This window comes from Streptomyces sp. NPDC020996 (assembly GCF_040641355.1).
Lineage (GTDB): Bacteria > Actinomycetota > Actinomycetes > Streptomycetales > Streptomycetaceae > Streptomyces.
On record NZ_JBFADM010000016.1, the window covers coordinates 56,226 to 112,767 of the forward strand.

A 56,542-nucleotide genomic window follows, 5' to 3' on the forward strand; every position below is an offset into this window, starting at 1 on the left:
GAGGAACGTGTCGGCCATGCGGGACTCGATGTAGACGTACTGGCCGGGACCGACCCTCGGGTGGGAGGCGTCGGCCGCCGCGAGCGAGATCTGGTCGAGCAGCTGGGGCGCGCCCGCGGCGGCCGCGCCGACCTGGGTGGTCAGGGCCGGGCCGGTGGCCACGCCGCCGTCGCGGGTTCCCCCGCCGCCCTGCATGACGATCCCGGCGACGACCGTGCCCGCCAGGGCCGCCGCGAGGGCGGGCAGGGCGATCGCCGGGCGCGGCAGCCGGAGCCGGCGTCGCTTCGCGGGCGCCGCCGGCGCCGTACGGCGCTCCTGCTGCTCCTGCCGCTCCCGCTGCTCCTGCTGCCGCATGTCGTGGATCTGGGCCATCAGACGCTCCCTGTGGAACTGGTGACGGCCCGTCGGCAGATCGCGCGCCGTCCAGGACAGGAGCTGTGCCTCCTTGTCCTCCTCGGCCGGTTCGTGCCGGGACGTGTTCGCGTTCATCGGTTTCCTTCCTGCGCGGGCCGCCTGGTGTGTGGGTGATCGCCTCTTGTCTGTCTGCCGGCGTGGCCGGCTTCCCGTCTCGCGGGAGATTTCTCGCGAGACGGGGGGCCCTCCGCGAGCGCGCGCAGCTTCCTGCGGGCCCGGGAGAGCCGGGAGGCGACCGTGCCGACCGGGATGCCGAGCGCCGTCGCGGCGGCCTCGTAGTCCAGGCCCTCGCCCAGGCAGAGCGCGATGACCTCGCGTTCCGGCCGGCGCAGGGCGGCCAGCGCGGTGAGGGCCGTCGCGAGCCGGCGCCGGTCGTCGATCCGGCCCGCCACCTCGTCGGCGTGGTCGGGCACCGACAGTTCGGCCGCCGCGGCGGCGTTGGCCGCGGCCCGGTAACGGCGGTTGCTGCGGTACTGGTTGCGCGCCGTGTTGGTGGCGATGCCCAGCAGCCAGGGCCGCAGGGAGCCGCCCTCGGCATCGACCCGCTCGCGCAGCCGCCATGCCTCCATGAAGGTCGTGGCCATCACGTCCTCGGCCGCCGACCAGTCGGCGGTCAGCCGGAAGGCATGGTTGTAGACCGCGCGGGCGTAGCTGTCGAACAGCTCGGCGAACGCGCTCGATTCCCCGGCCCGGACCCGGGTACGCAGATGAGTGCTCACCTCAATGAGCTGTCCGACCCCCTCGAACGACTTCCCGTGACCTGCGCCACACCGGCGTGGACTTCGGCCAGGACACCGGTCCGTACAGAGGCGCGGACACCTGCCCGGACCTCGGCCCGGACACCCGGCGCGGCGGCGCCGGGTGTCACGGTATGCCGGCTGTCGGGCGGCAGTGCCGGTCGATCGGGATGTCCCGGCCTGCCCGACGTCCGCGCGCCGGTCCCGCTTCTGTGCCCCGGCCGCGGGCAGCCGCTAGATCGCGGAGTGGCCCGAGGGTGCCGTGGGGCGGGTTTCCGCTGTGGTCTTCAGGGCGTGCAGCCAGGCTTCGAGGGAGGCGCCGAGGGCCGCGGTGGCGGTGGGGGCGTCGGACTCGATCTGGGCGCCGGCCCAGGTCTCCTCGGTGTGCACGTGCACGTGGCCGTCGACCTCGGTGAACGTCCACAGGTGGACGCCCTCGTCGATGCGCAGCCCGTCGCCGGTCGCCGGTCCGGTCCACAGGACGCAGGAACGCGGCTCGAGCGCGCGGACGGTGGAGGTGATGTCGAGGGTGGTGCCGGGCGCGGGCGTGGTCCAGCGGAACCGTGATCCCGTGCGCAGACGGCCGGGGTCCAGGCGTTCGCTGGTGAGGACGGGGGGCTGCCAGGACGGCCAGCGTTCGACGTCGGTCTGGAGCTTCCAGACGGTGCTCAGCGGGGCGTCGATCACGATGTCGGAGCGGTAGCGGACGCGGGCGGCGGGGTCGACGCCCAGCCCGCGGCACTGGGCGGCCGGACCGCTGCCCGCGGCGGCCCGGCCGGGGGCGGCGGGGGCGGCGGTGGCGGTTGCGGTCGCGGTGCTTGCCAGGAGAACGGCGCCGGCGACGGCGAGGGTGAGTGCGGCGGTCTTGCGGCGGGGGCGGGGGGTGGGTGCGGCGGGGCGGGTCATGGGGTTCCTTCCGTGGCGGGTGGTGGTGGTCGGGGCGGCGGTGTGCGTCACGGGTTCAGGACGACCTTTCCGGCGACCGTGCCCGACTCGGCCAGCCGCAGGGCGTCGGCGACCCGGGTGAGGGGGAGGCGGGCGGCGATCTGGGCGCTGACCTCCCCGCGCTGCAGCGCGGCGAAGACCTGGGTGAGGTCGGCGCGCAGCCGGGCCCGGAAGCGGTTCCTGGCCAGGGCGCGACCGGCCCAGACGTTGAAGAAGTAGGCGCGGCGGCGGTTGGGCAGGGCGTTCCACAGCCACACCCGGCCGAGCAGCTTCAGCACGGGCCACTGCTTGGAGCCCTGGTCGTCGCGGGTGGAGGCGGTGCCGTACGACACGAGCGTGCCGCCGGGGGCGAGGAGGCGCCAGGAGTCGACGATGCCCCGTCCGCCGACGTGGTCGAAGACGGCGTCCACCCCGTCGGGGGCGAGGGCGCGGATGCGGGCGGCGACGTCCGCGGCGCGGTAGTCCACCGGCAGGACGCCCTTCTCCCGCAGGGCGTCGTGGTGGCGGGTGGACGCCGTGCCGATCACCGTGGCGCCCGCGGCCCGGGCGAGCTGGACGAGGACCGAGCCGACGCCGCCGTTGGCGCCGTACACCACCACGGTCCCGCCGGCCCGCACGCGCGCCTTGCGGTGCAGCATCTGCCAGGCGGTGACGCCGTTGACCACCAGGGTCTCCGCCTCGGCCGGATCGATGCCGTCGGGCACCCGCACCGTGTCCGCGGCGTCCACGACGACGTGGCTCGCCCAGCCGCCGACCTTCACCAGGGCCGCGACCCGGGTGCCGAGCAGGTCCGGCTCGACGCCCTCGCCGGCCGCCTGCACGGTGCCGACGAGGTCGTACCCGGGCACGAAGGGGAAGGGCGGCTGGTCGTAGTAGCGGCCGCGCCGCATCTGCTGCTCGGCGAAGGAGACTCCGGTCGCCTCCATCCGGATCACCACTTGTCCCCGGCCGGGGGCGGGCACCGCGCCGTGCCGGATTTCCAGCCCCTCCGGCTCCACCGTGCCCGGCAGGACGACCTCGACGAGTCCTTCGGCGTTCATGACGACCTCCACTGCGTTCCGTTTGGTCAGGCGCTCGGCCAGGCACTCGGCCGGACGACCTGTTATGTGCTGTCGTGTTCGTTAGAAGTTATAACTCACCGCGACGCGGAGGGTCAATAGCGTTGGTGATAGCCTCTAACTAAACGGTGGAGAGGTGGTCGGAGCAGTGGCGGAGACAGGGACGAGGACCCCGCGCGAGCGGTACCGCGCGCAGGTGCGCGCCGAGATCAAGCAGCGCGCGTGGGAGCAGATCGCCACGGCGGGCGCCTCCGCGCTCTCCCTGAACGCGATCGCCAAGCAGATGGGCATGAGCGGGCCCGCGCTCTACCGGTACTTCGCCGGGCGCGACGAACTGATCACCGAACTCATCACGGACGCCTATCGCAGCCTCGCCGACGCCTTCCGCGCGGCCGCCGGGGCCGACTCCGGGGCCGACTCCGGGGCCGACTCCGGGTCCGGCTCCGGGTCCGGCTCCGGGGCCGGATCCGACTCCGCCCCCGGGCTGACCGCGCTCGCGCACGCCATGCGGGCGTGGGCCCTGGAGGACCCCCAGCGCTATCTGCTCGTCTACGGCACTCCGGTCCCCGGCTACCACGCGCCCGCCGACGTCACCGCGATCGCGTCCGAGATCATGGACGTCCTGCTCGACGCCTGCGCCGCGCAGTCCGCGCAGCCCGCACCGTCGCCCGCGCCCGTGACAGCGACCGCGCCCGTGACGCCGTTCGAGGCGTATCTCGACGGCCACCGGGACTGGGCGGCCGGCCACTCCGCGCCGCCCGCGGCCCTGCACCGGGCCCTGGCCTTCTGGACCCGGCTGCACGGCGTGCTGTCCCTCGAACTCGCCGGCCACTTCGCCGGCATGGGATTCGACCCCGAGCGGCTCTACGCGGCCGAGGTGGAGGCCCTCACCGGCAGTCGTACATGAGGCTGGCCGCGACCGTGCGCGTGGTCGGGGTCAGGAGGTGCAGTTCGGCCCGTGCCGCGTAGCGGCCCTTGCCCCGGAAGCTCCACAGCAGGTGCAGCCGGGCCTGCCGCTGCCCTCGGGTGACCTTCTCCTGCAGAACGCCCGAGGCGGTGCCGTCGCTGCGGGTCCAGCGGTAGGAGAGGGTGCCCGGACGGCCGTTCGTGGTGACGACGCCGACGACGTCCGCGGTGGCGTCGCACCCGACCGTTGTCGGCCGGGACGCGACGTCCACCGTGCGCACCGCGACGGACGGGCCGAGCCGCTGCCAGGCGAGGAAGGCGAGGACGCACAGCAGCACCAGCGCGGGCAGGGCGTGCCGGCGCAGACGGCGGCGGCGCGGGGGTGCGGGGGGCGGCGGCACCGCGGCCAGCGTCACGCTGGTGCGGTGCGCGACGGCCGCGGTCACCCCCGGGCCGAAGCGCAGCACGCTGCCCTCCGTGCGGTCCGGTACGTCCGTCGACGCGGAGCCGTCCGTGGGCGGCGCGACGACGGTGGCGTCCGCGTCCTTGGGCGGGGCGACGACGGTCTCGTCCACGTCCGTAGGCGGCATCACGACGGTGGCGTCCGCATCCGTGGGCGGCGCGACGACGGTCTCGTCCGCATCCGTGGGCGGCGCGACAACAGTGGCGTCCACGTCCATGGGCGGTGCCACAACGGTCGCGTCCACGTCCGTCGGCGGCGCCACGGCAGTGGCGTCCATATCCGTCGGCGGCACGACGACCGTGACATCGTCCGGCTCGGGGGCGAGCAGGGTGTCGTCCGGCTCGGGCCGCTGGATCCACTGGCTGGACAGCACGGTGGCGCTGTACTCGGGGTCGTCGGGGCCCAGTGCCCGGGTGGGCTCGCCGTCCCCGGCGGGCGTGGGAGCGCGGTCGCTGTCGGCGGTCATCGGAGCTCGCATTGTCTGGTCAGCAGCTGCTGGGACGCGCCGCCGTCGGCGGAGGACGGGGTGGTGGTGACCTGCACCGCCCAGTAGCAGCCGGAGTTCTGGAAGGTGTGGTCGACGGGGATCGTGTAGTGCGTGGCGCCGCTGCGCTGGAACGTCTGGGGCGCGCCGTCGGGGGCGCCGAGCGATCCGGGGACGTTGCCCGCGAACCACACGACGGTGATGGAGACCGGTCCCGTGCCGTCCGTGGTGACGTCGACGGTCGCCGTGGCGGTGGCCGGTCCGGTCTGCCGGAAGCCGGACACCGCGATGTCCTTGACGGCGGGGGAGACGGGTCCGGCCGAGGTGGGGGCCGCGGTGGTCGGCGTGGCCCCGGCGGTCGCCCCGCCGGGCGCCTTCGTCCCCCCGCCCGGATCCGCGGTCGCCGACGCGGTGGGCCCGTCGGTGGCGGTGGCGGTCGCGGTCGCCGCCGTGTCCGAGGGCGACGGTCCCGGCGACTCGGTGGACGTCGGGGACGCCGACGCGGAGGGCGACGCGCTCGCGCCGGCGGATCCCGTCGCCGTCACGCCGGGCTGTGCGCTGGTGGTGGCCAGGGCCTTCGCCGCCTGCTGCGCGTCCGCTGCCGGCTGCGGCTGGAGACCGTAGGCCAGCACGGCGCCGAGCACCAGGGCCGCGCCGGACACCAGCATCCCCGGCCGGCCGGGCAGCCACGACCGCGCCCCGCCCCGGGCCGTCTCACCGCCGAGCACCGTGCGGGCGGTGGCCTTGGTGGTGTGCGGGCGGACGCGGGCCGACGGCAGCAGCAGCGGCAGCAGGGCCACCAGCGCCGCGAGCCGGCCGCGGCCGCGTTCCTCCCAGTCGGGCCCGTAGGCGGCGCCGGCGGCCGACTCCAGCTCCGTGACGAACAGCTCGGCGTGGGTGGGCCGTTCCTCCGGGTCCTTGGCCAGTCCGCGCCGCACCAGGTCCCGTACCGGCTCGGGGACCTCGTCGACGGGTACCGGCGCGTCGACGTGCTGCAGAGCGAGTTCGGCGAGGTTGCCGCCGCTGTACGGCTTGCGGCCGGTCAGGCACTCGAAGAACGTGGCGGTGGCCGCGTACACGTCGGCGGCCGGGGAGGCGGGCGCGCCGGTCCACTGTTCCGGCGCCATGTAGGAGGGGGTGCCGGCCGCGCCGGCGCTGGTGCCGGCGTCCGCCGCGATCCCGAAGTCGACGAGCTTGGAGGTGCCGTCCGGCGCTACCAGCACGTTGTCGGGCTTGTAGTCGCGGTGGACGACGCCGAGGCGGTGCGCGTCGGCCAGGCCGAGCAGCGACCCCTTGAGGATCAGCAGCGCGGCCTCGGGTTCGAGCGGGCCGTTCCGCTTCAGCAGGGTGCGCAGCGAGACGCCGTCCACCAGCTCCATCACGATGGCCGCGCCGTCCGGGCTCTCGACGTACTCGTACAGGCCGGTGACGTGCGGGCTCTCCAGCCCGGCGAGCAGCCGCGCCTCCGCCCGGAAGTCGTGCACGAAGCCCGGCCGGGTGCGCAGCGAGTCACTGAGGTACTTCACCGCGACCGGGATGCCGGTCTCCTCGTGCACGGCCAGCACGACCCGCCCGCTCGCCCCCGCTCCGAGTTCCAGCGACTCGGTGTATCCGGGCACCGCCCATGTACTCATTCCGACCCCCCGAAGCCGTCGCGCCTGTCCCGCGACGGCACGCATGCAGAGACACGTTTTCGGCCACCGCGGTTGCAGTGTGACAGGAAGACGGGCGGCCGGGAAACGCCCGTGCCGGCGGACCCGTCCGGCATGCGGAAGGGCTCCCGCCCCGCACGGTGTCCGTGCGGGAGAGCGGGAGCCCCGACAGGGTTTCCGGACCGGCTAGTTGGAGAAGTACAGGTACTTCCAGGAGCTGTAGGTGGTGGAGTTGACGCTGTCGCCGGAGGAGCCGTTGATGTAGGCCGAGCGCATGCGCGCCTTGATGCCGGACTCGCCGGGGGCGCCCAGGGAGACGGCCGACTTGCCGTTGCTGCCGATCGGGAAGTACTCGGAGTCGGCGGAGTACCACGTGCCGTTGTAGTAGACCTGAAGGTCGAAGCGCTGCTGGCGGCCCGGGTAGTACGTCATGGTCGTGGTGAGCAGCGGGTCGGTGCTCTTGTGGAACCAGTAGTACGTGTGCGTGCCGATCTTGGCCGTCTTGTAGTGCTTGGAGACGGCGACGGAGACCTTCACCTTTGCGTACGCCGTCGACTTCACCGTCTTGGGCGCGTAGCGGGCGTCGCCCTTGAAGACCGCGGTGACGAGCGTGTCGCGGGTCATGTCCACGGTCGCGGTGATGTTGCCGCTGGAGTTGACCGTGCCGGACTTGATCAGCTTCTTGGGCTTGTCGCCGCCGAAGGGGTCGGCCCAGATCTCGACCGTGCGGTTCTTGTACGTGGTGCCGAGGTGCGCGGTGAACTTGACGTCGGTGCCGTACGAGTACAGCTTGCCGTTGTTGTTCAGGGTCAGCGTGGTCGCGTTGCGGGAGACGGAGACCTTGTCGCTGGCGCTGACCGCGGCGTGCTGGGCGTCGCCCGCGTACCTGACCTTGTAGGTGACCGTGCCGCCGGCCGGCGGGGTGTCGGAGAAGGAGTAGGTGCCGTCCGCCTTCACCGTGACGGAGGGCAGCGCCTTGCCGTTCGGGGACTCCAGGTCGGTGCGGGTCACCTCGAGCTTCACGCCGCTGGGCAGCGGTACCGTCGCCGAGATCTTGCCGGTCACCGTGAGCTTGGTGGCGCGCTTGGCGGTCGACGGGGCGTTGACCGTGAGGGTCGGGACGTTCTTCGTCGGGTCGGTGAGCGCCTTGACGGTGTAGCCGCCGCCCGAGGTCCCGACCAGCGCGAAGACGCGGGAGGCGTCCGGAGCCCAGGCCAGGTCGGCGGTGCCGTACGAACCGACGGAGTACGTGCGGATCGGCTTGGTGGCGTTGGGCTTGTAGGTCGCGATCTGCGTGCCGTTGACCTGCGCGACCGTGCCGTCGGGGGCGATGTCGGCCCTCTGGCCGGCCGGGTAGGCGCCGACCTGGGTGAACTTGCCGTCCTGGTAGGCGTCCCGCAAGGTGCCGTTGACCAGCACCTGGGAGGCGCCGGGCACGAGGTCGATGTCGCCGATGCCGCTGTTGAGGGAGTAGTCGCTGTTGTAGAAGGCGACCTTCTGCGCGGTGCCGGAGGAGACGTCCAGGACGGCCATCGAGCCCGTGGAATCGCCGGTCTCGCCGACGGCGAGCAGGCCGGGCGTGGAGGGGTCGGTGTCGAGCAGGCCCGGGTTCCAGATCGACACGCCGTCCGGCGCCTGCCCGAGGGCGACCGGGTCGGCGTCGGGCCCGGGGGTCACCGCCGGGTCGACCGAGCCGAGGTTGCCGTCCCACTGGTCGCCGTAGGTGAACCACACCTTGCCGGCGCTGACGGCGACGTACCGCGGGCCCTTGGTGACGGCGACCGGGTAGCGGGTCTTCACGGTGAGCGTGGCGGCGTCGAGGGCGACGATCTCGTGAGTGCTCTCGGCGGCCGCGTACAGGGTGGCGCCGTCGTCGGACAGCGCGAGGTCGGTCACGCCGCTGATGCCGCCGACCGAGTCCACGAGGGTGCCGGAGTAGTCGGTGGCCTTGACGGTGCCGGTGGAGCGGTCGCCGACGAAGACCCGCTTCAGAGCGCCGTCCGCGACGATGCCGCCGGGCGTGGTGACGTTGGCGGTGGCGGCCGAGGCGGTGCCGGCCGCGACGACGCTCAGCGCCGCCGAGCTGAAGAGAACCGCGAGTGCCGTCGCGGTCGAGATGCTGCGCGTGCGCACAGTGCTGTTACCCCCACGAGAAAACCCGGCGTGTGACCGGGAAGATGAGTGCGCCGCGCAGCACCCGAACATGACCGCTCGACGGCGGTGACGCGCGGGGCGCGGCTGCAATGGCAGCCTATGTCATGCCTGTGACACTTGGGAAAGGTGTTTCTGGTACGGGCAGTTCGGGGGGTGGGGAAGGTTCGCCGGCCACGGCCGGCCACCCGCGCGGACCGCCCCCCGCCCCCGCCCCCGCGTCAGCCGGCCGCGCGTCGCGCCACCCGCGCGGGCCGCCCCCGGCCCCCGCGTCAGCCGCCCGCGTCGCGCGGAAGCACCGTCACGCGGTGGAAGTTGCACGAGGCCGCCGACGCGTCGCCGCGCACGGGCCGGATCTGATGCGCCTTGAGGGCGACGCTCACCAGGCTGAGCAGCAGATCGACATCGGTGCCGCAGTCGAGGTGGACGGTGACCCAGCGCGAGCCGGGCACCAGGTGGATCGCGCTGGACCCGGCGAAGTCGTAGTGGAGCCGCTGGATCGCCGGGGCGGTGAGGTGGAGGTCCACGTCGCGGTCCGAGTGGAAGTGGACGATCTCGTCACGGGCCGAGCGCAGCGCCCGGCCGGTTCCGCAACTGGTCGGGCACGGGCTGAGGTCGGGCCATGTCTCCAACTGCTGCATGGCTCTGAGGACCGGCGTCATGAGCCCATGGTGCGCCGATCACCGTGCGGCCACCAGGGATTGAGCGATCCGTAACCAACGGAGAATCCGCCCGGGTTCACCGGGATCGGAACGAACGGGGCGAATCACCCGCAGGCGGGCCACCGCCCGGCGACATCGAACTCGTGTTCGCCATCCATCTCGTCGGCCTGGATGATCCAGCCGATAAAACCCATACCCCCACAATCTGCCCTTTTTGGCCATTCGGGTGATAATCGGCTCATGAACACAGTGACCTTTGTCCTGGCCGCGGCCTCGGCGGGCGACGTGGTCAAGGTGATCGCCGCCTTCATCGGCGGCATCTTCGTGGCCGGCGCCCTGATCTGGGCGGTGCAGTTCGGCATGCGGGTCCGGGACCGCGAGCTGCCCCATCCCAGCCCGGAGGACCAGCCCCACCCCCCGCCCGGCGGCCCGGTCCGCGAGGCGCGCGAGGTGCGGGAGCCGGACGAGGTCCCGCACGGGGACCACGGCGAACGGCTCATGCCCTACGAACTGCACCCCGCGTCGACCAGGACGGGGAAGGACCAGCACCGCAGGCGCTGGCAGCCCGGTTCCAGCGGCTCCTTCGGCAGCGGCGGCATCGGCCACGTGTGAGCGCGCGACCCGCTCGGCTCAGGCCATCCAGAAGAAGACCGCCGTCATCCTCTTGTCGGCCGGCGTGCTGCCGCAGTAACCGGTCGCACTGTGCACCAGGTTGGCGTTGTAGAGCAGCAGCCGGTTGGCGCGGTGCGGGACGCGGACGTCCTCCTCGAAGGCGTCCGGCGCGACGAACCGCGTCCCGAGCGCCTCGACGAGGTTGTTGTGCGGCGCCTGCACCACGTTGCCGCCGAGCCGGCCGCCCGGCAGGGACTGGCGGTAGAAGCTGGTCCCGCAGTCCGCGGGCACAGCGGGATTGAGGTAGAGCACGGCCGCGTACCGGCACAGCGCGCGCGAGTCGGTGTGCGGGCGCGGCTCGCTCTCGCCCGCGCCGACGACCTGGACGCAGTTGTGGTTGAGGGTGCCGCCGCCGGGCGCCCGCTGCACCCACAGCCGGTCCGCCCCGGTCGCCTTCCTCACCAGCCGCTCCACGCGGGCCAGTTCGCCGGGTTCCAGTCCCGGCATGGCGCGCAGGCCCGGCCAGGTCTCCGCCGTGTACGGATACCCCTGGACCCAGTCGTCCCTGGCGAGACAGCGCTCCCGCACGGCGTCCACGTCGGGCAGGACGTCGTCCAGCACCCAGTAGTCGCGGCCCTTGGTGGGCTTGCGGTACGGGAGCACGGGCAGCGCCGCGGGCGGCCTGGTGGGGGGCTGGGAGGACATGCCTGCGGGCGTCCTGGTGGGCTGCGGGGACATGCCTGCGGGCAATCTGGGGGGCTGGGGGGACATGCGGCCGAATGTAGGCGCGGGGCGGGTCTCGACTCTCCCGCGAACGGGTCAACTCTCCTGCACGACGGTCAACATCCCGTCAACCCGCCGCAGCGGCCCCGGCGCCGCGCGAGACCTGGCTCACACCCCGCACTTTTTACCAAATCAAAAGGTTCCGCGGCTGATCCCGTCCGTACTCCCCTGCGTCCGACCCCCGCCGTCCCTTGGCGGGACCCCCGACCGGGCAGGAGGCACGGTGCGCTTTTCGCGGAACGCGATGGGAACCCTCTTCGTGGGCGGTGCGCTCAGCATCACCCTCGTCGCGCTCGCCTATCCGTCGATGCTCGGGGTCAGCAAGGTCAGCAGTTCGCCGGACCGCGTCATCGCGCAGACCCAGTGGGGACCGCTGACGGAGGGCGACCGGGACTTCGTGGTCAAGGTGCGGGCGGCCGGGCTGTGGGAGTACCCGGTCGGCCAGATGGGTCTGAAGAAGGGGCAGAGCAAGGCGGTCATCACCGCCAGCAAGCACCTGATCGACGGCCACGCGGCGCTGGACGCCAGCTGCCGCAAGATCGGCCCCATGCTCAACATCGCGATACCCAACCAGCCGAGTCCGCAGCAGCAGGGGTTCATCAACACCCTGAACGCCGACAGCGGCGCGCAGTTCGACAAGGACTTCGCCAACATCCTGCGCATCACGCACGGCTCGATCTTCAACACGATCGCGAAGATCCGCTCGACGACCAAGAACACCCTGGTGCGCACGCTCGCCGACCAGGCCAACGACACGGTCCTGGACCACATCACGGTGATGGAGCAGACCGGTCTGGTCGACTTCGACCAGGCCCTCTTCCAGCAGACGACCCCTCCGAAGCTGCCCTCCTCGGACCTGACCCCGCCGCCCCCGGTCGCGGGCCAGCCCGAGGTGGTCCTCACCCCGCCGGTGGACAGCACGACCCAGCCGCCGGCCCTGCCCGGCGAGTCGTCGGGCCAGGCCGCCACCCCGAGCCCGACGGTGCGGTGACGACCGGGCGCGTCCGGTGCGGTGACCACCGGGCCGAGGGCAGCGCGGTGACGACCGGGCCGAGGGCAGCGCGGTGACCACCGGGCCGAGGTCGGTGCGGTGACGACCGGGCGCGTGCGGTGCGGTCAGGCGAGCCAGACGGTGGTGTCCGGGTCCAGCCGGCCGTCCTCGACCGGCGCGCTGCTCAGCAGCACCTCCCCGGGCGGCAGCCGGACGGCGGTCGCGGAGAGGTTGGTGACGCACCGCCAGCCGTCGCAGCGGGTGAAGTGCAGGACTCCGTCGGGGGCGTCCTGCGCCCAGGTCAGCGACTCGCCGTCGAGCAGCTTGCGGCGCAGCCGCAGTGCCCTGCGGTACAGCTCCAGGGTGGAGCCCTCGGCTCCGTCCTGCGCCTCGACGGAGTACGCCGCGAATCCCGGCGGCTGCGGCAGCCAGGCCCGGCCCGGCCCGAAGCCGTACGACGGCCCCGTCGTCGTCCACGGCAAGGGCACCCGGCAGCCGTCGCGGCCCTTGCGGACGTGGCCCGTCTGCTCCCAGATCGGGTCGTGGAGCACCTCGGCGGGCAGGTCCGCGACCTCCGGCAGGCCGAGTTCCTCGCCCTGGTAGAGGTACGCCGATCCGGGCAGCGCCAGCATCAGCAGGGTCGCCGCCCGGGCCCGGCGCAGCCCGGCCGCCCCGTCCACCGCGGGGGCGTGCCCGCCGGACAGCAGCCAGGCGTTCTCGTCGGTGCCCGGCGGCAGCATCAGCCGTGAGGCGTGGCGTACGACGTCGTGGTTGGACAGCACCCAGGTCGCGGAGGCGCCCACCGTGCCGGCCGTCCGCAGCGAGGAGGCGATCACCCGGCGCAGCTCATCGGCGTCCCAAGGGGCCTGCAGATACTCGAAGTTGAACGCCTGGCCCAGTTCGTCGGGGCGGGCGTACAGCGCGCGCCGGGCGTCCGGCACCCAGGCCTCGGCGACGGCCGCGCGGGGCGGGCGGTAGGCGTCCAGGATGGTCCGCCAGTCGCGGTAGATCTCGTGCACCTCGTCGCGGTCCCAGTAGGGGTGACTGCCCGGCTCCGTGCGCAGCAGGGCCTCCTCCGCGACCCGGGGCAGGTCGCCGAGGTCGCGCAGCGGTTCGCTCAGGTCCTTGGCCAGGGCGTGCGCGACGTCGACGCGGAAGCCGTCGACGCCGCGGTCGGACCAGAAGCGCAGGGTGGTGCGGAAGTCCTCGCGCACCTCCTCGTGGGACCAGTTCAGGTCCGGCTGCTCGGGCGCGAACAGGTGCAGGTACCACTGCCCGTCCGGCACCCGCTGCCACGCGCTGCCGCCGAAGACGGACTGCCAGTCGGAAGGCGGGAGTTCGCCGTGCGCGCCGCGGCCGTCGCGGAAGACGTAGCGGTCGCGGGCGGGCGAGTCGGGGCCGGCGGCGAGGGCCTCCTGGAACCAGCGGTGCCGGTGGGAGGTGTGGTTGGGGACCAGGTCGACGAGCACCTTCAGGCCGAGCCGGTGGGCCTCGGCGACCATGGCGCCGAAGTCGTCCAGCGTGCCGAGGCGCGGGTCGACGTCCCGGTGGTCGACGACGTCGTAACCGCCGTCGGCGAGTTCGGAGGGGTAGAAGGGGCTGAGCCACAGGGCGTCGACGCCGAGGGCGGCGAGGTGGGCCAGGCGCTGGGTGATCCCGCCGAGGTCGCCGAGCCCGTCGCCGTCGGCGTCGGCGAAGCTGCGGGGGTAGACCTGGTAGACGACGGCCTGCCGCCACCAGTCGGGGTCCTTGGACGAGAGGTCGGGCACGGGGTGGTTCACGTGCTCCCCTTCGGACGGGCCGGAGAAAAGACGACAGACACAACTCTGTAGACACAACTCTGTCCGGACAGCCCGCCGGGTGAACCCGGAACGCCCCGGTAACCTCCGGCTCCGGGGGTTCGTCGGCTCGTCCGGCCCCTCGTCCGCCGCGTCGTGCGCGGCGCGTCCACCGCGCGTCCGCCCCGGTGTGCGCCGCGCGTCCGCCCCGCGCGCAGGCCCCGTCGTACGCCGCGCGCGTCCGCGTATCGGGGTGCGGCCGCGCGCCCCGCGCGTCCGGTCAGCCGCCGTTCGAGCCGCCGTCCCAGCCGCCGTCCGCCCCGCAGTGGGCGAGCAGTGCCTGTACGTCCGGGTCGACGACCCGGTAGCGCACGACGCGGCCCTCCTTCTCGCCGGCCACCACGCCGGCGGCCCGCAGCAGCCGCAGCGCCTGGGACACGGCGGGGTCGTTCATACCGGTCGCGATCGCCAGGTCGGACACGGCGAGGGGGCCGGTGCGGTGCAGGGCGAGGAGCAGCGCGAGCCGTTTCGGGTCCGCGAGCAGGGAGAAACGGTCGGCCCAGGCGCGGACGCGGCCCGCGTCGCCGATGGCGGCGATCGCGTCGCACACCCGGTGGCCGTCGATGGCGCGGCGGTCCGCGCGGTCGGCCGGGACGAGATGCATGGAACCATCCTCGCAGGCGTCCCTCTGTGATCTTCGATACCTGCGCATGTGTGCAGCTATGCAGGAGAGGGGCCCGGCCCCTACGGTGGGCGGGCCGTGGTGTTCGGGAAGCCGGTGCGATGCCGGAGCGGCCCTCGCCACTGTGATCAGGGAGTTGCCGGTCCACGTCCCCTACGGGACAGCCACTGGCCGCCGCGAGGCGGCCGGGAAGGCGGGCCGGGAACGCACGACCTGAAAGCCAGGAGACCGGCCACGGCAGCTCACGAAGTGATCCACGAGGTGCTGGAGCGTGACCGTATGACCGACCCTGCCCACAACTCTGCCTCCTTCCGCTGGCGGCGCGAGGACACGGTGAAGACGGCCGGCCTGCTGGCCGTCATCGCCGCCCTGCACGTCGCCGCGTTCGGCATCCTGTTCCTGCTCGTCGCCCCCGGCCACTACGAGGTCGGCACCCGCACGTTCGGCATCGGGCTCGGCGTCACCGCCTACACCCTCGGGATGCGGCACGCCTTCGACGCCGACCACATCGCGGCGATCGACAACACCACCCGCAAACTGATGGCCGACGGCAAGCGGCCGGTGTCGGTGGGGTTCTGGTTCGCGCTCGGGCACTCCAGCGTGGTGATCGTGCTGGCGGCGATGACCGCGGGCGGCACGCACCTCGCCGACCGGGTGACCAACCGCGACTCGTCCGTCCACCAGGTCCTCGGCTTCATGGGGACGACGGTCGCCGGCACGTTCCTGTATCTCATCGCCGCGCTCAACCTGGTCGCCCTGGTGGGCATCCTGAAGGTCTTCCGGGTGATGCGGGCGGGCACGTACGACGAGCGGGAACTCGAACGGCACCTGGAGTCACGGGGGTTCGTGAACCGCTTCCTCGGCCGCCTCACCCGGTCGGTCTCCCGCCCCGGCCAGATGTACGCGGTCGGCTTCCTGTTCGGGCTCGGCTTCGAGACGGCCACCGAGGTGGTGCTGCTGGCGATGGCCGGTTCGGGCGCGGCGGCCGGCCTGCCGTGGTACGCGGTGCTGTGCCTGCCGCTGCTGTTCACCGCGGGGATGTGCCTGTTCGACACGCTCGACGGCACGTTCATGAACTTCGCCTACCAGTGGGCCTTCTCCAACCCCGTGCGCAAGGTCTACTACAACGTCACCATCACCGGCCTGTCCATCGCCGTCGCCTTCGTCATCGGCACGATGCAGCTGGCCGGTCTCGACGTCGGCGACGTCGGCTACGTCATCGTCGGCCTGTTCGTGGTCGTCTGGGCGGTGGCCGTGACGTACTGGCGCCTGGCCAGGGTGGAGCAACGCTGGGCGGCCCGGCCGGCGAAGGCGGACTGAGCGCGGCCGGAAGGGCGGGTCAGGAGCGGCTGGTCCCCCGTTCCACCGTCGACAGGTACAGGCGGACGAAGCGGGGGACGTCGACGTCCAGGGCCACGTCCACCAACGGCCGGCCGCGGCCGCCCTCGTGGATCTCGGACTCGCCGGGGCGGGCGCGCCGGTCGACGACGGTCTGGCCGCGGGTCGGGCCGGGGGCGAGGGAGACCTCGACGGGCAGCAGCCGGGTGGTGATGCCGGCCGGGTCGGCGACCGAGCAGACGGCGCCCGCGTCGCCGAGGCCGCCGGCCGGGTCGTCGCCGTCGGGGTCGGGCGCGGAGGGGCGGTGGGCGAGCAGTTCGCCGGCCAGGCGGGCGCCCGGTTCCGTACTCGCCCGCAGGCGCCGTACCTCTGCGGCCGGCACGACGACCCGCTGGAACACGTCGAGGCCGTACATGGTGATCGGCACGCCCGCGGTGAGCAGGATCGCGGCCGCCTCCGGGTCGTGCCAGACGTTGAACTCGGCGACCGGCGTGGCGTTGCCGGTCGCCACCGCACCGCCCATGAAGACGATCCGCTCGATGTTGCGGGTCACCTCGGGGTGGGTGCGCAGCAGCAGGGCGATGTTGGTCAGGGGCGCGGTGGGGATCAGGGTCACCGGGCGCGGCGAGCCGAGAATCTCCCGGCGCAGCAGGGTCACCGCGTCCAGGCCGGACGGGGTGCGGGCCGGCGCGGGCAGGCCGAGGTCGCCCATGCCGTCGTCGCCGTGCACGTGCCGCGCCGACCGGACGGGCTCGATCAGCGGGCGCTCGGCGCCCCGGCCGACGGGGATGTCGGGGGCGCCCGCCTGCTCCAGCACGGTCAGCGTGTTGCGGACGACGCCGTCCACGTCCGTGTTACCGGCGACGCAGGTGACCGCCCGCAGGTCGAGCCCGGGATGGCGGACGGCGAACAGCAGGGCCAGGGCGTCGTCTACACCGGTGTCGCAGTCGATGATCACCGGTATGGGCTGACCGGTCACGGCAGGCTCCTCTCTCCTCGGACAGTGACCTTACGCAGCCGCTGTCAGCCGGTCACCGCGGACCCGTCACCGCAGGCCCGTCACCGCGCACCCGTCACCGCGCACCCGTCACCGCGCACCCGTCACCGCGCACCCGTCACCGCGCACCCGTCACCGCGCACCCGTCACCGCGGGCGGCGATCCGTGCGGCGACGCCGACCGCGTCGCCGGGCGGCGATCCGGTCCGGCCGTTCGCCGGCCGACGGGCTCCCGGGCACCGCCAGCTGCCCCGCAGCCGTATGGCTCCCGGCCGCTCCGCAGCCGTACGACACCCGTCCGCCCCCTTGGCCGCCCATGGCCGCCCACGCACGGCCCGCGCACCGCCCATGGCCTGGTACGGACACGCTCCGGCACCGCCGGGCGGAGACAGGCGGGCGCGCTGCACGGAGTCGCCGCAGGCGAGGCCGCCGGGCGCCGGGCCGGGGGCCACGGGACACAGGCGAAAGGCAACGGGCCCTGGGCCAGGTCGCCAGGCACCTGGTGACCGGCGACGGGCCATGAGCACGGGCCACGGGCCACAGTCGCCAGGCACGGGCCAGGTCGCCAGGCACTTGGCGACTGGCGACCGGCGACGCCCAATGGCCAACGACCAACGACCAACCGGCCACGAGCCACGGCCAATGGGCGACGGCTGCCAGGCAACGGGCACCTGTCGACGACCGACGTTGACCGACGGGAGACAGACGACGACCGACGTTGACCGACGGGAGACGGACGACGACCGACGGGCCACGGGCGACAGACGACAGGCCATGAACCAGGCCGGGCACCTGGTGACCGGCGACGGGCCAGTGGCGATGACCGAGAGGCGACGGCCGACAGCCAACCGGCGACAGGCGGCGGGTTCTCGGCGGCGGCCGACAGACGGCGGCCGAGGGCCGGCGCGCAACGGGCGCCTGGCGACGCCCGACAGGCCTTGGGCGACAGCGGACAGGCACGGACCAGGCACCTGACGACTGGCGACCGCCAACCAGCGACGGGTTCTCGGCGGCGGCACGACGGGCGACCGCCGACCGGCGATCGCCGACCGCCAAGCAGCCACAGCCAACCGGCGACCGGCGACCGGCGACCGGCGACCGGCGACGGGCCACGGGTGACACGGGCCACCGGTGACGGCCGACCGGCGACGGCCGACCCGTGACGGCCATCCGTGACGCGCGGCGGGTTCTCGGCGGCGGCCGTGGGGCGGCGGCCGACAGACGGCGGCCGAGGGGCGGCGGCCAACCAGCCACAGCCAACCCGCCACAGCCGCAGCCAACCCGCGACGGCCGACCCGCGACGCGCGGTCGGGGCTCGGTGGCGGGCGGGTGGGGCGGTGCCGTAACCCGGACGGCCCGGCGCACTGGTGGGGGCCGGGAGGCGGTGGTCCCGTGGAAGACGTACCGATCTTGGAAGCTGCCCGGCTCAGGAGGCCCCGATGACCCGCACCCCGGCCCGCGTCCTCGTCGTCTCCGCGCTCTGCGCGGGCGTCCTGCCGGCCGCGGCGGCCTGCACGGCCGGCCCGTCGGCGTCGCGGCAGCCCACGCCCGCCGCCTCCCGCGCCGCCACGCCCTCCCCGGCCGACGCCCTCTCCTCGCGCCCGCTCACCCGGGACCAGGCGCAGGCCGCCCTGCTCACCCCGGCCGACCTCGGCCCGTCCTGGACCCCCACCCAGGGGGCCGCGACCTGGCGGGACGGGCTGCTGAAGGCCACCGCCAAGGCGCCGGACTGCGGGCGGCTCCTCGACGCCCTGTACACCGACGACCTGTTCGGCGCCGGTGCGCGCGTCGTCGCCGAGACCGGTCTCGACGACGCCGTGGACGGGTCCCAGCTGCGCCAGCAGGTCCGCGCCCTCGCGCCCTCGGCCGTCGACCGGAAGCTGGCCTGGCTGCGGACGCTGCCGCGCGAGTGCGCCGGGTTCACGGCGGCCACCGCCCAGGGCTACGTGCAGGACGTCAAGGTCACCGAGGCCGTCCTGCCGGAGGCCGGGGACGCCCGCCAGGGCCTGCGGGTCACGCTGAGCGGCCAGACCGACTACGGCGAGCGGAGCGTTCTCACGCTGGACGTCGCCGTCGTCCGGGCAGGCGCGGACACCGTCGTCCTCACCGACGGCGGCCTGGGTGCCGTCTCCCCCGACACGACCCGCACGGCCGTCGAGACGGCGGTGCGGCGTCTGACCGACGTACGCAGGCAGGGGCGGGCGGAGATCTAGGCCGGGGCCGGGCCGTGGGCGGCCCCGGACAGGGCGAGAGGGCGACGCCCGCGCCGGACCGGCCTGGCCGGGGACCGCGTTTCCGCCTCACTCGTGGTCGAAGCGCAGGTGGTGTTCCACCACGTCGCGGGCCACGTCGACGACGGTGCGGTCGCGGGCGAAGGCGTGGCCGCGCAGCCGGGCCAGGGCCTCCTCCGCGGAGACGCCGAGCTGTGCCATGACCATGCCGGTGGCCTGGTAGACCTCGTCCTGCTCACGGGCCAGGCCGGCCGGCCAGCGCACCCCGTCCCGGCCGTCGTCGTCCCCCCACGGCATGATCAGCAGGGCTGCCGTCACGACCCTGGCCATGAGCCGCGCGGTGTGCAGGTCGCGGTCGCTGAGCCGGCCGGGGGTGTCGCGGTAGAGGTCGAGCGTGCCCACGCACACCGTCTCGTTGCCCAGCGGCATCGAGTACATCGCCCGGATCCCGGCGGCCGTGGCCTTCTGGGCGAAGACGGGCCAGCGCCGGGCGTCCGTGCCGGTCGCCAGGTCGCAGGCGAGCACGGCCTCGCCGGCCTCCAGGGCGGCGTGCCCCGGCCCCTCGCCCAGCGTCGCCTCGACGTCCTCCAGGTAGGCGGCCTGTGCGTCGCTGGCGCCCAGCCGCACCGGCAGGCCGTCCGTGTGCAGCGTCACGCCGGCGCTCGTCACCGGCAGCAGGCTGACCGCGACGTTGCACAGGCGGGCCGGGATCTCCCCGGGGCCGGTGTCGCGCAGCCACTCGGCGATCGCCTCGACGCCGGGTGCCCGGTCCCGTCCGGCGTCACCGGGGCTGTCTGGAGGCTCGGACCTGGGCCCCACTGCCACCGCCTCCTTCACTCGCAGGAGGGCCTTCGTCGTCCGGGGGTTCCGGTACGGGGCGCTGCCGCCCGTGGCCCGGACGCCGCCCGACTACCCGTGGCCCCAGGCCCGAAACGCCTGTTCCGGCCGCGCCCGCCCCCGCGTCTCGTACGAATGCGATACGGATGCGATACCGATGCGATACCGATGAGACACGGATGAGATACGGATGGCAGGACGGGCGCCGCATCCGCCGGAACCCCGCGGCGGCGAGCGCCGGCCCGGACGGGTCACACAGGAGGCTGTGCGGGGGCGGGCCCGAGGGTGGTGGTGCCGGGCGCCGTACGGTGTCCGAGCCCGGTCCGGTACGCGTCCAGCGCCGCCTCCACCCGGCCGGTGCGGCGCAGCAGGTCGCCGAGCAGCCGGCACAGGTCGGCCAGGTCGCCGGCGGCGCCCGCCCGCTCCAGCAGGCTCAGGGCGCGTACGTAGTGCTCCTCGGCGGCCTCCGTGTCGCGGGCGTCCTCGGCGATGATGCCGAGCAGGCGGTGGGCGGCGGCGGAGTGCAGGGCGCCGCGGTCGGGGCTGAGGTCGCTGAGGACGTGGTGCAGCAGTCCGGCCGCCTCCTCGGACTTCCCGCGCCGGTGCAGCACGTCGGCGAGCTCGACGGCGGCCTGGCTGCCGTAGAGGGCGGCGCGCCCGGCCGCGAACATGGCCAGGGCCTGCCGCAACTCCTGCTCGGCGCGCTCGAGTTCGCCGTTCTGCGCGTACACGTAGCCGCGCATCCAGTGGCAGTTGGCGAGTTCGGTCCGCAGTTGCAGTGTCCGGTACAGCTCGGCGGCCTTGGCGAGGGAGGCGTCGGCCTCGGCGACACGGCCCTCGGCGAGCAGGGTGCGGGCGACGGACCGGTGCATGCGGGCGACGAGCGCGGGGTCGCCGGCCTGCGGGGCGAGCGCGAGCGCGAACTCGGCGGCCTGGGCGGCCCGCGCGTGCGCGCCCATGTCCATGTACGGCCCGATGATGCCGGCGTACAGCAGCAGCAGCGCGTCGGGGTCGTGCAGTCCGCCCCGGTTCAGCTCGTCGAGGGTGGACTCGAGGAGGTAGACGGCGTAACGGAGTTCCCCGGCGAGGTAGTGGGAGACGGCGCGTCCGCGCAGCGCGGGCACCCGGGCGGGCAGCGGCGCGTCGGCGAGCACGTGCTCGCAGCGCTCGAAGTGGTGGCGGGCGGCGGCCAGTTCGCCGGTGTCCAGGGCGCACTCGCCGAGTCCGAGCAGGGCGGCGGCCTGCGCGTCCACGAGGTCGTGCTCCTCGGCCTCGGCGAGCAGTGCGGCGTACTGCTCGGCCGCCCGCGCGGCCTCCCCGGTGGCGAGCGCGCGCTGGGCCTCGGTGAGCCGGAGGCGCAGGTCGGTGGCGAGGCGGGCCGGACGCCCGGTGACCAGTTCCTGGTACGCCACCCCGAGCCGCTCGGCGATGTGCCGCAGCGCCGCCTCGGAGGCCCGCACCCGCCCGGCCTCCAGGGTGGATATGTAGGCCGGCGTGTAGGCGGGCTCGGCGAGCTGCCTCTGCGTCATCCCGCGCTCCGCCCGCAACCGCTGCACCCGGCGCCCGACGGTCTCCGGATCGTCCCGCTCCTGCATCGCCAACTCCCCCTGCAGCCCTTGCCGTTGCCCCTCGCCCGCCCCTAGGTTAAACCGGGGATTAAACGCGTTTAACCCGTGCCGTTGAGAGGTGGCCGTGCTCCGACACATCTCCGAGCGTCATGCCAGAGGGTTCGGCGCAGCCGTCGTCGCGGTGGTCGCCCTGCTGCTGGCCGCCAACGCCGGCCCGGCCAAGGCGGCGGACCTGCGGCCCACCGCCGACCGGGTGGCCGCGACCGTCCTGCACCTTCCCCAGGGCGGCTGACGGGCGGACGCTCCGGCCGGTCCGGTCGGTCCCGCCACCCCCCTCGGTCCCTCGGCCCCGCCAGTCCCCTCGGTCCCTCGGGCCCGCCAGTCCCCTCGGTCCGGTCGGTCCCGACCAGTCCCCTCGGTCCGGTCGGTCCCGTCAGTCCGGCAGGGCCTTGCGGAGGGCCTTGTCCAGTCTTCTCGCCAGCGTCTCGTCGTCCGGTGCGCTGTCGCCGAACAGGGTGCCGAGCTGGGTCCAGCTGATGCCGCCGCTCAGGTCGGTCTGCTGCACGCGGGCCCGACGCAGCCAGTCCCGCCGGTAGTAGAGCAGGCCGACGTCGCTGTTGAACGGCGCCGCGTACACCCGTCCGTCCCAGCGGGCGGTGTCGGCCACGGACGGAATGACGTCGGCGTCGATCATGCCGTCCGGCAGCGGGCGCACCAGGTGCGCGGCGGCGAACTCCGGTACCCAGGTCACGTCCAGGTTGACCACGTCGTAGGTCGCGCTGCCGGACTGGAGGGCGCCGAGCAGCTGGCTGCGCTGTTCGTCGGCGCTGCCGGGCAGTTCGACCAGCCGGGCGCTGTAGCGGGTGTGCTGCAGTTCCTGCTGCCGGTTCCAGGCGTCGATGAGCTGCTCGCGTACGCCGTTCTTGCCGGTGACGTCCCGGCCGCTGGCTATCACGATCTGGCCTGGCACCTCCTCGTCGGAGGGCGGCTGCGGCCCGCCCGAGCAGGCGGCCGACAGGAGCAGCGCCAGCAGCGCCGCGGTCCGCCCCACGGCCCGCACAGCCCGCAGGCCCCTCATGTCCCGCAGGCCCCTCATGTCCCCGCAGGTCCCTCATGGTTGTGCCGCACGGCCGGAAGGTCGCCGGGCACCCCGTGCGGCGGCTTCGTGTGGTTGTACTCGGACACGCCGACCAGCAGCGCGCGGTTCACCTTGCCACGCCCGTCGAAGCGGCTCACCGGGCGGCCTACCTGTCGTCGGGTCCCACACCGTCGACGTCGGCGCCGGGCGGTTCACCGTTCTCGACGTCCCGGCGGTTGGAACGCCAGGCCTGGACGGCGAGCCTCACCTGTTGCACCAGCTCCCCAAACACGACGGACGTGCCCGCATCGACCAAGTGCACGACGATCTCCGAGCCGATGCCCATCGGGGCACCCGGTTCGGCGTCGGTGCGTCTGCGGACGTCGATCCGCAGCTCGCCGGTGCGCGCCAACCGGTCGAGTGGTGTCTCCCGCTCCAGCCACTTCTTCAGCGCGCCGATGTCGCTCTCGCTCGCGGTCCGGTCCAGCCGTACGCGAATCTCGTGGTCGGCCACTCCATCCCCCTCAGCCATGACACACCGTCATGGCACCGGGGTCACCGACCGGGGAGGGTCGGTTCGACACTGCGTCACAATTGGCTCAACCCTGTGTCTGCAACTGACCGAGCTGGCGCCGGACATGTTCCAACGCGCCCTCTCTGCGCCCCGGCACGCGGGAGCGCAGGTCCGCCAGCAGGGAGCCGAGTTCCCGCGCACCGGCCGGGTCGCCGATCAGCCCCCACTGGTGGTGCGCCCGGTCCACGGCCGCCTCGACGGCCGGCGCGTCCGGCGCCTGTCCGGCCGACAGCCGCGCGGCGGCCACCGCCAGCCAGGTGCGGCAGCTGCGCACCGGGTCCCCGGCGAACATCGCCAGGTCGGCCCGCACTTCGGCCCAGTGCAGCGCCTCCTCGGAGCCCGGCCCGTGGGCGCGCAGGGCGGCCTGTTCGTGCCGGGCGGCGAGGGCGTCGGCGTCCGCGTGCCGCCCGGACCGGACGGCGTCGGAGATGACGGCGTGCGGGTCGTCGCCGGCGTCCGCCGCGGCGGCGTCCGGCTCCTCGGGCGCCTGCGAACCGGGCGGTCCGGTCAGGCGGGCGGCCCCGCCGGAAGCGGCGGAAGGCTCGGGGGGCTCGGAAAGCTCCGGGGGCTCGGAGGGCTCCGCGGGCTCGGAAGGCTCCGCAGGCTCGGAGGGCTCCGCAGGCTCGGAGGGCCGGGGCACGAAGGCCGGGCCCCCGGCGCCGGAGACCACCGCGGCCGACGCCGGCGCCGACGCGGGCGCGGGCGCGGCCGCGGCCGCCGACGCGGGCGCGGGCCCGGCCGCCAGCGCCGACCCCGCCGCGGGCGCCAGCAGCAGGTCCCCGTAGCCGTCGCTGCCCAGCCGCGCCACCGCCTGCTGGTGGAGGTCCGCCAGTTCCGGCCGGTGCCCGCTGCGCAGGATCGTCGCCACCGCCTTCATGTACGCCGGCACGGCCACCGCGCGCCGGCCCGGCGGCGGCGCGATGCGACCGTAAACGGCGTGGCCGGGCCCCGAGTCGAGCGGGTGGGCCCGCAGCCACTCCCAGGTCTCCGGGTCGGCGTGCAGGTCGAGGAGGAGCGAGGTCGTCCCGGCCGGCCGCAGCCGCAGTTCCTCCCGGATCCAGTGCCAGGGCAGGGCGGTGTAGCGGACGGTGGCGGGCGTCGTACGGGCCAGGGCGAGATGCGGCAGGCGCTGGCGGCGGTCGAGCTGGAGCTGGCCGGTGACGAACACGGTCAGCGGGCCGGTCGCGGCCGCGGCGGCCCGCAGCCGGGTCAGCACGGCCTGCGGCTCCAGGGGGTCGGCGAGTTCGACGACGTTCGCGGTCTCGGTGCCGGACAGCACGGCGGGCGGGACGGCCGCGAGGACGGGGAGCACCGAAGCGGCGTCCACCAGGCACCCCTTGCCCGCCGGCGATGCGGCGAGCAGCAGCACGGTTCCGGGCATCGTTCCCTCCCCATCCCCCGTCGATCACGTACGGCAGCACCGTAACGGCTGCGGGTGCAAAGGGGGGCCTCAGGACGGCAGACGCACCCGTCCGGGTTGCCCGGACGTGACGCGTCGCACGGCGAAGATCGTCGCGTCGTCGGCGAGCCGCCCGCCGCAGTGCCGCAGCGTGTCGTCCCGGACGAGGGCGACCAGGCGCCGCGGGTCGGCGGTCCCCGGGTCGGTGGCGACGGCGCCGGCCACGTCCACGAGGAGGGGGTAGAACACCCCGTCGTCGTTGCGGGCCTCGGTGACGCCGTCGGTGGTCAGCAGCAGGGTCTCGCCGGGGGCGACGGGCACCCGGTGCACCGGGGGCGGCCCCTCGTCGGTCAGATCGGCGAGGCCGAGCGGGAGGCCGTCGCCGGGCGGCAGGACGCGCACGCCCGCGGGGCCGACGACCAGCGGCGGTTCGTGGCCGAAGACGACGACGTCGACCGCGCCGGGGCAGTCCTCCGGGAAGCCGAGCAGCACGGCGGTGGCGAAGCGTTCGCCGTCGTCCCGGCCGAGGGCCGCGGTGTGCTCACGGTGGCGCGTCATCCGGATCTCCAGACGCTCGGCGATCGTGATCAGGGAGGCCTCGTGGTAGCCGGCCTCGCGGAACGCGCCGAGCAGCGCGGCCGCCGCCTCGACCGCGGCGAGGCCCTTGCCCTGGACGTCGCCGAGCAGGACGCGGGTGCCGTGCGGGCCGGGCTGGACGTCGTAGAAGTCGCCGCCGACCCGCGCCTCGACGTCGGAGGCGAGGTAGACGGCCGCGTGGTCGAGGCCGCCCCAGCCCGGCGGCAGGGGGCGCAGCACGGTGCGGCGGGTGGTGTCGGCGATGTCCCGCATGTGCAGCATGCGGCGCTCGCCGCGCAGCCGCACCGCGCAGGCCAGGACCGCGAGGACGCCGCCGACGGCGACGAGGATGAAGTCGGGCAGGCCGCTCTGGTACTGGTGCGGCCAGGACCGGTCCCCGATGACGTACGCGCCGAGGGCGAGCGCGGCGAAGGCGGCCGTGCCCCACAGTCCGCAGATGGCGGCGGCGATGCCCGGCACCAGCACGATCCACGAGATGATCCGGAACTTGCCGGTGCTGTTGAAGTCGATGGCCATGATGCCGATGAGCAGCAGCAGCGGAGGGAGCCAGGCGACGCTGCGTCCGCGCACCCGCAGCAGCTGGTGCCGGTACAGCACGTCCTCGCGCCCGGCCCGCGGCACCCGGTGGAGCGGAGCCCGGCCGCCGCCCGCCCACCTCGGCACCCGCCCGCTCATGAGCCCCAGCGAAGCACGCGTCCGCCCCCCGCGCATCCGGACGGGAACCGGTCGCGTCCGCCGACTTGCCAGGACCCCCGCGCCGGTGTGCTCTGGAAGCCGGGGCGAGGAGGAAGGAGTGCTCCCATGACGCACGCGGCACCCAGGCGCGGCGGACTGGTCAGGCCCACCCGCACACCCGACGTCTTCGACGAACGCGTCCACACGGCGGCACGGTACGGGGTACCCGTCGCCCTCGGGCTCATCTACGGCTACTGGGCGGCGGCGAACCGGCGCGACGGCGGCCCCATCACCGGCTGGAACTTCCTGTTCGGCTTCGTGACCGGGGTGGTGTTCATGGTGCTGTGCATCGCCGTGGCGGTCCTCGCGCCGCGGCTGAAGCGGGAACTGCACTCGCTGACGAAGTCCGCGTTCGCGGGCGCGGCGATCGCCTTCCTCTTCAACCAGAGCGGCGCGTCCGTGCTGGAGTGCGTGGCACTGGGCCTCGCCGTCACGGCGGGCGTCTTCGCCGTCTTCTTCTACCGCTACTACACACGCGAGGACGCAGCGGGCAACCGCATCCGCTGACCAACGCCACCACCGGGCCGGGCCCCGGCCGGACGGCGACGAGACGCGACCGGCTGGCGACGCGACACGCGGGACGACAACACGGCGACACGGGCGGCACGCCGGCAGCTGCCGTCGCCGGGCCGCGCCGTCGTCTGGCCGCCCCGCTGCCGGGCCGCCGGCCTCGCCGTATCGCCGCTGCGTCGCGGGGTGCCCGGCGACGGCGGGATGCGGCAGACCGTAAACGGCGTGCCGGGAGCGGCACGACCGGCCGACCCGGGTCGGCAGCGGCCGGCAGCGCGGCCCGGCGGCGGGACGACCAGGCGCGTGTCCGCCGGCGGCCCGGCCGGAGGACACGGCCCGGCAGCGACGCCGACGGCCCGACCTGGCGGCGGCCAGGCGGCGGGGCAGCCGCACGGCGGCATTGCCCGGAGCCCGGCCGCGGACGCCCCGCGGCCGATGCTCATACGACGGCCCGGTACCCCTGCCAGCCCGTCGCGATCTTCGTGCGGCCGCCGAACGACCCCTTGCCGTCACCGCTGTTGCGGTACACGTTGCCGTTGGTGTCGCGCGAGACGAGGTCCGTCCTGCGGTCGCCGTTGAGGTCGACCGCGACGAGGGCGTTGTAGGAAGCACCCCAGTTGGAGAAGACCTTCACGCGGGCCTCGAACGTGCTCTTGCCGGTGCCGGTGTACCGGTACAGGTTGTTCGACTTGTCCTGGGCGAGCAGGTCGCCGTCGCCGTCGCCGTCGAGGTCACCGACCCCGACGACCTTCTTGTACGTCCGCCAGTCGCCATAGAGCTTCACGGGCGCCGACAGCTTGCCCGTGCTGGTGCCCTTGTACAGGTAGACCGCGCCGGTGGAGGCGTTCCGGGCGATCAGGTCCGGGCGGCCGTCACCGCTCACGTCACCCGGCGCGGTCAGCACGTCGTACTGGTTCCAGCCGGAGGTGCCGAGCGAGGTGTACGGCGTCGAGGGCGTCACCGCCTTGCCGCAGGCCGGGCGGTACGCGCGCAGGGCGCCGCTGTTCAGCCGGACCAACACGTCGTTGCAGCGGTCGCCGTCGAGGTCGCCGAACGGCACGAACTTCGCGGTGGTGGGCCAGCCGGCGCCGGAGACCTTGGCGCCCAGCGTGCCCGTACCGGTGCCGCGCTGGACGGTGAGGGTGCCGGAGGAGTCGAGGGTCAGGACGTCACCGATCCCGTCCTGGCCCGCGTGGTCGCGCGGAGCCGCCGCTCCGGCCGTGACCGCGACGCTGCCGGAGAGGCTGAGGGCGGCGCCCTGGCCGTCGGCGGGCTGGGCGGTGAGCGTCCAGGTGTAGCTGCCGTTGGTGACCGGGCGGCCCGCGGAGTCCTTGCCGTCCCAGGCGGCCTTGAGCAGGCCGCGGGCCTCGGAGCCGGACAGGGTGCGCACGGTGGCGCCGGACGCCTTGTGGCGGACGGTCACCGTCCAGGATGCGGCGGGCTTCGACAGCCACCAGGTGCCGGACCAGTTCGCGGCCCCGGACGTGACCGTGGAGTCGATGGCCGACAGCGCGGATGCCGGAACGCCGGTCGGTACGAGGTGGACGCGCTGCTCACGGTCGACGTAGGCGACGCCGCCGCCGAAGCGGTCCACCGTCCAGTTCAGACCGGCCCAGAGGTTGTCCCGGCCGATGTCGGTCCAGTCGGCCAGCTTACGGCTCGGCAGTTCCGTGTGATCGCCGCTGGACGGCAGTCCGCCGTGCAGGTCGACGAGGTTCAGCCCACTGCTCGCCCCGATGCCGCCGACGCGCTCGACGAGGTAACCGTCGCCGAGGAGAACCCTGTCCGACGGGGCGGTGGCGGTGCGCTTGGCCGCACGGTCGTAGACGCCCGAGCCCTGCGCGGTGCCCCAGGCGTCCTCACAGGTCCAGTACACCCAGCGGCCCACGGCCTGGAGGTCGGACGGGGTGCAGCCGTTGCGGGTGGTGAAGGACTCGACGGCGGTGCCGGACGGGAGCCGGGTGGCCGTGACCTTCCCTCCGGTGGCCGCGCCGCTCCACAGCGTGTTGCCCCAGACCGCCGCGGCGACCCGGTCCCGTTTCTGCAGGACCTTGCCGGCCGAGCCGTCGGCGAACTCGCCGATGTACTGCCGGCCGGAGGATGCGCCGTCGACGACCGCGTACCGTCCGGAGAGGTCCTTGAGCTGCGGGTCGGAGTCGCCCGTGTCGAGGGTCGGGCCCCAGTCCTTGGCGCCGTTGGTGCGCAGCATGGTCAGGCCCGACTCGGTGGAATAGCGGCGACCGTGCCGGCCGGCGCCGTCGGCGAACATCCGGATGCAGTGGCCGGTGCCGTCGGTGCAGTCGCCGTCCTGTCCGCTGACCAGCCCGTCCACCGTGGTCCGGGCCACGCTCGGAGTGCCGCCCGTGGTGAACCAGGTGCTGCGGTAGGCGCCGCGGATGGTGTCCGGCTCGTAGAGCGTGCTGTTGTCGGCCGTGGTGAGGATGCCGCTGCCGAGTGACAGCCCGTGGACCTGCGCGGGCATCGGCTGTACGGCGGTCACCCGGTCACGGACGACGGAACCGTCGGCGCCCCGGGCCACGCGGTACACGCCCCAGTCGAGGTCGCCCTGTCCGACGTACTGTTCCGCCCCGGCCACGAGGACGGAGCCGTCCGGTGCCTGGACGATCCGCTGGGCGGCCGGGTCCATGACCTTGGCCATGTGGGTGCCCGTGCCGTCGGTCGTGAGCGCCCACAGCGGCTGGCCCCGGTACTTGTTGTCGCCGGGCGACATCGGCTCGACGCCGAGCAGCGCGTCGCCGACGATCCCGTACGTGGCCTGGTAGCTCAGGGAGCCCGTGTCGAAGGTGCGGGGCGCCTTGGCCAGGTCGTCACGGTCGTACAGGTCGGCCTTGGCACGCCCGCCGCGGAGCCGCAGCACCGAGTCGGCGCCCAGCCGGAAGCCGGTCACCTCCCAGGTGTCGTCGGGGGAGACCCGATCGGGCAGCGGGCTGTACACACCGGTGGCGAGGTCGACGATGCCCCAGTGGGCCGAGCCCTCATCGCCGGTTTCGTAGCGGAGGATGACGGACCGGGCGTCGCCGTCCTCGACGACGATGCCGGACACACCGTCCGGCAGCCCGGTCACGGGCGTCCGCACGACCCCGCCCCCGTCCTGGACCCGCCACATCTGGTAGGCGTTCGGGTTTCCGTTGAAGCCGCTGGTGCTGGTGAGGACGGTGGAGCCGAAGGTGCCCCGGTAGGTGTGGTACTCGGGCACCGGCACCACGGCGGTGCCGCCGGAGTCGCCCGCACCCTGGAGGAGGGTGACCTGGGAGTCCTCCTCCGAGTAGAGGGCGACGGTGTCGGACCCGTCCCCGTAGTGGCCGGGCTGGAAGGAGGCGGACTCCTGGAAGTAACCGTCGTCGATGTCGTACTGGACCGGGACCTCCAACCGCTGCTCCAGCTCGGTCGTGGTTCCGGTGGCGTACTCGGTCCACAGGAGCCGGTCGTCGCCCTCCTGAGCCCAGAGGAAACCGCTGGTTCCCGCGTTGAGGATCTGTGTGGCCCTGGGGACGGCACGCGGGGCGGCGGGCAGCACGACCTCGGCGGCCGACTGCGACGCGGCTGCCGCCGACTGCGGTACTGCGGCCAGCGGGAGACCGAGAGTCAGCGCCGTCGCCAGGACGGCCGCGGTACGTGCCGCCGGCGAACCGATGCGTACTGAACGAGGACCAAGAACGGGTCTGCGGCCGTGTCGGCCGAGTCGGACCACCATTCCTCCTGGAAGGCAAGAAGAAGGCATGGCGGGACGTGCGGCGACGCCCTGGCATTCCCGGCCCCCCGGCCAATCCCCCCACGCGCGTGAGGGGAGCCTAACAGCATGTCCATGACCGGCTGCCGCGCACGACGCGGACCTGCACGAGGCGGCGGCGCGGGCTCGAGGGCGCGGCCCACCTGCCGAACCTGGAGCGGCCCGAGGAGTTCGACCGGGCGCTGTGGACGTTCCTGGCGCGGGTGGACGGCCCCTCGTAGGCTCGTGGCGTGCGATCGACGGGGCGGCGCGTCGGCGGCTGGTGCGCGGGGCTGCTGCTCGCCGGCGTCAGCGTCGTCGTCGGCTGCCGGGCCGCCGACAGCGACGGCGTCACGCCGGTGCCGCAGTTGCTGGCCTTCCTGCCCTGGCTGCTCGCGCCCACCGGGTGCGCGCTGCTGCTCGCGCTGCTCGCCCGGTGGCGGGCCGGGCTGGTGTGGGGGGTCGTCGTCCTCGGGTTGCTGGCCTGGTACGTCGAGCCGTACGGCAGGCGCGGCGAGCCGGGCGGGCCCGCGGTCGCCGAGCTGCGGGTGCTGACCTCGAACGTCGAGTCCGGGCACGGCACCGGCTCGCTGATCGCCGTGATCCGCCGCGAGCGGCCCGACGTCGTGTTCGTCGAGGAGTGCGAGCACGGGTGCCGGGCGGCCCTGGAGCGGACGTTCGGCGGCACCCTGCCCTTCCGACGGGCCGTCGCCGCCGACGGCTCCGCGGGCTCGCTGCTGCTCAGCCGGTTCCCGCTGCGGGACGCGGCGGGCGTGCGGGGCGCCATGGGCATGCCCGGGGCGGTCGCCGACGTCCGCGGCCACCGGGTACGGCTCCAGCTCGCGCACCCCGCGCCGCCGCTGCCCGGCCAGGTCGGCGTCTGGCGCCGCGAACTGGGCAGGCTGCGCGACTTCGCCGCCGCAGACCGGCGCACCCCGACTGTCCTGGCCGGGGACTTCAACGCCTCCCAGGACCACGCGGCCTTCCGCCGCGTCCTCGACACCGGCCTGCGCGACGCCGCCCGCCTCGCCGGCCACGACCGCACCCCGAGCTGGCCGGCCCGCACCGCGCCGGCCATCGGCGTCCAGATCGACCACGTGCTGGTGTCCCCGGACTTCTCCGTGAACACCGCCCGCTTCCTCGACCTGACGGGCACCGACCACCGCGCCCTGCTCGTGGACATCGCGCTGCACGGGCGCGGCTGACCCTCGGAAGACGGGGCCCGGTAGAGGGCGGGCGCACCCCCTACCGGGCCCCTCGGTCGGCGGGTCTCAGACGCCGATGTCGCGGCCGTCCTTGCGCCACACCGCCACGACCGCCGGGCGGACGATCCGGCCGGGACCGTCGGGCCAGGTGCTGGCGGGCTTCTCCACGGACGCCCCGTCCACCTCTCCCGGGTGCTGCACGGCGACCAGCACGCGCCGGTCCTGCACGACGGGACCGCAGGTCTCCGCGCCCGTCGGCACGGTCAGGAACTGCTTCAGCTCACCGCGCCGCTCGCCGCGGGTGGCGACGCCGAACAGCCCGTCGTGCGAGCCGAGCTGGTTGCCGTCGGTGGAGATCCACAGGTTGCCGTGCGGGTCGAAGGCCACGTTGTCCGGGCAGGAGATGGGGCTGACGTCGTCCTTCGGGAACCCGGCGAAGTAGGTCGCCGGGTCGTCCGGGTCGCCCGCGACCAGGAACAGCGACCAGCCGAACTCGGTGCTCTCGGGACGGTTCCGGCGCTCGGTCAGCTCCAGGATGTGCCCGTGCTTGTTGGCGTTGCGCGGGTTGGCCTCGTCGGCCTTGGCCTCGCTGCCGACACCGCGCTTGGTGTTGTTGGTGAGGACGACGTAGACCTTGCCGGTCTGCGGGGACGGCTGGATGTCCTCCGGCCGGTCCATCTTCGTCGCGCCCACCTTGTCGCCGGCCAGCCGCGTGAAGACGAAGACCTCCTCGGCGGTCATGCCCTCGACGTGCGAGACGGCGCCCTCGGCGGTGGCGGTGGCCAGCGGGATCCACTGACCGCTGCCGTCGAACTCGCCGTCCGAGGGCAGCGCGCCGCTGCCGTCGATCTCGGCGGCGGGCGAGTCGCCGGTGAGCCGGGCGACGTAGAGGGTGCCCTCGTCGAGCAGCGACAGGTTGTGCTCCCGCACCGCGCGCGAGGAGCCGTGCTTCATCCGCTTGCTGCCGACGAACTTGTAGAAGTAGTCGAACCGCTCGTCGTCGCCGGAGTAGACGACCGGACGGCCGTCCGCCGTCAGCCGCACGGTCGCCGCCTCGTGCTTGAACCGGCCGAGCGCGGTGTGCTTGCGGGGCGTGGACGCCGGGTCGTACGGGTCGAACTCCACCACGTACCCGAACCGGTGCACCTCGTTCGGCTCCTGCGCGACGTCGAACCGCTTGTCGAACCGCTCCCACTTTCGCTCGGTCGCGCCGGTGCCGATGCCGTAGCGCTTGTCGGTGGCGCGGCTGCCGTTGGCGAAGTACTGGTTGAAGTTCTCCTCGCCGTGCAGGGTCGTGCCCCACGGGGTGGTGCCTCCGGAGCAGTTGTTGAGGGTGCCGAGCACCTTCTTGCCCGTCGGGTCGGCGGAGGTCTTCAGCAGGTCGCTGCCGGCGGCGGGCCCGGTCAGCCGGAACTCGGTGGTGGCGGTGACGCGCCGGTTCAGGGCGTGCCGGGTCACCGCGGTGAGCTTGCCGGTCTTCCGGTCCTCCTCCACGACCACGGCCGCCAGCCCGTGCGCGGCCCAGGCCACCTCGACCTGCTGCCGGGTCGGGTTGGCCGGGTCGTACCCGCGGAACATCAGGATCTCGTCGGTGTACTCGTGGTTGGCGACCAGGAGCTGCCGGCCGTGCTCGCCGGGCAGCGGCAGCAGGGCCAGGAAGTCGTTGTTGTACCCGAACTGACCGGCCTGCGCGGCGGCGGTCTGGTTGTCGGGGTCGAAGGCCGGGGCACCGCGCAGGATGGGCTCGCCCCAGCGGATCACGACGTTCTGGCCGTACCCGTCCGGGGTGACGACGGCATCGACGGTGTTGGGGGCGACGGGGTCGAACCGCAGCCCGCGCGCCGCCTTCGACGCCGGCCTGGGGTGCGACGTCGCACCCGCCGCGCCGGCGCCCGCCGCCTCGGCGGCCTGGGCCGGGCGGGCGGCCGCGAGGCCGGCCGTACCGGCCGCGGCGGCCACGGTGACGACGGCGGCGGCCCGCATCATCGAGCGGCGGCCGATGGCACCGGCGATGACGTCGCCGACGTACTCGTTGGAGCTGGTGTTGGGGACCTCGTGGAAACAGGCGTCACCACACCGGAAACGACAGGTCAGGGCGGATCGCCCACCCGGATGCGAGCCGGACGGCGTCCCGACGATCGGCAGCAGCTTGCGCACTTTGCTCTCCCCTTGCATGCCCTTGGTATGAGCGTGACGTTAGGGGTGCGTATGTGCGGGAGGACTGCCGCGACATGAACGAAGAGTGAAGTCCCCGGCACCTCAGGCGCACTTGGCACGGGGCCCGGCACAGGCCCCCGCCCCTACCCAAGATCGCCCTCCGGGGCGGCTAACCTTACGTGTCCGTCCTGGCCAGGGATTGACGGGCAACAACTTACGCGAAGGGGTGCGCACATGGGCATTCTCACTCTCCTGCGGAACGCTTTCGGCCGATCACGCAAGGAACGTGCGGCCGAGGCGGAGGGTGCGGACCGTACCTCCTCGCAGCCGTCGGAGGCCGCTTCGACGCAGGTGGATGCGGGACAGGCGGAGCAGGCAGAGCAGCCGACGGTCCCCTCCCCGTCCCCCGAACCCGAGCCCGCGGCCTCCGCCCGCGTCCCGGAGCCCCGCTCGTCGTCGACCCCGGACACCGGGGATGAGCACGACCTGGTGGCGGCAGCCTTCGACAACGTGACGGTCCCCAAGCCGACGGACCCGGAGGAGCCGGCCGTCGAGCCGACGGCGACGGACCCGGTGGAGGAGCCGGCCACCGAGCCGACGGCGGAGGAGCCGGTTACCGCCGAGGAGCCGGTTACCGCCGAGGAGCCGGTTACCGCCGAGGAGCCCAGTACGGCGGAGGAGGCCGAGGCCGCCGACGAGGCCACAGTGACGGAGGCCGAGCCCCGGGCGGAGGACAAGCCCGAGGCGGAGGCGGAGGCCGAGCCGCAGGCGACGGCCGAGGAGCCCACCCCGGAAACCGAAACGGTGGCGGAGGCGGACGCGGAGGCGGAGGCGGAGGCGGCGCAGGCGGAGCCCGAGGCGACTCCCGAACCGCCCGCCGAGGCCACCCCCGAGCCCGAAGCGACGGCGGCAGCCGACGCTGACGAACCCAAGACGGCAGCCGAGGAAGCGGTGGCGGAGCCCGAGCCCGCCGCAGAGCCCGAGGTCACACCGGCCGCCGAAGAGACCGCAAAATCCGAGGCCGAGCCCGTCGCCGAGGCAAAGGCGGAGGCCGGGCCCGAGCCCGAGCCGCAGGCAGAGGCCGAGCCCGTCGCCGAGCCCGAGCCCGAGCCCGAGCCGCAGGCGACCGCCGAGGAGCCCACCCCGGAAACCGAAACGGTGGCGGAGGCGGACGCGGAGGCGGAGGCGGCGCAGGAGGAGCCCGAGGCGACTCCCGAACCGGCCACCGAGGCGACCGCCGAGCCCGCGTCAGAGGCGACCTCCGAGGAACCGGAGCCCGCGGCCGAGGCCGAGCACGAGCCCGCCGCTGAAACGGCCTCCGAGCCCGAGGCCGTCGAGGCGCCGGAGCCTGCCGCGGAGCCGGAGCAGCCCGCAGACCCCGCTCCCGTAGCCGAGCCCGAGGCCGAGTCCGCCCCGGAGTCCACCCCCGAGCCCGAGCCCGAGCCCACCCCCGAAGCCGAAGCCGAGCCCGAGCCCACCCCCGAAGCCGAAGCCGAGCCCGAGCCGGAGCCCGCCCCCACCCCCGAGCCCGAGGCCGTGGCCGCCGCCGCGGAAGCCCCCGCCCCCGCCCCCGAAGGCGCTGCCCCCAAGGCCGATGTCGATGCCGTGACCGATGCCGGCACCGATGCCGAGACCGAGGCCACCGAAGCCGTCGGCCTCGGTTCCGCCTACCGGGCCGCCGCCGAAGCGCTCGCCGCGCGGGGTCTCGCCGGTACCCGCGCCTCCGTGTACCTGGTGCTCGACCGCTCGGCGTCGATGCGCCCGTACTACAAGGACGGCTCCGCGCAGGCCCTCGCCGAGCAGACCCTCGCCCTCGCCGCCCACCTCGACCCGGCAGGCCCCGGCACCAAGGTCCACGTCGTCTTCTTCTCCACGGAGCTGGACGGCACCGCCGACGTCACGCTCGCCGACCACGAGAACAAGATCGACGAACTGCACGCGGGCCTCGGCCGCATGGGCCGTACCAGCTACCACGCGGCCGTCGAGGCGGTCGTCGCCCACCACGAGAAGAACGCCGCCGAGCCGAAGGCCCCGGCCCTGGTCGTCTTCCAGACGGACGGCGCTCCCGACGCGAAGACCCCCGCCACCCAGTCCCTCACGGACGCGGCGAAGAACCACCCCACCGTGTTCTTCTCCTTCGTCGCCTTCGGCGAGCACGACAACAAGGCGTTCGACTACCTCCGCAAGCTGAAGACCGACAACACGTCCTTCTTCCACGCGGGCCCGGCCCCGCGCGAGCTGACGGACGCCGAGCTCTACGAAGGAGTCCTCGCGGCCTGGCGCCCGTAGCCACCGCGCGAACCCCGCGGGCCCTCTCCAGCCCCCACCGGGACCACCCGGACCGCCACGGGCCGCCCCTTCCCACCCTGCAAAACGGGAAGCGGGCGGCCCACCCATGTCGGCTACGATTTCAAGGTTCGTGAAACCCCCGACCTGGGAGCAGCCCCCGATGGCTCGACACCTCATCACCAGCGCCCTTCCGTACATCAACGGGATCAAGCACCTGGGCAACATGGTGGGGTCCATGCTCCCGGCGGACGTTTACTCCCGTTACCTGCGCCAGCGCGGCCACGACGTGCTGTACATCTGCGCGACGGACGAGCACGGCACCCCGGCGGAGCTGGCGGCGAAGGAGCAGGGCCTGCCGGTCGACGAGTTCTGCGCGCAGGCGCACGACGCGCAGAAGGCGGTCTACGACGGCTTCGCGCTGGCCTTCGACTACTTCGGCCGCAGCTCCAGCCCCGAGAACGTCGAGATCACCCAGCACTTCGCCCGCCGCCTGAACGAGAACGGCTTCATCGAGGAGCGGGCGATCCGCCAGGTCTACTCGCCCGCCGACGGCCGTTTCCTCCCCGACCGCTACGTGGAGGGCACCTGCCCGCACTGCGGGTACGACAAGGCCCGCGGCGACCAGTGCGAGAACTGCACGCGCGTCCTGGACCCGACGGACCTGATCAACCCGCGTTCCGCGATCTCCGGCTCCACGGACCTGGAGGTCCGCGAGACCAAGCACCTCTTCCTGCTGCAGTCCAAGCTCCAGCACGAGGTCGAGGAGTGGGTCGCCGCGCACGAGGAGGAGTGGCCGCAGCTCGCCGCCTCCATCGCCCGCAAGTGGCTGAACGAGGGCCTGCACGACCGCGCGATCACCCGCGACCTGGACTGGGGCGTGCCGGTGCCGGCCGACACCTGGCCGGAGCTGGCGGCCGAGGGCAAGGTCTTCTACGTCTGGTTCGACGCCCCGATCGAGTACATCGGCGCGACGAAGGAGTGGGCCGACCAGGACCCGGAGAACCGCGACTACCGGTCCTGGTGGTACGACGTCGACACCGAGGTCCGCTACACCGAGTTCATGGCGAAGGACAACGTCCCCTTCCACACGGTGATGTTCCCGGCCACGGAGCTCGGGGTCCGCGAGCCGTGGAAGAAGGTCGACTACGTCAAGGCGTTCAACTGGCTGACGTACTACGGCGGCAAGTTCTCCACCTCGCAGAAGCGGGGCGTCTTCACCGACCAGGCGCTGGACATCCTGCCCGCCGACTACTGGCGCTACTTCCTGATCGCCAACGCTCCCGAGTCGGACGACTCCTCCTTCACCTGGGAGCACTTCACCGCCACGGTGAACAAGGACCTGGCCGACACGCTCGGCAACTTCGTCAACCGCGTGCTGTCCTTCTCGAAGAAGCGGTTCGGCGAGGAGGTCCCGGCGGGCGGCGAGCCGGGCGAGGCCGAGGCGAAGCTCGGCACGGAGATCGCACGCCTCCTCGCCGAGTACGAGGAGCAGCTGGAGGCACTCCAGTTCCGCAAGGCGGCCGCCGCGCTGCGCGCCCTGTGGTCCGCGGGCAACTCCTACCTCGAGGAGAAGGCCCCCTGGCTGGAGATCAAGACGGACAAGGAGGGCGCCGCCCTCACCCTCCGCACGGCGATGAACCTCATCCACCTCTACTCGGTGGTCTCCGAGCCCCTCATCCCGACGACGTCGAAGGCGATGCGTGAGGTGTTCTCCCTGGCGGACGACACCGCGAGCTGGGTCACCCGTGACGAGGCGAAGGCCCTCACCTCCGTCCCGGCCGGCACCGCCTTCACCGTCCCGCCGGTCCTGTTCGCCAAGCTGACGGACGAGGACCTGGAGACATACAAGGAGCGCTTCGGCGGCGAGGACCAGTAACAGCAGCCAGGCACGACCTCCCCGCACAGCAACAGCGGCCCGGAAATCACCCGTTTCCGGGCCGCTGCGCGTTCCCAGGAACCGGCCGAGGAAGGGTGAACGTTTCCGCCTTCCCCGAACGAGTGAACCATTCCCACCGCGGGTTCGCCCCGCCTCTTGATCCACCTACGGTGACTGCATGGTCACATCCACCCACGAGGCGTCTCACCGGATCTTCCAGGACAGACCGGAACTCCTCACTCCCGTCTTCGACCTCCTCGGGGTCCCGATGTCCGCGAAGGCCTCGGTGTCGGTCCTCAGCGCCGACGTAACGGAGATCCAGCCTCTGGAGAGACGCGTGGACACGGTCCTGCGCGTCGAACCGTCCGACGGGAACGCCTTCCTGCTCGCCATCGAGACACAGCGCAAGCGCGACAATCGCAAGGCGACGAGCTGGTCGTACTACGTGGCGTATCTGCACGAGAAGTTCAGCCTTCCGGTGCTGCTGCTCATCACCTGCACCGACCTGTGTACGGCGCGGTGGGCGACCGGACCGTTCACCTGCGAGGTGGGAGGGTGGACCACCCACTGCACCCATCCCCTGGTCCTGAGCCCGGCCAACGTACCGGTGATCACCGACCGGCGGACAGCCGCGCGGAACCTGGCGATGGCGACGTTCTCCGCCATCACGCATAGCAAGAATCCGGAGTCCAGAGCCATACTGGAGGCCCTGCTCGGCGCCCTGCAGGAGGCAGACCCGCAGACCGCCCTGTACTTCAGCGGCCTACTGGAGATCGGCCTGGGAGACACTCCGGCCCGAGAGACATGGAGAAAGCTGATGAGTTTCACCAACTTCTTCCCCGGCCGGGGCACCCTTCTGGAGGAGACCTACCTGGAAGGCCAGGCCGAGGGCGAAGCCAAGGCCATCCTCCGTTTCCTCGAAGCACGGGGCATCTCCGTCCCCAAGGCGGCCCGGGACCGCATCGCCGACTGCACCGACCTCGACCTCCTCAACCGCTGGCTGGACCGGACGCCCCACGTGCGCAGCATCGACGAACTCTTCGCCGAGGGCGCGGAGACCACTGCGGACCGAACCGAAACGGGACCCGAGGCGCGAACGTGATCGACGATCTGGACGCATCACCGGAGCTGTTCGACCTGCTCCGGATGAACTCCCTGGCCCTGGGCCTGGGCGTACCGCCCGAACTCGTACTCGCCGACTTCCGTGTCGGGTTGGAGGACCTGAGACAAAAAGGCTCCGTCTCCCTCCAGGACATGGCCCGCATCCGGGCCGGTCTGGACAAGCGGACCGACGAGGATCACGAGGACGAGGACTGGGTCCGGGGCTACGCCGCCGGATACACCGCGGCGTGGGGCGGGGCGGTCCTGCGGGTTCTGGAAGTGCGTGACATCAACGTACGCAAGGAGATCTACCGCTACCTCTCCATGTGTCCGGACCCGGATGCTCTCACCCGCTACCTGGACCGCGCCGTCACAGCAAGCACGTCGGAGGAACTGGTGACCCCCGACCTGGCGAGCAACGAGTAGGGCTGTCGCGTGCGCCGAGCGGCCCGGGGGCGAGCTGCCCCCGGGCCGTTCAGCTTGCCGAGGCGTAGGCCACGAACTCCGCCCACGCGTCGCGGCCGAGCGCGATTTGCGCGCCGCCTATGTTCTTGGAGTCGCGGACGTGCACGGTGCCGGGGGTGACGGCAAGCTCGACGCAGGAGTTGCCGTCGTTGCCGCTGCTGTAGCTGCTCTTGAACCACGCCAGCTCGGAGGTTTCCCCAGCAGTGGTCTTGCGGATCATGTCTCTCCCAGCAGTTGCTCGATGAAGGCCAGCGACTCCCGTGGCGAGAGCGCCTGAGCCCGGATGGTGCCATACCGCAGCTCAAGGATCCGCAGGTGTTTGGGATCCGAGGTCGGCCGACCGTTGAACGCGCCATCGGAGCGACCAACGACCGAACCATCAGCGAACTTCAGGAGCTCGATCTTGCCGTCCATACCGGAGTGGGTCTCGCAGTTCAACGGCATCACCTGAAGGACGACATTGTGTAGCCCACCCACCTGCAACAGACGTTCGAGCTGCTGACGCCGCACCATTGTGCCCCCGATCGGACGGCGCAGAGCCGCCTCTTCCAGGACGAAACTGAGCGCGGGCGCGGGCGAACGCTCGTAGATCGACGCACGAGCCACGCGCGCGGCCACCATGCGCTCCACTTCGTCCGGCGAGTACGGAGGTTGCATGGCCTTGAACAGCGCTCTCGCATGGTCAGGAACCTGCAAGAGGCCGTTGATGCCGTTGCTTTCGTAGATGCCGACCTCTACCGCCTGCGATTCCAACTTGGCCAGTTTCCGAACGTTCTTTGGATACCGGACCTTCTTCACGTCCTCCCAGGCGGCCGAGATGAGCCCGCCCGCGTTCAACACCTCGTCGGCCTTGTCCAGGTACTCGCGTCGGGGAATCCGCTTGCCACCCTCGACCTTGTAGACAAGGTCCTCCCCGTACCCGACCGCCACCGCAAAGTCGGCGGCACGCATCCCCACCGCCTCCCGCCGCAGCTTCAACTGCCGCCCCACGGTGGTGATGACGGCCACTCCCCACTCATCGTCCGGGTCCACCTCCCACCCCGGCTCCTCCGCCTCACCCGCGACCCGCCGCGCCTCTCCGTCGACCGACATCCCGCACCCTCCGTCGTACCGCCGTGCCGCAGCGCCTCCGCACGCAAGTTCAGTCACCCTACGTGTCGGCACTGTCACTGCCCACGGTAAGCACGCGCGGCCTCGCTCCGTCGCTGAACAGCGAAAATCCACCCATGGCAGCGGCACCCGCACCGGAACCCGACCGCGTGTGCTCCGGTGCCGCAGGCGGTCTTTCCCAAGGACCACGAGAGGGAAAGAACCCCACCAAGCCCCACCCCTCCCGCCCACGGCGCACGCTCACTCCCCCGAGTGAACATCACCAACTGAGCTGGATTCGTCCCCGGTTGTCTGCCTTACGCTCCACCAAGCGGCACGAAAACAACCCCCAGACATGCAACGGCCCTCGCCGGGACTGGCATCCCAGTGCGAGGGCCTGACCACCAAGGAAGAAAGCCCCTTCCCGATGGATACCCAAAACACTAGCGCGCCCCCGCGCGCCCAGTCCCGTAACGGCGGCGAAAACCACCCGCTCCGGCGGACTCGGCGCACGCACACGAACGCGCACCCCGGCGGCGTCATCCACGACAACACCCGCCACACCACCCGCTTCACGGTCATCGGCAACCACCTCGCCCAGCACCCCGAGCTGTCGGCGCTCGCCATCGGGCTGGCGGTGTACATCCAGTCGGTCCCCGCCGGCACCCCCGTCGACATCAAGACCCTCGCCGACCGCTTCCCCGAGGGCCGGACCCGGATCGCCGACGCCCTGAGCGAGCTGGAGGACCACGGCTACCTGAGCCGTACCCGCGAACGCACCCCGACCGGCCGGATCGTCACCCGCACCGTCTCCTGCAACCAGCCCGGCCGCCACCGCGACCACGACCGCGACGCGCCCGAAGGGACACCGCCCAGGCCCCCGGCCCGCCGCGCGGCCACCGCCCCGCAGCAGGAACCCCCACGCCGCCGCGCCCTCCCCGCCGTCCCGAAGCCCGCGTACAGCTCCCCCGCCCTTCTCCAGACGGCCACCGAGATCCTCGCCGGCCTGCGCCGCAAGGACCCCCGCCTGCTGCTCTCCGCCACCGACGCCGAACACCTCGCGCCCGGCGTCGTCGCCTGGCTGGAACGCGACCTCACCCCCACCGCCGTACGCCACGCCCTGACCGACGACCTTCCCGCGGAGCCCCTGCGCCGCCCGGCCGCCTTCCTGGCCCACCGCCTCACCGCCCAGCTCCCACCGCTGCCGCCACTCCGCATCCCCGAACCGACCGACCCGACCCCGCCCGTCCGGCACCCGCTCCGCAACTGCGACTCCTGCGACCGCGGCTACCGAGGCCCCGACCCACACCACTGCCGCGACTGCCTCGAACGCCGGGAACCGGTGCCCACGACCACCTGACGAGTCGCCCGGCATCCGGCGCCCGCCGGTAATCAGTCCGCCAGCCGCCTTCACCCTTCCAGGTGAACACCCGGCCGCACGACTGTGGAGGAAACTGGTGGCCGTGGACCTCTCCTTTTACAAGTCACCCCTCTCCGAGGAAATCCGCGCCGAGGGCGAAGCACGAGGCGCCGCCGAGGACATCTCGGACGTCCTGGAAGTGCGCGGCATCAATGTCCCCGAAGCCGTCCGGGAACGCATCACCGGCTGTGGCGACCCCGAAATCCTGCGCCATTGGCACCGTCGGGCTGTCACGGCCCCGACGGCCGAAGACGTCTTCGCGGACGAGTAGCCCCAGACGATGGCAGCGAGGCCGACCGGTACGCGGACCGGCCTCCGGGGAGGTAGCGCGATGTACGCCGAGAGCCGGCGGGAACGCAGACGCGCGTTCGTGAGGGACAACCCGGTGGCTGCCGGGAGGGCAGCACGTCTCCTCATCGAGATGGGCACGGAGGAACGCGACGATGCGGAGATCGAAGCCGAGCACAAGGCGGTCTTTCTCGCCGCAGCACGTGAGTACGCCGGTCAGGGAGAACTGCTCGTCAGTCACGGGCCCAAGGAGGTCACCCGCGTGCCCAAGCTGATCGGCCTGGCGGAGTTCGGGCGGCTCTTCGAGACTTTCGAGCACTCGGCTTGGCACCTGGAGACACGGCGGGGCTATGCCTCGGACCGGGAGGACCCCGGGTACGCGGAGTTCCTCTCGACCGGCACGGCCCCGTGCGACCTCGACAGCGAGTGGTGGGTGAACATCCGCCGGCAGACGGCCGACGGCAAGTACGTGGGGCGGGTACGCGTCGTCGACAACCCGCCGACCGAGGGGCAGTTGTTCCTGCTCGACCATGCGAAGTGCAACGCGGCCACGGGCCGAGGACGTGCGGAACCTGTGGCGCGAGGACGCGGAGCGGCTCCGGCTGCCCGCCGAAGACTTCTGGATCTTCGACAGTCGGCTGGTGGCCGTGCTGCGCTTCGATGACGAGGACACCTTCCACGACGTCGAGGTCATCACGGACCCTGCCGAGGTCCTGCGCTACTGCCAGGTCCGCGACGCAGCGGTGCACGGGTCCGTGCCGTACGACGAGTTCGCGGCGCGACTCGGCGCCGACTCCTAGCAAAGCCCGGGACCGCATCGCCGGCTGCACCGACCTCGACCTGCTCAACCGCTGGTTGGACCGGACACCCCACGTGGAGAGCGTCGACGACCTCTTCGCCGAGGGCGCGGAGTCCGCCGCGGACCGGGCCGAAGCGTGACCCGGGGTGGGCCGGCTTCCGTCCGGGACTGGAGAACCTGCACTTGGTGCCGCCGTCACGGGATGGCCCAAGTCAGCCCGCATGGACTGCTCTCCGTGACCGACCTCACCGTCATGCCCCCTCAGCCCGGTCGGCCGTGGGAGCCGGCTTCGAGCGTGGCGCGGAGGGTGGCCAGGGTCGAGGCGATGCGGGTCAGGTCGTCGGGGGGAACCGCCTCGGTCAGTGAGAGGAGTTCGGCTTCGACGATGGGACGGGACGCGGCCAACCGCTTCTCCCCCTCGGGTGTGAGACGGAGGACGGACGAGCGGCGGTCCTGGGGGTGCGCGACCCGCAGGCACCAGCCCGCGGCCACCAGCCGGTCGACCGCCTTGCTGACGGCTCCCACGGTGATCGCCAGTTCGCCGACGATGTCGAGCACGCGGCACCCCGGCACGCGGTCGATGATCTCCAGGAACTCGAACTGCCCCAGCCCCAGACCTTGTTCGGCGCGCAGCCGGGCGCTCACCGCGTTGTAGAGCCGGGTCTCGACGCGGACGAGGTCGATGAAGACCGGGGTGACGTGGCTCACAATGACCTCCAATAGATTCCTGGGAATCATCTTCCTCGGAATCAGGTTGGCCAGGCAGATGGATTCCCAGGAATCAATCCTCGCATCCCGCCCGACCCGTGGAGGCCCGACATGTCCCGACAGCAGCGCGACGCCCTGGACGCCATACTCCGTTCCGTCCCTCGCGGCGGGACGCGGCCCACTCCCGAGGAGCAGCGCAGCGGTTTCGCCGCAGCCATCACCCGCCCCGCGCCGGAGGGCACGGCCACCCGCAGGACCGTCCTGGGCGGGCGGCCGGCCCTGGAGCTGGAGCCGGCCGGAGTCTCCGGCCCCGGCCGACTGCTCTACCTGCACGGCGGCGGCTACGTCATCGGCTCACCGGACACCCATGCGGGGCTGGTCGGGGAACTGGCCCGGCGCGCCGGGCTGCGAGCGGTGTCGGTGGATTACCGGCTGGCACCCGAGCACCCTTTCCCCGCAGCCGTCGACGACGGGCTCGCGGCCTACCGCGAGCTGCTGGCGACGGGTACCGACCCCCAGGACCTCGTCATGGCCGGTGACTCCGCCGGTGGCGGACTGAGCATCGCCACGCTGCTCGCGGCCCGGGAGGCCGGACTGCCGCAGCCCGCCGCCGTGGTCGTCTTCTCCCCCTGGGCCGACCTCACCCTCGCCGGCGGAACCATCCGTTCCAAGGAGGACGCCGACCCCGTCTTCACCGAGGCCGACATACGCGCCTACGCCGATCTCTACGTCGGCGCGGGCGACCGGGCGCATCCCCTGGCCAGCCCGGTGTTCGCCGACCTCACCGGACTGCCACCGCTGCTCGTCCAGGTCGGCGCGAACGAGCTGCTGCTCGACGACGCGGTCCGGCTGGCCGGCCGGGCGGGCGCGGACGACGTCGAGGTCACGCTGGAAGTCGGGCCCGGCCTCCCGCACGTCTTCCAGCTCCACTACGGCCGCCTCGACGAGGCGGACGCCGCACTCGACCGCGCCGCCCGCTTCCTCACCGGCCACCTGCGCGCCGGGCACCCGGACGCCGGCCGTCAGGCTTCGTCGTACTAGTCCGAACTGGTTCCGAACTGGTTCCGAATTACTTCAGGACCCCGGCGCCCGTCGTCGTCGGCAGTTCCGTCGCGAGGTTCTTCGCCGACGTCTCCAGGCCCGCCGTGAGGGTCGGCGTCCAGTTCACCGTCGTCTTGATCTTCTTCGAGTTCGCGGCGTTGTAAGCCGCCACGAGGTCGGTCTCCGTGCCGTTGACGAGGTTGCCGCTGCCGGCGACGGAGCCCGTGCCGTCGCCGCTGAGGAGCTTGGAGATCTTCTGGGAGGACGGGATCTTCCAGAAGTTGCCCTCGGCCACGACCTGCGCCTTGGCGCGGGAGTTGATGCTGTACTGGAGCGCGTAGCCGTTGACGGTCGCGGTGTCGTACAGGTTGTTGTAGATGTGCACCTGGCCGATCCGGGTCAGCGGGGCGCGCTGCACGATGCCCTGCCACACGTTGTGGTGGATGGAGACCCGCAGCTTGCCGACGCTGTCGGTGTCGCTGCTGCCGATGAGCATCGTCTTGTCGTGGTTGGTGAACTGGTTGCGCTCCACGGTCACCAGGTCCGAGCCCTTGGTGATGTCGAGCAGACCGTCGTGGATCTGGTACTCACGGCCGAAGTACTTCGGGTTCGCGCTGTCGAAGTGGGGCGCGTCGGTGAAGGTGTTGTGGTCGGCCCAGACGTGGCTCGCGCCGCGCAGGGTGACCGCGTCGTAGTTGGAGTTCCAGTTGCCGCTGGAGCCGTCGGTCGGGTCCCACTGCGGGAAGCAGTCCTCGGTGGCGGCGAAGGTGAGGTTGCGGACGATGACGTTGTCCACGTTCTGGATCTGCAGCATGCCGCCGGTGATCCCGGCCTTGGTGCCGGGCACGCCGACGATGGTGGTGTTGGCCGGCACCTTGAAGGTGATGTTCTTGGCCTGCTTGGCCTGGGCGGCGGCCCGCGCGTTCTCCTGCGTGCCGGAGGGCAGCTTGGAGGTGCCGTAGGTGGCGGGGTCGTAGGCCTTGAGGTAGGCCGAGAGGGAGTAGCCGGTGCCCGAGGAGTAGTCGGCGCAGGTCAGCTTCTTGCCGGAGTCGTCGGTGTTGGCGTCGATGGTCCCGGTGACCTTGATGATGCGGGGCGTGGTGTCGGAGACGGAGCCCAGCGCCTTCACCAGCTCGGCGCGGGTGCTGACGGTGAAGGTGTGCGCCGCGTCGGCCTTCGCGCCACCGGTCGTCCCCGTGCCGGAGGATGCCCAGCCGTCCTTGGCGGGGAGCGTCTGGTGGTACAGGTCGGTGGTGCCGGCGTTCGCGTTCATCACGACGAAGCCGGCACCGGCACCGGCGACCACGGCGGCGGCGGTGACGACCAGGGCGCGCCGCCTGCGGAGGGACCGGCGGTGCGAGGGACGCTGCGAGGGCTTTGCCACGGGGGGATTCCTTACGTGCTCGTACTTCACGTGCTGGGGTGGTGAAGCTCCGGTGAGGGGGCTTACGTCCCGTCAGTGGTCGCCGGGGGAAGAAAGGTTGCCGTGGGCGGGGAAGTTTTTCGGGACGCCCGCCGAGGGGGGTGGGTGACGTCCCCGGCGGCCGTTCGGGAATGTCGTCCCCTGCCGCCCAGCGCCGCCCGCTAGGCTCCACCTTCCCTGTCGTCCCCGCCCCTCAGGCCGCCGAGTGAACCTGCCGAACCTGACCGAACCTCACCTGCGTCTCCTCGCCGACGTCTTCGCCGTGAACGTGCCGGACATGTCACACTCGACAGGCGTGCCGCACGTGCCCGCCCAGCTGGCCCTGGCGGGCGGCTACTCCCTCCAGGCGCACGGACTGCTCCAGCGCCCGCATGCGAACGTCGACCTGGCGACCGAGAGCACCGAGCCGATGGACCGCATCGCGGGCGCGCTCGCCGAGGCACTGTCCGCCCGGGGCCGCGAAGTGACCGTCCAGGACACCGACCCGCTCTCCGCCCGCCTGTCGGTGCCGGGCCCACGGGCCGGCGGCCCCGCCTCCCCGCTGGCGCTCGCCCTGCACAAGGAGACCTTCTGGAGCCCGCCCGTCCTGACGGCGTACGGACCGGCGCTCTGCCTGGAGGACGCGGTCGGCACCAAGATCCGGGCCCTGTACGACCGGGGGCTGGCCGTCGACCTGATCGACGCGAGGGCGGCCGCCGCCCGTTTCACCCACCCCGGCCTGGAGGAACTGGGCCGCCGCCACGCCCGGGACGACTTCGACCTGCCCACCCTGCGGGCCCGCCTGGAGGGCGGCGACTACTACCCGGACTCGGCGTTCACCGCGTACGGCCTGGCCGAGGAGGAGATCACGGAGCTGCGCGGCTGGGCACTGGCGTGGTCCACGGACATCGCCGAACGGCTGCTGGAGGACGGCGCGTCCCCGGACGAGCCGGAGGACTGAACACCGGGGGACTGAACGCCGGGGGACCGGCCGCCGGGGAACTGAACACCGGGGGACCGGCCGCCGGAGGACTGGAGGCCGGAGGACTGGAGGCCGGGCGACCGATCGGGGTCCGGCGTGAGCCCCAGCGCCGTGCGGGCCGCGCTCAGGTGCCGGAGCCCCTCGCGCGCCGTCCGCGTCACCTCGTCGTACTCCGCCGTCGTGCGGGCGGCGGCGAGCCGGTCCCGGGCCGTGCGGTGGCACTGCGCCGCCCGGGTCAGCGCCTGGCCCGCCGTCTCGTCCGCGCCCGCCCAGGTCCGCGCGTCCGGCGGGACCAGGCTGCCGCCGAGCCGGATCAGCCAGCGGTTGGCCTCCGCTTCGGCGTCCAGGCCGGACAACCCGGAGTGCCGGGAATGCCCGGAGCGCCCGGGCGTGCCGGACGGGTCGGATGCGCTCCCTGGCCTGCTGAACGGGCGGCGCCGTGCGGCGACGGCGAGGCCCGCCGCCCCGACGACCAGCAGCGCCGAGAGTGCGATCGCGTACCCCATGGTGTCCTCCTCGCCTGCGATGTCACTCCCCCATGACACGCCGGGCCGCTGTGCGGCGGCCTCGCGCTCGCTGTGCGAACGCGGTGAGGCGGGCAGGCAACGGCCGGGCGGGCGGGCAGGCGGTTTCAGCAGCCGCCGGAGGCGGTGTCGGAAGGCGCGGCCGGGGCGCCGAGCCCGATCTGGAGGGTGGCGGGGGCGGCGCAGCAGCCGCCGCCGGACTGACCGGCGCCGTCCGGCTCGTCGAACAGACCGGCGCCGCCGCACACCCCCGTCTCCGGGAGGACCAGTTCGACGCGCTCGGCGGCCTCCCGGTCCCCGGCGATCGCGGCGGCGACGGAGCGGACCTGCTCGTAGCCGGTGAGGGCGAGGAACGTCGGGGCGCGGCCGTAGGACTTCATGCCGACCAGGTAGACGTCGTGTTCGGGGTGGGAGAGCTCGTTCACGCCGTGCGGGTAGACCGTGCCGCAGGAGTGCACGTTCGGGTCGATGAGCGGGGCCAGCGCGGCCGGGGCCTGGAGCCGCTCGTCGAGGTGCAGGCGGATCTCGGTCAGGAAGGACAGGTCCGGGCGGAAGCCGGTCAGGACGATCACCTCGTCGACGGGGTCGAGGCGGCGGCCGTCCTCGGACACCAGGACCAGGCCGCCGTCGTCGGCGCGCTCTACGGCCGCGGTGCGGAAGCCGGTGACCGCGCTCGCGTGCCCGTTCTCCACGGCGGCCTTGGCCCGCAGGCCCAGCGCGCCGCGCGCGGGGAGCTGGTCGGCCTCGCCGCCGCCGTAGGTGTCCGTGCCGATGCCCCGGCGCAGGATCCACACCGCGTGCGTGCCCTCCGCCTGCTCGGCCAGGTCGGCGAGCTGGGCCAGGGCGGTGAAGGCGGAGGCGCCCGAGCCGACGACGGCGGTGCGGCGGCCCGCGTACCGGGCGCGGACGGCCGGGTCGGCGAGGTCGGGGATGCGGTGGGAGATCCGGTCGGCGGCCGCCGCCTCGCCGAGCGCGGGCAGGCCGTCGCCGCCCATCGGGCCGGGCGTGGACCAGGTGCCGGAGGCGTCGACGACGGCGCGGGCGGTGATCCGCTCCTCGCCGCCGTCCGCGGTGCGGACGTGCACGGTGAACGGCTGCTCGTCGCGGCCGGAATCGACGACGCGGTCCCGGCCGGCGCGGGCGACGCCGGTGACCGCGGCGCCGTAGCGGACCCGGTCGCCCAGGACGTCGGCGAGCGGCTGAAGGTACTGCCGCGCCCAGTCGCCGCCGGTCGGGTACGCGGCGCCGTCGGGGCGGATCCAGCCGGTGGGGGCGAGCAGCTTCTCGGCGGCGGGGTCGATCACCTCGGCCCAGGGGGAGAACAGTCGTACGTGCGCCCAGTCGCGTACGGCGGTGCCGGCGGACGGTCCGGCTTCCAGGACCAGCGGGTCGATGTCGCGCTCGAGGAGATGGGCGGCGGCGGCCAGTCCGACCGGGCCGGCTCCGACGACCACGACGGGCAGCCGGTCGGCACCGGAGACGCTGTTGATGGGCACGACCACGAGATTTCCCCTTTGCTTCGACATGCGTCGATGGCTTGCGCGGCCAGCATGGCACCTGATTCGACAAGCGTCAACATAGACGTTTATCGAATTCAGGGCCCCGACACGCCGCTTTCCGGCCCCGATGTCCTGGCTCAGGCACCGGCCGCCAGTAGATCGTGGGCAGCGGACGAAATCCCGCCTCTCTCCCCGGAGCACATCGTCTCGCCGGCCCGATGAGTTCGGCGTGGTGCGCCGGTCTACCCGCTGACACCACTCGAAGCGAAGGAGTCATCACATGGCGAAGGTCATCTCCACCCTGTTCATCTCGGCCGACGGCGTGGCCGAGATCGACCCGGACTGGCACTTCCCGTACTTCGACGAGAACATGGGCCGCGCCGTCACCGAGGACTACGCAACCTCCGACGTGCTGCTCATCGGCCGCGAGACCTACGACAGCTTCGCCGGCGCCTGGCCCGGCCGCGAGGCCGCGGGCGGGGAGGACGCGCCGTTCGCGAAGCAGCTCGGGGACATGCGCAAGGTGGTCGTCTCGCGCCGGCCGCAGGAGTTCACCTGGCGCAACTCCGAGCTGATCAAGGGCGACCTCGTCGACGCCGTCGCCGCACTGAAGACCGACACCGGCGTCCGGGGCATCCTCGTCCCCGGGTCGCTCTCGGTCGTGCAGCAGCTCCTCGCCGCAGGGCTGATCGACGAACTGCGCCTGCTGGTGCACCCGGTGGCGGCGCGCAAGGGCCGCAAGCTGTTCGATGAGGGCGGCGCGCCGTACCACCTGCGCGTGACGGCGACCGAGACGTTCCCGACCGGTGTGATCCGCGTGATCTACGCACCGGCCGAGGCGCCCGCCAAGGCCGGTTACGACGAGGCCAAGGGGAAGGTCGGCGGCGACGAATCCCTGTGATGCCGTCCGGACGCGTGATGCGGCGGCCCCCAGCCGGACCGTAGCGGCCTGCGCCAGGACACCAGAACCTTGCCACCCTCCCGCTGGTTCGACATGTGTCAACATAGACGCATGTCGAACACCGAGGTGCTGCCGCTGCTGGAATCCGCCTCCGCCGAGGCCGCGGAACCCTGCTGCCCGCCGCTCACCGAGCGTCCGTTCACCGCGGAGGAGGCGGAGACGGCCGCCCGGATGTTCAAGGCGCTCGGTGACCCGGTGCGGCTGCGGCTGTTCTCCGCGGTGGCCTCGCACGACGGCGGCGAGGCGTGCGTGTGCGACATCTCCGACGTCGGCGTGTCCCAGCCGACGGTGTCGCACCACCTGAAGAAGCTGAAGGAGGCCGGGCTGCTCAGCTCGCAGCGGCGCGGCACCTGGGTGTACTACCGCGTCGAGCCGTCCGTGCTGGCCGCCATGGGCAGGCTGCTGACCGGTGTCAGTTCTCCCGCGACGCGGACGCGGACGCCGATGCCGGCCCCTGCCCCGGCCCCTGGCCCTGCCCGGTCCGCCGGTCCGCGCTGAACCTCCGCCGCCAGGCCAGGGAGACGTACACCAGCGCCACCAGCACCGGGACCTCGATCAGCGGCCCGACCACACCGGACAGGGCCTGCCCCGAGGTGACGCCGAAGGTGGCGATCGCGACCGCGATGGCCAGCTCGAAGTTGTTGCCGGCGGCGGTGAAGGCGAGGGTGGCGGTGCGGTCGTAGGGGAGGCCGAGGGCCTTGCCCAGGGCGAAGGTGCCGAACCACATGATCGCGAAGTAGGCCAGCAGCGGCAGCGCGATGCGGGCCACGTCCAGGGGCTGGGAGGTGATCGTCTTCCCCTGGAGGGCGAAGAGGATCACGATCGTGAACAGCAGCCCGTACAGCGCCCACGGGCCGATCTTCGGCAGGAACCTGCTCTCGTACGCCTCGCGGCCCAGCCTTCGCTCGCCGAGGCGGCGGGTGAGGAAGCCGGCCACCAGGGGGATGCCGAGGAAGATGACGACGTTCAGCGCGATCTTCCCCATGGATATGTCCAGGCGCTCGCCGCCGCCCAGGCCCAGCCAGCCGGGCAGCAGGTCGAGGTAGAACCAGCCGAGCAGCCCGAAGGCGAGGACCTGGAAGACGGAGTTGAGGGCGACGAGGACGGCGGCGGCCTCGCGGTCCCCGCACGCGAGGTCGTTCCAGATGATGACCATGGCGATGCAGCGGGCGAGCCCGACGATGATCAGGCCGGTGCGGTACTCGGGCAGGTCGGGCAGGAAGATCCACGCCAGCGCGAACATGACGGCCGGGCCGACGAGCCAGTTGACGACCAGCGACGGCACCATGAGCCGGCGGTCGCCGGTGACCGCGTCGAGCTTGTCGTAACGGACCTTGGCCAGGACCGGGTACATCATGACCAGCAGGCCGAGGGCGATGGGCAGGGAGATCCCGCCGATCTCGACCTTGGCGAGGGCGTCGTTCAGGCCGGGGATCGCCCGTCCCAGGCCGAGGCCGGCGGCCATGGCGGCCAGGATCCACACGGCGAGGAAGCGGTCGAGCGTCGACAGCCTCGCGACGACCGAGGACTCCCCGGGCGGCGTGGTTCCGGTGCTGTTCACGGGCAGGCCCTCTTGATCTCGGCGGCGTTGCGGGCGGACGCGGCCAGGCCGGCGAACTGCCCGGCCAGCCGGTCGATGACGTCCGGACGCAGCCGGTAGTACGTGTACCGGCCGCACGGCTCCGTCTCCACGACACCCGCCTCGCGCAGCACCTTCAGATGGTTGGAGAGGTTGGTCTGCCGCGCACCGGTCTCCTCCACCAGGTGGGTGGTGCACAGCGTCTCGCGGGCCAGCAGGGTCACGATCCGCAGCCTGAGCGGGTCGGCCAGAACCCGGATCAGATCAGCGTCGGCTGACGTCATCATGTACTGATACTGTCACATCACTTCAGACTGATACCAGTCAGGGATGATCCATGAGGATCCACGAAGATCCCTGGTGAGCCATGGTGAGCCCTGGTGAGCCATGGTGAGCCGCGGTGAGCCGTGGTGACCATGAGGATCCACGACCGCCCGCCCCACCGACGAAGGAAAGAGCCGATGTCCTCCAGCCCGCTCGCCTCCGTGCTGTTCGTCTGCGTGCACAACGCCGGGCGCTCCCAGATGGCCGCCGGATTCCTCCACCACCTCGCGGGCGACCGGATCGAGGTGCGGTCCGCCGGTTCCGTCCCCGGCGACCAGGTCAATCCGGCCGCGGTGGAGGCCATGAAGGAGGCCGGCGTCGACATCTCCACGGCCAGGCCGAAGATCCTGACCACCGAGGCCGTCCAGGCGTCCGACTACGTCATCACCATGGGCTGCGGCGACGCCTGCCCCGTCTTCCCCGGCAAGAAGTACCTCGACTGGGCGCTGGAGGACCCGGCGGGCAAGGGCGTCGAGGCCGTCCGCCCCATCCGCGACCAGATCAAGGCCCGAGTCGAGGCCCTCATCGCCGAGATCGACGCCAAGCGGGAGGGCTGAGCCGGAGCGGGAGGGCTGAGCCGGAGCGGGAACCGGCCGCAGAGTCCGAAGGGGCGGACGGCCGAAGTCCACGACACGGCGGAGGCGGACGGCCGACGTGCGCTACGAGGCGGAGGCGGAAGCGGAGGCGGTCGGCTGCGGCGGGCTGTCCTGGCCGTCGTGCGTCGCGTCCGGTTCGACGCCCAGCGTCAGGCGCGCGTGCACGCCCCGGGCGATGTGCCGGCGGTCGTACCTGAGGTACAGCAGGCCGCCCTCGTGGCCGTTGCCCGGGTAGATGGTGTCCTCGTCGAGGGGGGTGCGGGCGGCGGCGTTGGTGGAGTACGGCTCCTCGTCCGCCGTCAGCAGCACCGACGCCTCGTCGAAGAACAGCTGACCCGTGTGGCAGGTGTGGCCGCCCTCGTAACCGGCGTCACTCCACTCGCCGTCCACGTGCACCTTGACGTGGATGTGCACGCAGCGGCCCTGGTACCAGCCGGGGAAGACGGTCCGGAAGGTGACGCGGCCGTGCCGGTCGGTGCGCCAGGTGCCGCGCAGGTAGCGCTCGTCGTCGGTCGGCTCCTGGTGGCCGCCCCCGCCGCCGGGCGGGCCGGAGGGCGGCTCCCCGGTCGGGGTGCCGGAGGGCGCGTCCGTCGGAGCGGGGCCGCCGCCCCCGCCGCCGCTGCCGTTCGACTCGTACCCGGAGTAGACGCCCAGCGCGTTGCAGTGCCAGATGTCCACGGCCGCGTCCCGCAGCGGGCGGCAGGTCTCCGCGTCGATCACCGTCAGCGCGAGGGCGAGCGGTATGCCCTCCTGGTCCTCGGTGACGTCCTGCCGGATCTTGTCGGCGTCGATGTAGTACGGGCCCTCGACCAGCTCCGAGGTGAGTGTGTAGCAGGCGTCCGCCGCGGTCTCCTCCTGCGCGGAGGCGCCCGCGGCGAACGCGCCGCCCACACCCACCGCGGTCACGGCCGCTCCGCCGGCCGCCAGGACCGTACGGCGCTTCAACTGCCCTCTGTCTTCGGGGTTTCGCGTGTCCGTCATGACCAGCGACCGTAAGGGCGGCCCACCGGCGAGAACATCGGAGGAAGCTGTGAATCGGGGGGCGCACGCGAAAGGGCTCGAAACCGACGCCGGTTCCGAGCCCTTCCTGCCCGCCTGTGCCTGCATCAGCGGCTTCGGCCGCTCCGCCCGCTTCGGCCGCTCCGCCCGCTTCAGCAGCCTCGGCCGTTTCGGCGGGCTTCCGCCGCTTCCGCCGCTTCGCCTACTTCGGCTGCGGCTTGCGCACCTGGAGGTGCAGCTCCCTCAGCCGCGCCTCCTCCAGCTCCGTCGGCGCGCCCATCATCAGGTCCTGGGCGTTGCCGTTGAGCGGGAAGGCGATGGTCTCGCGGATGTTCGGCTCGTCGGCCAGCAGCATGACGATGCGGTCGACGCCGGGCGCGATGCCGCCGTGCGGCGGGGCGCCGAAGCGGAAGGCGCGCAGCATGCCGGCGAACTTCTCCTCGACCGTCTCCCGGTCGTAACCGGCGATCTCGAACGCCTTCAGCATGATCTCCGGCTCGTGGTTCCGGATCGCGCCGGAGGACAGCTCGACGCCGTTGCAGACGATGTCGTACTGCCAGCCCAGGATGTCCAGCGGGTCCTGGGTCTCCAGCGCCTCCAGGCCGCCCTGCGGCATCGAGAAGGGGTTGTGCGAGAAGTCGATCTTCCCCGTGTCCTCGTCCTTCTCGTACATCGGGAAGTCGACGATCCAGCAGAACCGGAAGACGCCCTCCTCGAAGTGCCCGGCGCGCCGCGCGGCCTCGACCCGCACCGCGCCCATGACCTTGGAGACCTCGTCGAACTCGCCCGCGCCGAAGAACACCGCGTGCCCGGCCGCCAGCGACAGGCGCTTGGTCAGCTCGGCGACGTTCTCCTCGGTGAGGAACTTCGCGATCGGGCCGGTCAGCGAGCCGTCCTCGGCCACCCGCACCCAGGCCAGGCCCTTGGCGCCCAGCGAGACGGCGAACTCACCGAGCTGGTCGAAGAACTTCCGGGGCTGCGCCGACACGTCCGGCACCGGCAGCGCGCGCACGTGCTTGCCCGCGAACGCCTTGAACTCCGAGCCCTCGAACACGTCGGTGATGTCGACGAGCTCCAGCTTGGCGCGCAGGTCCGGCTTGTCGGAGCCGTACTTCAGCATCGCCTCGCGGAACGGGATCCGCGGGAACGGGGACGTCACGTGCCGGCCGTCGCCGAACTCCTCGAACAGCTCGGTCATCAGCTTCTCGACCGGCTGGAAGATGTCCTCCTGCTCGACGAAGGACATCTCGATGTCGAGCTGGTAGAACTCGCCCGGCGAGCGGTCGGCGCGGGCGTCCTCGTCGCGGAAGCAGGGCGCGATCTGGAAGTAGCGGTCGAAGCCGGAGATCATCAGCAGCTGCTTGAACTGCTGCGGCGCCTGCGGGAGGGCGTAGAACTTGCCCGGGTTGAGGCGGGAGGGGACGACGAAGTCGCGGGCGCCCTCGGGGGAGGTGGCGGACAGGATCGGCGTCGCCATCTCGTTGAAGCCCATCGCCGTCATCTTGTGCCGCATGGCCGAGATGACCGCCGTGCGCAGCATGATGTTGCGGTGCATGCGCTCGCGGCGCAGGTCCAGGAAGCGGTACTCCAGGCGCCGCTCCTCGTTGACGCCGTCCTCGGTGTTGATCGTGAAGGGGAGCGGGGCGGCCGCGCCCAGCACCTCCACCTCGCCGACCTCGACCTCGACCTCGCCGGTCGGCAGGTCGGAGTTGACGTTCTCGGTGCCGCGGGAGACGACCTTGCCGTCGACGCGGACGACGGTCTCCTTGGAGAGCTTGTCGAGGGCCTCGTACGCGGGCGTCCCGGGGCGCGCCACGAGCTGCGTGATGCCGTAGTGGTCCCGCAGATCGATGAAGAGGATGCCGCCCAGGTCGCGCCGATTGTGCAGCCAGCCACTCAGCCGGACGTCGGTGCCGACGTCAGAGGCGCGGAGCTCGCCGCAGGTGTGGGACCTGTACCGATGCATCGTCGTTCATCCAGCCTTCGCGGATCGGGGGCATGTTTCACGTGAAACTCCTTCCAAGCCTACCGGGGACCCCGAGATCGCCTTCCCACGACCGAAAACGAGACGATCGGTGGCACTTTCCGATCGCTTCTCCATAAAGTGGGTCAATGCGCACTGGCGAGCCCCTGCCCGCCGTGGGGGAGGTCCTCACCGCCCTCGCGACCGGCCTGTGGCACTGGGACACCGCCACCGAGCTGGTCACCGTCGACGCCGAGGCCGCTCGGCTGCTCGGGCTGCCCGCCGAGGCGAGGACGCTCACGCAGGCCCAGGCGCGAGCCCGTCTGCACCCCGTCGACTGGAACGAGATCACCGGCGTGGTCACCCTCGCCGTCTCCGAGCAGACCCTCGCCGAGGTGCGCATCCGGGTCATGGACGAGCACGGCCGGATCATCCGCGTCGTCCGCTCCCGCTCGAAGCCGACCTACGACCGGCGGACGCGCTCCTTCCAGCTGATCGGCACCCTTCAGGAGGTCACCGAGCCCACCCCGGGCACGCCCGCCGGGCGCAGCGCCGTCACCGGCGACTGGCGGCGCTCCCGTGAGGCCTTCCTGCTGGACGCGGGCCGGGCGCTGGCCGAGGCACGGTCGACCCAGGAGGTGCTGCGGGTCGCGGCGGGCCTGTCGATGCCGGGTTTCTCACCGGCCGAGCTCGCGGTGTTCGGCGTGCAGGGCGACCAGCTCACGGTCATCGGCCACCACGGACCGGAACTCAGCGAGGAACCCCCCTTCACGCAGATGCCGCTGGACACCGACTACCCGGCTGCCGAGGTGGTCCGTACCGGCCGTGCCGTCTACCTCTCCACGCCCGAGCAGTACAAGTCCCGCTACCCGGTCTCCTGGCCGCTCGCCGCGCACTACCACCGCCGCTCCTGGGCCTACCTGCCACTGACCGCGGGCGGCCGCACCATGGGCACCTGGCTGGCGGTCTTCAACTACCCGGTCGCCTTCACACCCGACGAACGGGCCGTGCTGGCGACGGTGGCCCGCATGCTCGCCCAGGCGCTCAGCCGCGCCGGGGCCGCCGAGACCGAGCGGGCCCTGACCGACGACCTGCAGCGCTCCATGCTGCCGACCCTCGGCCCGCAGATACCCGGCATGCGCGTCGCCGCCCGCTACGTCCCCACCGGCGGCGGCCTCCAGGTCGGCGGCGACTGGTACGACATGATCCCGCTGCCCGGCGGAAGCTCCCGGACCAGGAGCGGCGACGGCCGCTTCGCCCTCGTCATCGGCGACGTACAGGGCCACGACGTACGGGCGGCCGGGCTGATGGCCCAGCTGCGCATAGCGCTGCGCGCCTACGCCAGCGAGGGCCACCGCCCCGAC

At 72.7% G+C, this 56,542-nt stretch carries 47 protein-coding genes, 5 pseudogenes and 1 riboswitch (2 of these 53 only partly in view); of the genes and pseudogenes, 22 read left to right on the forward strand and 30 right to left on the reverse strand.

The window, feature by feature from the left end; translation table 11 throughout:
* The 4 genes from AB0G63_RS14380 to AB0G63_RS14395 all read right to left on the reverse strand — a co-directional run.
* A protein-coding gene (locus AB0G63_RS14380; RefSeq protein ID WP_360749421.1) for a CU044_5270 family protein crosses the window boundary here: on the reverse strand, window positions 1–489 show its 5' portion. 636 nt of this gene lie to the left of the window's left edge; 489 of the gene's 1,125 nt are visible here — the first part of the coding sequence; it begins with the start codon at window positions 487–489; the stop codon falls past the left edge of the window.
* A complete protein-coding gene (locus tag AB0G63_RS14385) occupies window positions 486–1,133 on the reverse strand; it encodes an RNA polymerase sigma factor (RefSeq protein ID WP_360749424.1) in 648 nt (215 codons plus the stop codon). The genes AB0G63_RS14380 and AB0G63_RS14385 overlap by 4 nt, the downstream gene beginning before the upstream one ends.
* 252 nt (window positions 1,134–1,385) lie before the next feature.
* The gene (locus tag AB0G63_RS14390) at window positions 1,386–2,057 is read right to left on the reverse strand and encodes an SRPBCC family protein (RefSeq protein ID WP_360749427.1); all 672 of its coding nucleotides are present in this window, start codon (window positions 2,055–2,057) and stop codon (window positions 1,386–1,388) included.
* A gap of 47 nt (window positions 2,058–2,104) precedes the next feature.
* A complete protein-coding gene (locus AB0G63_RS14395) occupies window positions 2,105–3,136 on the reverse strand; it encodes a medium chain dehydrogenase/reductase family protein (protein WP_360749430.1) in 1,032 nt (343 codons plus the stop codon).
* Between the two features lie 166 nt (window positions 3,137–3,302).
* Here AB0G63_RS14395 and AB0G63_RS14400 point away from each other — a divergent pair, with 166 nt between their 5' ends.
* Window positions 3,303–4,061, forward strand: a complete 759-nt coding sequence (locus AB0G63_RS14400; RefSeq protein WP_360749433.1) for a TetR/AcrR family transcriptional regulator — start codon at window positions 3,303–3,305, stop codon at window positions 4,059–4,061.
* On the opposite strand, the gene AB0G63_RS14405 is transcribed toward AB0G63_RS14400, so the two are convergent.
* The 4 genes from AB0G63_RS14405 to AB0G63_RS14420 form a co-directional block, all read right to left on the reverse strand.
* Window positions 4,042–4,989 (reverse strand): hypothetical protein, encoded by a 948-nt coding sequence (locus AB0G63_RS14405; protein ID WP_360749435.1) that lies wholly within the window; start codon window positions 4,987–4,989, stop codon window positions 4,042–4,044. The genes AB0G63_RS14400 and AB0G63_RS14405 overlap by 20 nt on opposite strands.
* Window positions 4,986–6,641 carry a serine/threonine-protein kinase gene (locus AB0G63_RS14410; protein ID WP_360749438.1) on the reverse strand — a complete coding sequence of 552 codons (1,656 nt, stop codon included), beginning with the start codon at window positions 6,639–6,641 and terminating at the stop codon, window positions 4,986–4,988. Before AB0G63_RS14410 ends, AB0G63_RS14405 begins: the two co-directional genes overlap by 4 nt.
* Before the next feature lie 204 nt (window positions 6,642–6,845).
* Window positions 6,846–8,792: an Ig-like domain repeat protein gene (locus AB0G63_RS14415; protein ID WP_360749441.1), complete on the reverse strand. Its 1,947-nt coding sequence runs from the start codon at window positions 8,790–8,792 to the stop codon at window positions 6,846–6,848.
* 290 nt (window positions 8,793–9,082) lie between these two features.
* The gene (locus AB0G63_RS14420; protein ID WP_360749444.1) at window positions 9,083–9,472 is read right to left on the reverse strand and encodes a luciferase family protein; all 390 of its coding nucleotides are present in this window, start codon (window positions 9,470–9,472) and stop codon (window positions 9,083–9,085) included.
* Window positions 9,473–9,712: 240 nt separating this feature from the next.
* Here AB0G63_RS14420 and AB0G63_RS14425 point away from each other — a divergent pair, with 240 nt between their 5' ends.
* Window positions 9,713–10,084 (forward strand): DUF6479 family protein, encoded by a 372-nt coding sequence (locus tag AB0G63_RS14425; RefSeq protein WP_360749447.1) that lies wholly within the window; start codon window positions 9,713–9,715, stop codon window positions 10,082–10,084.
* Window positions 10,085–10,102: 18 nt separating this feature from the next.
* Here the strand turns inward: AB0G63_RS14425 and AB0G63_RS14430 are convergent, their stop codons facing one another.
* Window positions 10,103–10,789, reverse strand: coding sequence for a DUF6445 family protein (locus AB0G63_RS14430; RefSeq protein WP_360749450.1), 687 nt, complete (start codon window positions 10,787–10,789; stop codon window positions 10,103–10,105).
* A 337-nt stretch (window positions 10,790–11,126) separates the two neighbouring features.
* Here AB0G63_RS14430 and AB0G63_RS14435 point away from each other — a divergent pair, with 337 nt between their 5' ends.
* Entirely contained in the window at window positions 11,127–11,858 is a 732-nt protein-coding gene (locus AB0G63_RS14435; protein WP_360749620.1) for a DUF4142 domain-containing protein, read from the forward strand.
* 125 nt (window positions 11,859–11,983) lie between these two features.
* On the opposite strand, the gene AB0G63_RS14440 is transcribed toward AB0G63_RS14435, so the two are convergent.
* Window positions 11,984–13,639: a glycoside hydrolase family 13 protein gene (locus AB0G63_RS14440; RefSeq protein WP_360749453.1), complete on the reverse strand. Its 1,656-nt coding sequence runs from the start codon at window positions 13,637–13,639 to the stop codon at window positions 11,984–11,986.
* A gap of 277 nt (window positions 13,640–13,916) precedes the next feature.
* Complete coding sequence (locus tag AB0G63_RS14445) at window positions 13,917–14,300, reverse strand: metalloregulator ArsR/SmtB family transcription factor (protein ID WP_360749456.1); 384 nt, start codon at window positions 14,298–14,300, stop codon at window positions 13,917–13,919.
* An 80-nt stretch (window positions 14,301–14,380) separates the two neighbouring features.
* Window positions 14,381–14,570: riboswitch (cobalamin riboswitch) on the forward strand.
* Window positions 14,571–14,597: 27 nt separating this feature from the next.
* Here AB0G63_RS14445 and AB0G63_RS14450 point away from each other — a divergent pair.
* Window positions 14,598–15,638, forward strand: coding sequence for a HoxN/HupN/NixA family nickel/cobalt transporter (locus AB0G63_RS14450; RefSeq protein WP_360749459.1), 1,041 nt, complete (start codon window positions 14,598–14,600; stop codon window positions 15,636–15,638).
* Between the two features lie 19 nt (window positions 15,639–15,657).
* Here AB0G63_RS14450 and AB0G63_RS14455 read toward each other — a convergent pair whose 3' ends face one another.
* A complete protein-coding gene (locus AB0G63_RS14455; RefSeq protein ID WP_360749462.1) occupies window positions 15,658–16,635 on the reverse strand; it encodes a nucleoside hydrolase in 978 nt (325 codons plus the stop codon).
* A gap of 1,456 nt (window positions 16,636–18,091) precedes the next feature.
* On the opposite strand from AB0G63_RS14455, the gene AB0G63_RS14460 reads away from it, so the two are divergent.
* A complete protein-coding gene (locus AB0G63_RS14460; protein WP_360749465.1) occupies window positions 18,092–18,865 on the forward strand; it encodes a hypothetical protein in 774 nt (257 codons plus the stop codon).
* Window positions 18,866–18,952: 87 nt separating this feature from the next.
* Here the strand turns inward: AB0G63_RS14460 and AB0G63_RS14465 are convergent, their stop codons facing one another.
* Both AB0G63_RS14465 and AB0G63_RS14470 read right to left on the reverse strand, forming a co-directional pair.
* Window positions 18,953–19,702 carry a GAF and ANTAR domain-containing protein gene (locus tag AB0G63_RS14465; protein WP_360749468.1) on the reverse strand — a complete coding sequence of 250 codons (750 nt, stop codon included), beginning with the start codon at window positions 19,700–19,702 and terminating at the stop codon, window positions 18,953–18,955.
* Between the two features lie 269 nt (window positions 19,703–19,971).
* Window positions 19,972–21,315 carry a helix-turn-helix transcriptional regulator gene (locus tag AB0G63_RS14470; RefSeq protein ID WP_360749471.1) on the reverse strand — a complete coding sequence of 448 codons (1,344 nt, stop codon included), beginning with the start codon at window positions 21,313–21,315 and terminating at the stop codon, window positions 19,972–19,974.
* 91 nt (window positions 21,316–21,406) lie between these two features.
* Between AB0G63_RS14470 and AB0G63_RS14475 the strand changes: the two genes are divergently transcribed.
* Window positions 21,407–21,580, forward strand: coding sequence for a hypothetical protein (locus tag AB0G63_RS14475; protein ID WP_360749474.1), 174 nt, complete (start codon window positions 21,407–21,409; stop codon window positions 21,578–21,580).
* Between the two features lie 267 nt (window positions 21,581–21,847).
* Here the strand turns inward: AB0G63_RS14475 and AB0G63_RS14480 are convergent.
* From AB0G63_RS14480 to AB0G63_RS14500, 5 genes and pseudogenes are all read right to left on the reverse strand, one after another.
* Window positions 21,848–22,366, reverse strand: a pseudogene (locus AB0G63_RS14480) (extracellular solute-binding protein); the annotation flags it as partial.
* Window positions 22,367–22,380: 14 nt separating this feature from the next.
* A complete protein-coding gene (locus AB0G63_RS14485) occupies window positions 22,381–22,524 on the reverse strand; it encodes a hypothetical protein (RefSeq protein ID WP_360749477.1) in 144 nt (47 codons plus the stop codon).
* Between the two features lie 8 nt (window positions 22,525–22,532).
* Window positions 22,533–22,898 carry a hypothetical protein gene (locus tag AB0G63_RS14490; RefSeq protein WP_360749480.1) on the reverse strand — a complete coding sequence of 122 codons (366 nt, stop codon included), beginning with the start codon at window positions 22,896–22,898 and terminating at the stop codon, window positions 22,533–22,535.
* Between the two features lie 67 nt (window positions 22,899–22,965).
* Window positions 22,966–24,321: a hypothetical protein gene (locus AB0G63_RS14495; protein ID WP_360749483.1), complete on the reverse strand. Its 1,356-nt coding sequence runs from the start codon at window positions 24,319–24,321 to the stop codon at window positions 22,966–22,968.
* 69 nt (window positions 24,322–24,390) lie between these two features.
* On the reverse strand, window positions 24,391–25,611 hold the full coding sequence (locus tag AB0G63_RS14500; protein WP_360749486.1) for a PP2C family protein-serine/threonine phosphatase: 1,221 nt from the start codon (window positions 25,609–25,611) through the stop codon (window positions 24,391–24,393).
* A gap of 126 nt (window positions 25,612–25,737) precedes the next feature.
* Here AB0G63_RS14500 and AB0G63_RS14505 point away from each other — a divergent pair, with 126 nt between their 5' ends.
* Entirely contained in the window at window positions 25,738–26,178 is a 441-nt protein-coding gene (locus tag AB0G63_RS14505) for a hypothetical protein (RefSeq protein WP_360749489.1), read from the forward strand.
* 442 nt (window positions 26,179–26,620) lie between these two features.
* Here the strand turns inward: AB0G63_RS14505 and AB0G63_RS14510 are convergent, their stop codons facing one another.
* Window positions 26,621–29,896: an FG-GAP-like repeat-containing protein gene (locus AB0G63_RS14510; protein WP_360749492.1), complete on the reverse strand. Its 3,276-nt coding sequence runs from the start codon at window positions 29,894–29,896 to the stop codon at window positions 26,621–26,623.
* Between the two features lie 161 nt (window positions 29,897–30,057).
* Here AB0G63_RS14510 and AB0G63_RS14515 point away from each other — a divergent pair.
* A pseudogene (locus AB0G63_RS14515) lies at window positions 30,058–30,153 on the forward strand (alpha/beta hydrolase); the annotation flags it as partial.
* 9 nt (window positions 30,154–30,162) lie between these two features.
* Window positions 30,163–31,116, forward strand: coding sequence for an endonuclease/exonuclease/phosphatase family protein (locus AB0G63_RS14520; protein ID WP_360749495.1), 954 nt, complete (start codon window positions 30,163–30,165; stop codon window positions 31,114–31,116).
* Between the two features lie 66 nt (window positions 31,117–31,182).
* Here the strand turns inward: AB0G63_RS14520 and AB0G63_RS14525 are convergent, their stop codons facing one another.
* Window positions 31,183–33,273 carry a PhoX family protein gene (locus tag AB0G63_RS14525; RefSeq protein ID WP_360749623.1) on the reverse strand — a complete coding sequence of 697 codons (2,091 nt, stop codon included), beginning with the start codon at window positions 33,271–33,273 and terminating at the stop codon, window positions 31,183–31,185.
* 234 nt (window positions 33,274–33,507) lie between these two features.
* Between AB0G63_RS14525 and AB0G63_RS14530 the strand changes: the two genes are divergently transcribed.
* From AB0G63_RS14530 to AB0G63_RS14545, 4 genes are all read left to right on the forward strand, one after another.
* Window positions 33,508–35,562 carry a VWA domain-containing protein gene (locus AB0G63_RS14530; RefSeq protein WP_360749498.1) on the forward strand — a complete coding sequence of 685 codons (2,055 nt, stop codon included), beginning with the start codon at window positions 33,508–33,510 and terminating at the stop codon, window positions 35,560–35,562.
* A gap of 160 nt (window positions 35,563–35,722) precedes the next feature.
* Window positions 35,723–37,438: a methionine--tRNA ligase gene (gene metG / locus AB0G63_RS14535; RefSeq protein ID WP_360749626.1), complete on the forward strand. Its 1,716-nt coding sequence runs from the start codon at window positions 35,723–35,725 to the stop codon at window positions 37,436–37,438.
* Window positions 37,439–37,616: 178 nt separating this feature from the next.
* Window positions 37,617–38,540, forward strand: coding sequence for a hypothetical protein (locus AB0G63_RS14540; RefSeq protein WP_360749501.1), 924 nt, complete (start codon window positions 37,617–37,619; stop codon window positions 38,538–38,540).
* Window positions 38,537–38,965, forward strand: a complete 429-nt coding sequence (locus AB0G63_RS14545; protein WP_360749504.1) for a hypothetical protein — start codon at window positions 38,537–38,539, stop codon at window positions 38,963–38,965. Before AB0G63_RS14540 ends, AB0G63_RS14545 begins: the two co-directional genes overlap by 4 nt.
* A gap of 49 nt (window positions 38,966–39,014) precedes the next feature.
* On the opposite strand, the gene AB0G63_RS14550 is transcribed toward AB0G63_RS14545, so the two are convergent.
* On the reverse strand, window positions 39,015–39,224 hold the full coding sequence (locus AB0G63_RS14550; protein ID WP_360749507.1) for a DUF397 domain-containing protein: 210 nt from the start codon (window positions 39,222–39,224) through the stop codon (window positions 39,015–39,017).
* Window positions 39,221–40,096 (reverse strand): helix-turn-helix transcriptional regulator, encoded by an 876-nt coding sequence (locus AB0G63_RS14555; protein WP_360749509.1) that lies wholly within the window; start codon window positions 40,094–40,096, stop codon window positions 39,221–39,223. Before AB0G63_RS14555 ends, AB0G63_RS14550 begins: the two co-directional genes overlap by 4 nt.
* A 424-nt stretch (window positions 40,097–40,520) precedes the next feature.
* On the opposite strand from AB0G63_RS14555, the gene AB0G63_RS14560 reads away from it, so the two are divergent.
* From AB0G63_RS14560 to AB0G63_RS14570, 3 genes and pseudogenes are all read left to right on the forward strand, one after another.
* Window positions 40,521–41,453: a helix-turn-helix domain-containing protein gene (locus tag AB0G63_RS14560; protein ID WP_360749512.1), complete on the forward strand. Its 933-nt coding sequence runs from the start codon at window positions 40,521–40,523 to the stop codon at window positions 41,451–41,453.
* A 61-nt stretch (window positions 41,454–41,514) separates the two neighbouring features.
* A pseudogene (locus AB0G63_RS14565) lies at window positions 41,515–41,784 on the forward strand (hypothetical protein); the annotation flags it as partial.
* A 240-nt stretch (window positions 41,785–42,024) separates the two neighbouring features.
* Window positions 42,025–42,601, forward strand: a pseudogene (locus AB0G63_RS14570) (DUF6879 family protein); the annotation flags it as partial.
* A 260-nt stretch (window positions 42,602–42,861) separates the two neighbouring features.
* Here the strand turns inward: AB0G63_RS14570 and AB0G63_RS14575 are convergent.
* On the reverse strand, window positions 42,862–43,308 hold the full coding sequence (locus tag AB0G63_RS14575) for a MarR family winged helix-turn-helix transcriptional regulator (protein WP_360749515.1): 447 nt from the start codon (window positions 43,306–43,308) through the stop codon (window positions 42,862–42,864).
* Between the two features lie 111 nt (window positions 43,309–43,419).
* On the opposite strand from AB0G63_RS14575, the gene AB0G63_RS14580 reads away from it, so the two are divergent.
* The gene (locus AB0G63_RS14580) at window positions 43,420–44,349 is read left to right on the forward strand and encodes an alpha/beta hydrolase (RefSeq protein ID WP_360749518.1); all 930 of its coding nucleotides are present in this window, start codon (window positions 43,420–43,422) and stop codon (window positions 44,347–44,349) included.
* 28 nt (window positions 44,350–44,377) lie between these two features.
* Here AB0G63_RS14580 and AB0G63_RS14585 read toward each other — a convergent pair whose 3' ends face one another.
* Window positions 44,378–45,733 carry a polysaccharide lyase family 1 protein gene (locus AB0G63_RS14585; RefSeq protein ID WP_360749521.1) on the reverse strand — a complete coding sequence of 452 codons (1,356 nt, stop codon included), beginning with the start codon at window positions 45,731–45,733 and terminating at the stop codon, window positions 44,378–44,380.
* A 316-nt stretch (window positions 45,734–46,049) separates the two neighbouring features.
* Between AB0G63_RS14585 and AB0G63_RS14590 the strand changes: the two genes are divergently transcribed.
* Window positions 46,050–46,712, forward strand: a complete 663-nt coding sequence (locus tag AB0G63_RS14590) for a hypothetical protein (RefSeq protein WP_360749524.1) — start codon at window positions 46,050–46,052, stop codon at window positions 46,710–46,712.
* Window positions 46,713–47,364: 652 nt separating this feature from the next.
* Here the strand turns inward: AB0G63_RS14590 and AB0G63_RS14595 are convergent.
* Window positions 47,365–48,783, reverse strand: coding sequence for an NAD(P)-binding domain-containing protein (locus AB0G63_RS14595; protein ID WP_360749527.1), 1,419 nt, complete (start codon window positions 48,781–48,783; stop codon window positions 47,365–47,367).
* A gap of 253 nt (window positions 48,784–49,036) precedes the next feature.
* On the opposite strand from AB0G63_RS14595, the gene AB0G63_RS14600 reads away from it, so the two are divergent.
* Window positions 49,037–49,657: a dihydrofolate reductase family protein gene (locus AB0G63_RS14600; RefSeq protein WP_360749530.1), complete on the forward strand. Its 621-nt coding sequence runs from the start codon at window positions 49,037–49,039 to the stop codon at window positions 49,655–49,657.
* A gap of 111 nt (window positions 49,658–49,768) precedes the next feature.
* Window positions 49,769–50,125: pseudogene (locus AB0G63_RS14605) on the forward strand (metalloregulator ArsR/SmtB family transcription factor); the annotation flags it as partial.
* A gap of 4 nt (window positions 50,126–50,129) precedes the next feature.
* Here the strand turns inward: AB0G63_RS14605 and arsB are convergent.
* Window positions 50,130–51,278, reverse strand: coding sequence for an ACR3 family arsenite efflux transporter (arsB, locus tag AB0G63_RS14610; RefSeq protein WP_360749533.1), 1,149 nt, complete (start codon window positions 51,276–51,278; stop codon window positions 50,130–50,132).
* A complete protein-coding gene (locus tag AB0G63_RS14615; protein ID WP_360749536.1) occupies window positions 51,275–51,583 on the reverse strand; it encodes a metalloregulator ArsR/SmtB family transcription factor in 309 nt (102 codons plus the stop codon). Before AB0G63_RS14615 ends, arsB begins: the two co-directional genes overlap by 4 nt.
* Before the next feature lie 174 nt (window positions 51,584–51,757).
* Between AB0G63_RS14615 and AB0G63_RS14620 the strand changes: the two genes are divergently transcribed.
* Complete coding sequence (locus AB0G63_RS14620) at window positions 51,758–52,177, forward strand: arsenate reductase ArsC (RefSeq protein ID WP_360749539.1); 420 nt, start codon at window positions 51,758–51,760, stop codon at window positions 52,175–52,177.
* Between the two features lie 102 nt (window positions 52,178–52,279).
* On the opposite strand, the gene AB0G63_RS14625 is transcribed toward AB0G63_RS14620, so the two are convergent.
* Window positions 52,280–53,197, reverse strand: coding sequence for an intradiol ring-cleavage dioxygenase (locus AB0G63_RS14625; protein ID WP_360749542.1), 918 nt, complete (start codon window positions 53,195–53,197; stop codon window positions 52,280–52,282).
* Between the two features lie 220 nt (window positions 53,198–53,417).
* On the reverse strand, window positions 53,418–55,181 hold the full coding sequence (gene aspS, locus AB0G63_RS14630; protein ID WP_360749545.1) for an aspartate--tRNA ligase: 1,764 nt from the start codon (window positions 55,179–55,181) through the stop codon (window positions 53,418–53,420).
* 146 nt (window positions 55,182–55,327) lie between these two features.
* Here aspS and AB0G63_RS14635 point away from each other — a divergent pair, with 146 nt between their 5' ends.
* Window positions 55,328–56,542 carry the 5' portion of a SpoIIE family protein phosphatase gene (locus AB0G63_RS14635; protein ID WP_360749548.1) on the forward strand. 936 nt of this gene lie beyond the right edge of the window, so only the first 1,215 of its 2,151 coding nucleotides appear in the window; its start codon is at window positions 55,328–55,330; the stop codon falls past the right edge of the window.

Bases quoted from the DNA above. Each gene is read 5' to 3' on its own strand.
- AB0G63_RS14390 (WP_360749427.1), bottom strand. From the start codon at position 2,057: ATGACCCGCCCCGCCGCACCCACCCCCCGCCCCCGCCGCAAGACCGCC.
- AB0G63_RS14395 (WP_360749430.1), bottom strand. From the start codon at position 3,136: ATGAACGCCGAAGGACTCGTCGAGGTCGTCCTGCCGGGCACGGTGGAG.
- AB0G63_RS14405 (WP_360749435.1), bottom strand. From the start codon at position 4,989: ATGACCGCCGACAGCGACCGCGCTCCCACGCCCGCCGGGGACGGCGAG.
- AB0G63_RS14410 (WP_360749438.1), bottom strand. From the start codon at position 6,641: ATGAGTACATGGGCGGTGCCCGGATACACCGAGTCGCTGGAACTCGGA.
- AB0G63_RS14420 (WP_360749444.1), bottom strand. From the start codon at position 9,472: ATGACGCCGGTCCTCAGAGCCATGCAGCAGTTGGAGACATGGCCCGAC.
- AB0G63_RS14425 (WP_360749447.1), top strand. From the start codon at position 9,713: ATGAACACAGTGACCTTTGTCCTGGCCGCGGCCTCGGCGGGCGACGTG.
- AB0G63_RS14430 (WP_360749450.1), bottom strand. From the start codon at position 10,789: ATGTCCTCCCAGCCCCCCACCAGGCCGCCCGCGGCGCTGCCCGTGCTC.
- AB0G63_RS14445 (WP_360749456.1), bottom strand. From the start codon at position 14,300: ATGCATCTCGTCCCGGCCGACCGCGCGGACCGCCGCGCCATCGACGGC.
- AB0G63_RS14450 (WP_360749459.1), top strand. From the start codon at position 14,598: ATGACCGACCCTGCCCACAACTCTGCCTCCTTCCGCTGGCGGCGCGAG.
- AB0G63_RS14460 (WP_360749465.1), top strand. From the start codon at position 18,092: ATGACCCGCACCCCGGCCCGCGTCCTCGTCGTCTCCGCGCTCTGCGCG.
- AB0G63_RS14470 (WP_360749471.1), bottom strand. From the start codon at position 21,315: ATGCAGGAGCGGGACGATCCGGAGACCGTCGGGCGCCGGGTGCAGCGG.
- AB0G63_RS14490 (WP_360749480.1), bottom strand. From the start codon at position 22,898: ATGGCTGAGGGGGATGGAGTGGCCGACCACGAGATTCGCGTACGGCTG.
- AB0G63_RS14495 (WP_360749483.1), bottom strand. From the start codon at position 24,321: ATGCCCGGAACCGTGCTGCTGCTCGCCGCATCGCCGGCGGGCAAGGGG.
- AB0G63_RS14500 (WP_360749486.1), bottom strand. From the start codon at position 25,611: ATGAGCGGGCGGGTGCCGAGGTGGGCGGGCGGCGGCCGGGCTCCGCTC.
- AB0G63_RS14505 (WP_360749489.1), top strand. From the start codon at position 25,738: ATGACGCACGCGGCACCCAGGCGCGGCGGACTGGTCAGGCCCACCCGC.
- AB0G63_RS14510 (WP_360749492.1), bottom strand. From the start codon at position 29,896: ATGGTGGTCCGACTCGGCCGACACGGCCGCAGACCCGTTCTTGGTCCT.
- AB0G63_RS14530 (WP_360749498.1), top strand. From the start codon at position 33,508: ATGGGCATTCTCACTCTCCTGCGGAACGCTTTCGGCCGATCACGCAAG.
- metG (WP_360749626.1), top strand. From the start codon at position 35,723: ATGGCTCGACACCTCATCACCAGCGCCCTTCCGTACATCAACGGGATC.
- AB0G63_RS14540 (WP_360749501.1), top strand. From the start codon at position 37,617: ATGGTCACATCCACCCACGAGGCGTCTCACCGGATCTTCCAGGACAGA.
- AB0G63_RS14550 (WP_360749507.1), bottom strand. From the start codon at position 39,224: ATGATCCGCAAGACCACTGCTGGGGAAACCTCCGAGCTGGCGTGGTTC.
- AB0G63_RS14555 (WP_360749509.1), bottom strand. From the start codon at position 40,096: ATGTCGGTCGACGGAGAGGCGCGGCGGGTCGCGGGTGAGGCGGAGGAG.
- AB0G63_RS14560 (WP_360749512.1), top strand. From the start codon at position 40,521: ATGGATACCCAAAACACTAGCGCGCCCCCGCGCGCCCAGTCCCGTAAC.
- AB0G63_RS14580 (WP_360749518.1), top strand. From the start codon at position 43,420: ATGTCCCGACAGCAGCGCGACGCCCTGGACGCCATACTCCGTTCCGTC.
- AB0G63_RS14590 (WP_360749524.1), top strand. From the start codon at position 46,050: ATGTCACACTCGACAGGCGTGCCGCACGTGCCCGCCCAGCTGGCCCTG.
- AB0G63_RS14595 (WP_360749527.1), bottom strand. From the start codon at position 48,783: ATGTCGAAGCAAAGGGGAAATCTCGTGGTCGTGCCCATCAACAGCGTC.
- AB0G63_RS14600 (WP_360749530.1), top strand. From the start codon at position 49,037: ATGGCGAAGGTCATCTCCACCCTGTTCATCTCGGCCGACGGCGTGGCC.
- AB0G63_RS14615 (WP_360749536.1), bottom strand. From the start codon at position 51,583: ATGATGACGTCAGCCGACGCTGATCTGATCCGGGTTCTGGCCGACCCG.
- AB0G63_RS14620 (WP_360749539.1), top strand. From the start codon at position 51,758: ATGTCCTCCAGCCCGCTCGCCTCCGTGCTGTTCGTCTGCGTGCACAAC.
- AB0G63_RS14625 (WP_360749542.1), bottom strand. From the start codon at position 53,197: ATGACGGACACGCGAAACCCCGAAGACAGAGGGCAGTTGAAGCGCCGT.
- aspS (WP_360749545.1), bottom strand. From the start codon at position 55,181: ATGCATCGGTACAGGTCCCACACCTGCGGCGAGCTCCGCGCCTCTGAC.